The sequence below is a fragment of the Flagellimonas crocea genome (assembly GCF_033441595.1).
Classification (GTDB): domain Bacteria; phylum Bacteroidota; class Bacteroidia; order Flavobacteriales; family Flavobacteriaceae; genus Flagellimonas; species Flagellimonas crocea.
Window position 1 is genome coordinate 1 of the sequence record NZ_JAUZVX010000001.1, and the last position, 57,671, is coordinate 57,671.

General features: G+C 42.5%; 44 protein-coding genes (1 of these 44 running past the window's edge). 19 read left to right on the forward strand and 25 right to left on the reverse strand.

Features of this window, described 5'->3' with window-relative positions:
* The first annotated feature begins 189 nt into the window (after window positions 1-189).
* Together SD449_RS00005 and SD449_RS00010 are read left to right on the forward strand one after the other, a co-directional pair.
* Entirely contained in the window at window positions 190-429 is a 240-nt protein-coding gene (locus SD449_RS00005) for a hypothetical protein (RefSeq protein WP_318308040.1), read from the forward strand.
* A gap of 31 nt (window positions 430-460) precedes the next feature.
* Window positions 461-1,078 carry a hypothetical protein gene (locus SD449_RS00010; protein WP_318308041.1) on the forward strand — a complete coding sequence of 206 codons (618 nt, stop codon included), beginning with the start codon at window positions 461-463 and terminating at the stop codon, window positions 1,076-1,078.
* A gap of 228 nt (window positions 1,079-1,306) precedes the next feature.
* On the opposite strand, the gene SD449_RS00015 is transcribed toward SD449_RS00010, so the two are convergent.
* Together SD449_RS00015 and SD449_RS00020 are read right to left on the reverse strand one after the other, a co-directional pair.
* A complete protein-coding gene (locus SD449_RS00015; protein WP_119646624.1) occupies window positions 1,307-2,041 on the reverse strand; it encodes a LytR/AlgR family response regulator transcription factor in 735 nt (244 codons plus the stop codon).
* Window positions 2,042-2,059: 18 nt separating this feature from the next.
* Window positions 2,060-3,850 carry a tetratricopeptide repeat-containing sensor histidine kinase gene (locus SD449_RS00020; RefSeq protein WP_119646623.1) on the reverse strand — a complete coding sequence of 597 codons (1,791 nt, stop codon included), beginning with the start codon at window positions 3,848-3,850 and terminating at the stop codon, window positions 2,060-2,062.
* Between the two features lie 165 nt (window positions 3,851-4,015).
* Between SD449_RS00020 and SD449_RS00025 the strand changes: the two genes are divergently transcribed.
* On the forward strand, window positions 4,016-4,474 hold the full coding sequence (locus SD449_RS00025; protein ID WP_119646621.1) for a PspC domain-containing protein: 459 nt from the start codon (window positions 4,016-4,018) through the stop codon (window positions 4,472-4,474).
* A 359-nt stretch (window positions 4,475-4,833) separates the two neighbouring features.
* Here the strand turns inward: SD449_RS00025 and SD449_RS00030 are convergent, their stop codons facing one another.
* Together SD449_RS00030 and SD449_RS00035 are read right to left on the reverse strand one after the other, a co-directional pair.
* Window positions 4,834-5,208, reverse strand: coding sequence for a response regulator (locus SD449_RS00030; protein WP_318308044.1), 375 nt, complete (start codon window positions 5,206-5,208; stop codon window positions 4,834-4,836).
* A complete protein-coding gene (locus SD449_RS00035; protein WP_318308045.1) occupies window positions 5,198-6,391 on the reverse strand; it encodes a sensor histidine kinase in 1,194 nt (397 codons plus the stop codon). Before SD449_RS00035 ends, SD449_RS00030 begins: the two co-directional genes overlap by 11 nt.
* Before the next feature lie 525 nt (window positions 6,392-6,916).
* Between SD449_RS00035 and SD449_RS00040 the strand changes: the two genes are divergently transcribed.
* Window positions 6,917-7,867: a TerC family protein gene (locus SD449_RS00040; RefSeq protein ID WP_318308046.1), complete on the forward strand. Its 951-nt coding sequence runs from the start codon at window positions 6,917-6,919 to the stop codon at window positions 7,865-7,867.
* Between the two features lie 52 nt (window positions 7,868-7,919).
* Here SD449_RS00040 and SD449_RS00045 read toward each other — a convergent pair whose 3' ends face one another.
* The 10 genes from SD449_RS00045 to SD449_RS00090 all read right to left on the reverse strand — a co-directional run bounded on the left by SD449_RS00045 (window position 7,920) and on the right by SD449_RS00090 (window position 19,589).
* Complete coding sequence (locus tag SD449_RS00045; protein WP_318308047.1) at window positions 7,920-8,516, reverse strand: Crp/Fnr family transcriptional regulator; 597 nt, start codon at window positions 8,514-8,516, stop codon at window positions 7,920-7,922.
* Between the two features lie 168 nt (window positions 8,517-8,684).
* Window positions 8,685-10,997: a glycoside hydrolase family 3 protein gene (locus SD449_RS00050; RefSeq protein ID WP_318308048.1), complete on the reverse strand. Its 2,313-nt coding sequence runs from the start codon at window positions 10,995-10,997 to the stop codon at window positions 8,685-8,687.
* 80 nt (window positions 10,998-11,077) lie between these two features.
* Window positions 11,078-12,109, reverse strand: a complete 1,032-nt coding sequence (locus tag SD449_RS00055) for an alpha/beta hydrolase (protein ID WP_318308049.1) — start codon at window positions 12,107-12,109, stop codon at window positions 11,078-11,080.
* Window positions 12,110-12,130: 21 nt separating this feature from the next.
* The gene (locus SD449_RS00060) at window positions 12,131-12,430 is read right to left on the reverse strand and encodes an AtuA-related protein (protein WP_318308050.1); all 300 of its coding nucleotides are present in this window, start codon (window positions 12,428-12,430) and stop codon (window positions 12,131-12,133) included.
* Between the two features lie 3 nt (window positions 12,431-12,433).
* Window positions 12,434-13,771, reverse strand: a complete 1,338-nt coding sequence (locus SD449_RS00065) for an acyclic terpene utilization AtuA family protein (RefSeq protein WP_318308051.1) — start codon at window positions 13,769-13,771, stop codon at window positions 12,434-12,436.
* A 1-nt stretch (window position 13,772) separates the two neighbouring features.
* Window positions 13,773-15,071, reverse strand: a complete 1,299-nt coding sequence (locus SD449_RS00070) for a CitMHS family transporter (protein WP_318308052.1) — start codon at window positions 15,069-15,071, stop codon at window positions 13,773-13,775.
* A gap of 58 nt (window positions 15,072-15,129) precedes the next feature.
* On the reverse strand, window positions 15,130-16,500 hold the full coding sequence (locus tag SD449_RS00075) for a Gfo/Idh/MocA family protein (RefSeq protein WP_318308053.1): 1,371 nt from the start codon (window positions 16,498-16,500) through the stop codon (window positions 15,130-15,132).
* A 1-nt stretch (window position 16,501) separates the two neighbouring features.
* Complete coding sequence (locus tag SD449_RS00080; RefSeq protein WP_318308054.1) at window positions 16,502-17,095, reverse strand: gluconate 2-dehydrogenase subunit 3 family protein; 594 nt, start codon at window positions 17,093-17,095, stop codon at window positions 16,502-16,504.
* Window positions 17,096-17,097: 2 nt separating this feature from the next.
* Entirely contained in the window at window positions 17,098-18,804 is a 1,707-nt protein-coding gene (locus SD449_RS00085) for a GMC family oxidoreductase (protein ID WP_318308055.1), read from the reverse strand.
* A gap of 68 nt (window positions 18,805-18,872) precedes the next feature.
* Window positions 18,873-19,589 carry an NUDIX hydrolase gene (locus SD449_RS00090; protein WP_318308056.1) on the reverse strand — a complete coding sequence of 239 codons (717 nt, stop codon included), beginning with the start codon at window positions 19,587-19,589 and terminating at the stop codon, window positions 18,873-18,875.
* A gap of 117 nt (window positions 19,590-19,706) precedes the next feature.
* Between SD449_RS00090 and SD449_RS00095 the strand changes: the two genes are divergently transcribed.
* The 4 genes from SD449_RS00095 to SD449_RS00110 all read left to right on the forward strand — a co-directional run bounded on the left by SD449_RS00095 (window position 19,707) and on the right by SD449_RS00110 (window position 30,104).
* Window positions 19,707-21,314, forward strand: coding sequence for a carboxylesterase/lipase family protein (locus SD449_RS00095; protein ID WP_318308057.1), 1,608 nt, complete (start codon window positions 19,707-19,709; stop codon window positions 21,312-21,314).
* Window positions 21,315-21,593: 279 nt separating this feature from the next.
* Complete coding sequence (locus SD449_RS00100) at window positions 21,594-24,797, forward strand: SusC/RagA family TonB-linked outer membrane protein (protein ID WP_318308058.1); 3,204 nt, start codon at window positions 21,594-21,596, stop codon at window positions 24,795-24,797.
* Window positions 24,798-24,800: 3 nt separating this feature from the next.
* Window positions 24,801-26,504 (forward strand): RagB/SusD family nutrient uptake outer membrane protein, encoded by a 1,704-nt coding sequence (locus SD449_RS00105; RefSeq protein WP_318308059.1) that lies wholly within the window; start codon window positions 24,801-24,803, stop codon window positions 26,502-26,504.
* 261 nt (window positions 26,505-26,765) lie between these two features.
* Entirely contained in the window at window positions 26,766-30,104 is a 3,339-nt protein-coding gene (locus SD449_RS00110; RefSeq protein ID WP_318308060.1) for a VCBS repeat-containing protein, read from the forward strand.
* A gap of 6 nt (window positions 30,105-30,110) precedes the next feature.
* On the opposite strand, the gene SD449_RS00115 is transcribed toward SD449_RS00110, so the two are convergent.
* From SD449_RS00115 to SD449_RS00130, 4 genes are read right to left on the reverse strand one after another with little or no spacing between them, the layout of a single operon-like run.
* The gene (locus tag SD449_RS00115) at window positions 30,111-31,736 is read right to left on the reverse strand and encodes a serine hydrolase domain-containing protein (protein WP_318308061.1); all 1,626 of its coding nucleotides are present in this window, start codon (window positions 31,734-31,736) and stop codon (window positions 30,111-30,113) included.
* Window positions 31,737-31,742: 6 nt separating this feature from the next.
* A complete protein-coding gene (locus SD449_RS00120) occupies window positions 31,743-33,041 on the reverse strand; it encodes a M20/M25/M40 family metallo-hydrolase (RefSeq protein ID WP_318308062.1) in 1,299 nt (432 codons plus the stop codon).
* A 15-nt stretch (window positions 33,042-33,056) separates the two neighbouring features.
* On the reverse strand, window positions 33,057-34,646 hold the full coding sequence (locus SD449_RS00125) for an N-acyl-D-amino-acid deacylase family protein (protein ID WP_318308063.1): 1,590 nt from the start codon (window positions 34,644-34,646) through the stop codon (window positions 33,057-33,059).
* Between the two features lie 14 nt (window positions 34,647-34,660).
* The gene (locus SD449_RS00130; RefSeq protein WP_318308064.1) at window positions 34,661-35,536 is read right to left on the reverse strand and encodes an aminotransferase class IV; all 876 of its coding nucleotides are present in this window, start codon (window positions 35,534-35,536) and stop codon (window positions 34,661-34,663) included.
* Between the two features lie 243 nt (window positions 35,537-35,779).
* On the opposite strand from SD449_RS00130, the gene SD449_RS00135 reads away from it, so the two are divergent.
* Genes SD449_RS00135 through SD449_RS00150 form a run of 4 tightly spaced genes read left to right on the forward strand, consistent with a single transcriptional unit; the run spans window position 35,780 to window position 38,711 of the window.
* Complete coding sequence (locus tag SD449_RS00135; RefSeq protein ID WP_318308065.1) at window positions 35,780-36,301, forward strand: 5' nucleotidase, NT5C type; 522 nt, start codon at window positions 35,780-35,782, stop codon at window positions 36,299-36,301.
* An 11-nt stretch (window positions 36,302-36,312) separates the two neighbouring features.
* Window positions 36,313-37,035: a carboxylesterase family protein gene (locus tag SD449_RS00140; RefSeq protein ID WP_318308066.1), complete on the forward strand. Its 723-nt coding sequence runs from the start codon at window positions 36,313-36,315 to the stop codon at window positions 37,033-37,035.
* Window positions 37,036-37,040: 5 nt separating this feature from the next.
* Complete coding sequence (locus SD449_RS00145; RefSeq protein WP_318308067.1) at window positions 37,041-37,769, forward strand: M15 family metallopeptidase; 729 nt, start codon at window positions 37,041-37,043, stop codon at window positions 37,767-37,769.
* 15 nt (window positions 37,770-37,784) lie between these two features.
* Window positions 37,785-38,711 carry an alpha/beta hydrolase gene (locus tag SD449_RS00150; protein WP_318308068.1) on the forward strand — a complete coding sequence of 309 codons (927 nt, stop codon included), beginning with the start codon at window positions 37,785-37,787 and terminating at the stop codon, window positions 38,709-38,711.
* Here the strand turns inward: SD449_RS00150 and SD449_RS00155 are convergent.
* The 5 genes from SD449_RS00155 to tsaD form a co-directional block, all read right to left on the reverse strand.
* Complete coding sequence (locus tag SD449_RS00155) at window positions 38,708-39,892, reverse strand: class I SAM-dependent methyltransferase (RefSeq protein WP_449757791.1); 1,185 nt, start codon at window positions 39,890-39,892, stop codon at window positions 38,708-38,710. The genes SD449_RS00150 and SD449_RS00155 overlap by 4 nt on opposite strands.
* Window positions 39,893-39,899: 7 nt before the next feature.
* Window positions 39,900-41,000 (reverse strand): AI-2E family transporter, encoded by a 1,101-nt coding sequence (locus SD449_RS00160; protein ID WP_318308070.1) that lies wholly within the window; start codon window positions 40,998-41,000, stop codon window positions 39,900-39,902.
* Between the two features lie 3 nt (window positions 41,001-41,003).
* Window positions 41,004-41,651, reverse strand: a complete 648-nt coding sequence (locus tag SD449_RS00165) for a DUF4159 domain-containing protein (protein WP_318308071.1) — start codon at window positions 41,649-41,651, stop codon at window positions 41,004-41,006.
* A 62-nt stretch (window positions 41,652-41,713) separates the two neighbouring features.
* On the reverse strand, window positions 41,714-42,421 hold the full coding sequence (locus tag SD449_RS00170) for a 16S rRNA (uracil(1498)-N(3))-methyltransferase (protein ID WP_318308073.1): 708 nt from the start codon (window positions 42,419-42,421) through the stop codon (window positions 41,714-41,716).
* Between the two features lie 19 nt (window positions 42,422-42,440).
* Window positions 42,441-43,469, reverse strand: coding sequence for a tRNA (adenosine(37)-N6)-threonylcarbamoyltransferase complex transferase subunit TsaD (tsaD, locus tag SD449_RS00175; protein ID WP_318308075.1), 1,029 nt, complete (start codon window positions 43,467-43,469; stop codon window positions 42,441-42,443).
* Window positions 43,470-43,597: 128 nt separating this feature from the next.
* Here tsaD and SD449_RS00180 point away from each other — a divergent pair, with 128 nt between their 5' ends.
* The 4 genes from SD449_RS00180 (at window position 43,598) to SD449_RS00195 (ending at window position 51,080) form a co-directional block, all read left to right on the forward strand.
* Window positions 43,598-47,998, forward strand: a complete 4,401-nt coding sequence (locus SD449_RS00180; RefSeq protein ID WP_318309174.1) for a translocation/assembly module TamB domain-containing protein — start codon at window positions 43,598-43,600, stop codon at window positions 47,996-47,998.
* Between the two features lie 144 nt (window positions 47,999-48,142).
* The gene (gene pfkA, locus SD449_RS00185; protein ID WP_318308076.1) at window positions 48,143-49,129 is read left to right on the forward strand and encodes a 6-phosphofructokinase; all 987 of its coding nucleotides are present in this window, start codon (window positions 48,143-48,145) and stop codon (window positions 49,127-49,129) included.
* 23 nt (window positions 49,130-49,152) lie between these two features.
* The gene (gene gap, locus SD449_RS00190) at window positions 49,153-50,154 is read left to right on the forward strand and encodes a type I glyceraldehyde-3-phosphate dehydrogenase (protein WP_318308077.1); all 1,002 of its coding nucleotides are present in this window, start codon (window positions 49,153-49,155) and stop codon (window positions 50,152-50,154) included.
* 74 nt (window positions 50,155-50,228) lie between these two features.
* Window positions 50,229-51,080, forward strand: coding sequence for an N-acetylglucosamine kinase (locus SD449_RS00195; RefSeq protein ID WP_318308078.1), 852 nt, complete (start codon window positions 50,229-50,231; stop codon window positions 51,078-51,080).
* Here the strand turns inward: SD449_RS00195 and SD449_RS00200 are convergent.
* Both SD449_RS00200 and SD449_RS00205 read right to left on the reverse strand, forming a co-directional pair.
* Entirely contained in the window at window positions 51,073-51,453 is a 381-nt protein-coding gene (locus SD449_RS00200; protein ID WP_318308079.1) for a RidA family protein, read from the reverse strand. The genes SD449_RS00195 and SD449_RS00200 overlap by 8 nt on opposite strands.
* 45 nt (window positions 51,454-51,498) lie before the next feature.
* Entirely contained in the window at window positions 51,499-54,183 is a 2,685-nt protein-coding gene (locus SD449_RS00205; RefSeq protein WP_318308080.1) for a putative LPS assembly protein LptD, read from the reverse strand.
* Window positions 54,184-54,311: 128 nt separating this feature from the next.
* Here SD449_RS00205 and SD449_RS00210 point away from each other — a divergent pair, with 128 nt between their 5' ends.
* The 3 genes from SD449_RS00210 to SD449_RS00220 all read left to right on the forward strand — a co-directional run.
* Window positions 54,312-55,508 (forward strand): N-acetylmuramoyl-L-alanine amidase family protein, encoded by a 1,197-nt coding sequence (locus SD449_RS00210; RefSeq protein ID WP_318308081.1) that lies wholly within the window; start codon window positions 54,312-54,314, stop codon window positions 55,506-55,508.
* Window positions 55,509-55,573: 65 nt separating this feature from the next.
* Complete coding sequence (locus SD449_RS00215; protein WP_318308083.1) at window positions 55,574-56,560, forward strand: MlaD family protein; 987 nt, start codon at window positions 55,574-55,576, stop codon at window positions 56,558-56,560.
* Window positions 56,561-57,671 carry the 5' portion of a (Fe-S)-binding protein gene (locus SD449_RS00220; RefSeq protein ID WP_318308084.1) on the forward strand. The gene runs 215 nt beyond the window's last position, so 1,111 of the gene's 1,326 nt are visible here — the first part of the coding sequence; it begins with the start codon at window positions 56,561-56,563; its stop codon lies off the right edge, out of view.

Consider the following 57,671-nt stretch of genomic DNA (forward strand, 5'->3'; position numbering starts at 1 on the left):
TGATCTATTTAAGAGAGCGGCTTGATAATTATATTAGTTTTGTAGAAAACCTGTCCTAAACATCGGGGTATCTACAGACACAAACTGCAAACAGAATAATCTTGTAAAACCATTGTATGACCTTTATTTCAATTTATTCAGATAGTTTTATTAGATTTTAAAAGAAAACAAAGTTCAAATAAACGATTGATGGGTTCAAGATTTTGGAGGCCAATATTCAATTTCTTTGGTGCTGGCGCAAGATGGATTTGGGGTTCTATTTGGAGAACTCTTCTAAACAAGCCAAAATATACATGGAAAGAATACCTATGTGGCCCAGATAATCCAGATTATTTTGATGAGATGGGACATGGTTTTAATAATGTTTTGATTGGTATTCTGGTTTTATTTTTCATATTAATCCCAATCATAGAAATACTATTTAGATAACTCTATGTTTAAAATAAAGTTCAAATAAACGATGCGGGAGCAACCAACTTCATTTGCAAAATTTGTAAACAACCAAGACCTAAACGTTGAGGAAATTTCCATAGAAGAATTTGTCAAGATGGGTAAGGAAAATATCATATTTCGTAATGACTTCGCATTTTTGAATTTATTCTTAGACATACAAAAACTTGACAATGCATTGAATTTAAACACTCCTCTAAAAAATATATTTCCAGATTCCCAAAGGCCTGAGAAATGGACTGAATTTAGAAATCTAACTGACTTGAACATTCCAGATTTGGAATGGCAGGACCGCAAGGGGTGTATTTATTTAACCATCCTTGGACTTGGGGCTGTTTTCGCTATTTATTCATTATTTTCAAATAAAGACTTGTCATTTTTTTCTTTGCTTCATCCAGAGATTCTGGTTCTAGGCTTTATAACTTTAATAATGCTGATTGTGGGAATCGACTACTTTGCAAAAAAACTAAAGCCTAATAATAAAATACCTTATTCGGTCAACAGTGATGAAATTGGTGGATTTATAGGCAGGGTTCTTACTTACAATAGACACAAAATAAAGGATGAATTTGAAGAACTATATTCAGATAAGTTCAGGGAATTAAAGGATGAATATAACAAGAGATAGTGTGATTAAAGTTCAAATAAACGATGACTTAGCCAATGGTGTGTTTTATCCGTTTGGATTACTTTCTATATTGTTGATGAAGGATTTATAACGAGATGGACAGATAAAACGGTTTGGCCATTAATTTATTCACTAATCATAGTAATTGGCGTTTGGATTTTTAGACTTCCAAACACGAATAGTGTGGTTTAATTAAAACAAAGTTCAAATAAACGATAATCTTCTGACTCATAATTTCCCGCATAATTTGATGAATGCCTCTTTTCTACGGGTGGATACTTCTAATTTCATACCATCCTTGAGGATAGTAAAGCCATCTTTATGATAGGAGTTTACATATAACAGGTTAATAAGATGGGAATTATGGATTCTAAAGAAATGGTCTCCCTCCAGAAGTTTTTCAAAATGTTTTAGGGTTTTGGAAGCTGTATATTTTTTACCATCAGTTGTAAAAATATGGGTATAGTTTACATCGGCTTGGCAACGAACAATATCTTCCATTAATAGAAAAACATATCCATCATTGGAGGGAACACTGATGCGTTTAGGGCTGTTATTGGTAGAAATATGGGAGAGCAGTACCTTGACCCGGTCATGTAGTTGTGTTTGTTCTATCTTATCCGTGGCTTTTTGAAGGGCCATTTCAAAATCATCCTTGTCCACTGGTTTTAAAAGATAGTCAATGGCAGAAAATTTGAAGGCCTCTATGGCATATGTTTCATATGCCGTGGTAAAAATTAGGCTGAAATCTCGTTTTGAAACGGACGACAATACATCGAAACCCGTTTTGTCATGGAGCTGCACATCCAAAAAAACGATATCGGGGCGTGTTTTTTCCAACCCGATAATGGCATCATCTGCATTTTCAAAAATGAACAATTGCATATCAGCGCTATGGGGTTTCAATAAGTTGGCTAGGTGATTTATGCAATGCTGCTCATCATCTACTATAGCTATTTTCATATGGGCTTTTGTTCCAATTTAAAAAAGGTGTTCAAGTGGTAAGCTGATTTCTACCCGCGTACCCTTTTGTTCTCCAAGGTCGATAACTTGCAATCTACCTTCTTTGTTTTTTTGTTTGTTCAAAATCTTGAGTCGATTTTCAGTAATTGCCACCCCGAAAGACTTTTTGGATTCATTTCCATTTGCTGTATGCTCTATTCCCCGTCCATTATCCTCGATGGAGCAAATGAGCATGTCTTGATTTTCATTTATGGTTATTTGAATTTGTCCCATTCCATCTCTATCCCGGAATCCATGCCAGATACTGTTCTCAATAAAAGGCTGTAACAGCAATGGGGGTACCAATGTATTTTCAACTTCGAGTGCTTCATCAACCTGAATATGATATGAAAATTTACCAGGTTGTCTTTTGGCCTCAACCTGAAGATAGAGTTCAAGAAACTTTAGGTCCTCTTCCAAAGGAATGGATTTATTTTCTGAATTTTCAAGCACCATCCGCATCAATTTGGCAAACTTGGTAAGGTATTCCAATGCCGTTTCATTGTTGTTTTTAAGGATATAATCACCTATGGAGTTGAGAGCGTTGAATATAAAATGTGGATTCATTTGCGCTCTCAAGGCCTTTAATTCTGTATCGGCAACCAATACCCTGAATTCTGCATCTTTTTTCTGTTCCAAGACATCCCTTCGTCTTTTGTACAGCACAAATCCTAATACCGATGCTGCTAAAAGACCTCCACCCCCCAAGAGCGAAGCCGTTTTGATGGTAGACTGCCTATCGATTTCCGCTTGAGCAATGGTCCTTTCCTTTTCAAATTCAAACTCCAATTGACTGCGGTTGATTTCTACCCTCCGGTTCTGGTTGTTGAGGCTATCCTTCAATACTGAAAATTTAGTGTAGGCTTCCAACGCCTTGGAAAATTCTCCTTTGGCCGAGTACACATCGGCCAGCGTGCCCCAAGCGGACTTTTGAAGAAAAACATTTCCCTGTGCTTCACTCAGCTGTAATGCTTCGTTGGCGTATAGCTCAGCATTAACATAATCCTTATTGCCCAGGTAGGCCATTGAGGCATTGGCGTAGGCCGTGGGTCTTACAAATTCAATTCCATATTGCTCAATAAGGCCGATACTGTTTTCTGCAGATGCCAATGCGGCGTCCAATTGATCTGCCTGACTGTAAATCAATGATAGATTGCTATACAGGTTGGCCTTGTATGTTGGATTGTTTGTTACCTGTTCCAAGTTCAATGCCTTTTTGTAATAATAAATGGCAGAATCCAATTGGTTCAATGATCCGAAAATATTGGCAATGTTTGCAGTGGCGGTCAGCTCAAGGTTTTTATCGTTATGTAAGACCTTTTTAAACTGCTCCAAGGCCTTACCGTATTCTTCCTGCTCATAGTACAAAGTGCCGATACCTCCATAAATACTCCATCCAAGCGTTTGCAAGTCCTTGTCCTTTTCCATGAGACCCAAGGCTTTGTGATAATATTCCAGGGCCTTGTATGGGTTGGAGAAGGAATATTGATACACTAAGGCCACACGTTCATATCCCACCAAAAGTCCTTTCCAATATCTCAAGTCCGTTGCCAAGTCTACCGTTTTTTTTGAAAATGTCAAGAGGGTGGTATCGGAAGGATTGGCAAAAAGGGCCTGTTTGATGTATTGGTTTCTTAAGTCGATGGTTTCTTGATTGGCAACCGTACTTGAGTCAATTTTCTTAATCAGGGAATCTAGTTCCATTTGAAATTGTTGTGCGGAAGAATGCACTACAATGGAGAATAACATCAAGGTAAAGATGTATTTCATATGGCAACCGATTAATTAATTTGAAGTCAAAATGAAAATACACATTTTCGCAAAGAATAAAGGATATGCTACACAAAATAAGTGGGAAAGGGCAGAAAATCATTAGCGATTTTAGATTAGAGATGTCAATCTTAATTTTAAACCAACAATCATTACCTAAAACAAATGGATACACAGAAAATAATCCAATTAATAACTCGTCCCGAAAAGATTTTATTGGGAGTAAGCAGCAAGCTCGCGTTAAAATTGAACCTACAACCTATCATCATGAGGGTTATATTTGTTGTCCTTACATTGTTGTTTATTCCGTTAGGAATATTGGCCTATTTGGGAGTGTATCTAGTGCTGAACAAAATGGCAGGTAAGATGGTGACCTTTGCCCTTATGGGAGCATTATTGGGAATTCCTTTTAGCTACTATTTTCAATCCGAGATGGTTCAACGTATGGCAGGTGGCATCACAGGGTATGTGAAAAATTTTGTGACAATTGTGGATGATGTGGACAGATTTGTGGGCAGTGGGATGGATATTATTTGGGATGCATTGATTGGAGTAGTGGTCTTTACATTGATTGGCGGGGCCATTGGATATTTTATGGATAAATCTAAACAGAAAATTGATTAATTAATGCGCCAAGTTTTTAACTCGAGCTAGTTCTAAATCTATTTAATAAATATTGATTAGTTTTGGTTCATACGAAAGGAGATTACCCTTAGTAGTCTGTAATTCGGTTAGTAACAAAACATCAGCAAGGTAAAAGCTAATAAAATCAAGGGATTGCGAATGGAGTTCAAATCCTTCCGCTATCACTTCAAAGTTTAAACAAAAGCAAAGCCCTGCATATCTTTTGAATTACAGGGTTTTCTTTTTTTTGGTCCATCCTTGAAATGGCTGAATTATTCAAGGCTACATGGCTGAGAACAATCTTTTATCACAACCTAAAAAGAGCAAAATTTATTTGTGGAAATACAATGAATGCAGATTTAGCTAGCACTTATTTTCTGTTTTAATTCTTGGATTTTATCCTTGGTAAGAGGCTTTTCAATATAGGCGATTACAGATTTGTAGTTTTCTGCTTGTTTTTTATCATCAGGATGTGTGGATGATGTTAGCATTGCAATTTTCGCATCGTTGCAAAGTGCTTTTGTTTCTCGCTCTTTTAAAAATTCCCAACCATCCATAACGGGCATGTTGATGTCCAAGAAAATAATATCGGGACAATCCTTTTCCAAATACTTGAAGGCTTCCAATCCATTCAATGCCTCGTTAACATTTACAATACCAATATTTCCAAGTACAATTTTATGAATATAATTGGTTGTTTCATTGTCTTCAATCAATAATACATTACTGAACATAGCTTTCATTATTAAGATAAATATGGAATAGGGCGCCTTCGTTGGGATTACTTTTAACCTGAATTTTTCCGCCGTGCGAATCCACAATGGATTTTATAAGGTACATACCAACGCCCATACCTTCCACATGTGTGTGAAACCGTCTAAACAATTTGAAGATTTTCTCATGATGTTTTGACGAGTCAAAGCCCATACCATTGTCCTTTACGCAAAGACAAGAAACGCCATTTTGTATTGTGGTTTTAATTTCAATCTCCAATGGTCTGGCAGGATTTCTATATTTGATGGAATTGGTGAGCAGGTTTTGCATGATACTTTTTAAGTGGAGGGCTGGATACTCAATTTCAGGGCACTGGGAAAAGTCAGCCGATATGTTGGCCTTTGCCGTATTAATTTGTTCGGTAATGCCCTCTTTTATCTCCTTCAATATATCTTCGAATTTCAACAGTTCTCTGTCGTATATTGATATGGCTTTGAAATTTATCACCTCATTCAGGGCGTAAACCGTTTTATGTAGCTTTTCTACATTTTTCTTCAGCCTCTGGTACAATTCTTTGTTTTGAGAATCTGTAATGGATTCAACATTGATCATTTCGGAGAGAACACTTAGGTTGGTCACCGGTGCTTTTAAATCATGGGCCGCCACATATGAAAATTCTTCAAGCTCCGTATTTTGTAATTCAATCTGCCTAGTATATCTTTTTACTTTGGTCATCTCCTCCTTCAAAGCAATGTTGGACTCTTTTAGCTTCTTTTGGGTAAGTTTCTGTTCTGTGATATCCTGAATAAAGACGTGGATCAAGGGTTTTTCTTCTAAAATGTATTGACAGGGTGTGGCTTGGGCAATGAAAACGGTACCATCCTTTTTTTTGAACCGGGTCTCTACACTTAGCTTTTTCTCTTGCTTCATCTTGTTCAACACCTCGGTGGAGTGTTCCAACTCATCGTGGGTATGAAGGTCAAATATCTTCATTCGGCGTAGCTCCTGAAATGAAAAACCAAACATTTCAATGGCACTATCATTGGCATTAATGATGTTCATATCCAAGTCGTGCACTAAGGTTGGAATGACAGAATATTCAAAAATTTGTTTGAAAATATCACCACTTGCATCAAGCTCCCTAGAATATCCAGGAAAATCTGATTGTTCAGAAATATTAGGTCTATTTTTTTCTTTAGCCATTAACTTCTGTTTTAATTTTCTAAACGGCTGGCCGTTGTATCTAGATTAGCTTTGTTGTAAGTGGAACAAATTTCCCTATATGTTCCGATAAAGTACTTACAGGAAATTACAGTATTTTATTGATTTTTCTTACTATTCTAAAGGAAATCCGATTTTTTTTAGTTGAAAATCAAAAGACAGATTGTAATGATCTTTACGAAAAAACCACTCCCTTAATTTTAATGACAATGGTAAAGTGTTGACTTTCAGTTTTTAATGGAGCCTATTTGATGGCGATATAGTTATAAGTATTTGCTTTCATTTTAAATCGTGTAGAATATGATCCGGAATTTTTTTCAATTGAAAGTTAAGGATTTACAACGGCCCAATTAGAAATAAGAAGAAATCCATTAGCGCTTTATTAGCTCTAAAAATTTGCAATCTCTCAATACTTGCTTAACTTTTTATAAGAGGGACGGTTTTAAGATTTTTTTTGATTCTGTGATCGTTCCTTTGCTTATTTTCGGGCATTACTTTTAACCGCTTATGACTGTTTGGATTGTTTTTTTATTGGGTATTCTCTTTTTTCTTGCCTTAGATCTTGGTGTTTTTAACAAAAACCCGCACGTAATCAGTGTAAGGGAAGCCTCTTTGTGGACCGGTCTTTGGATTACCATGTCCATGATTTTTTCAGGGGTCATCTATTGGCTTTACAGTTCAGGGAACATCGACAATGTGGATAACCTTGAACCTATGGATGCCACCATGAAGTATATCACCGGTTATCTGATAGAGCTTTCTTTGAGCATTGACAATATCTTTGTGATTGCCGTAATCTTTACATCTTTCCAAATACCACAAAAATATCAGCATCGAGTATTGTTTTGGGGAATTTTGGGAGCTATCGTATTCAGGGCCCTTATGATATTTTTTGGAGTCGCCCTGATCAAGAAGTTCACCTTTACCACCTATATATTTGGAGCATTTTTAATATTTACCGCTATTCGGATGTTGGTATCCAAGCAAAAGCCCTTCAACCCCAAACAATCTTTTGTGTATCGAAACTTGCGAAAGATAATGCCCATCACCACACATATGGAAGGGCAAAAGTTTTTTGTGAAATTGCGCCACATTACTGCAGCCACGCCATTGTTCATCGCCCTTGTGATCATTGAGTTTTCCGATGTACTTTTTGCCTTGGACAGCGTACCCGCGATTTTGGCCATTACTTCCGATCCGTTTTTGGTATTTAGTTCCAACATTTTCGCCATTTTGGGCCTCAGGTCCATGTACTTTTTCTTAGCGCATATGATCAATAAGTTCCATCACCTTAAATATAGTTTAGTGGCCATTCTGAGTTTTGTTGGGCTTAAACTGATCCTCGCCCATCAAATTAAATTTCCGGAATGGGTTTCCCTTGGGTTTATTGGATTGGCGCTCGCCGCCGGAATCTTGACTTCCTTGTATAAAAAAGAAAGTCCAAATAAGGAAGTTTGATTTTCTTTGGTTTTCCAACAAAAAGTGAACGAAACACCACTTTCAAAGACGATTAAACTCTTTCCTTCATCAATCGGGATAAAGTTTCAGGTCTCATTGCCAAAAAGGACGCCAAGTATTTTTTGGGAATTCTATCCACAATCTGGGATTTGTTGTTTTCCATAAAATAATCCAATCTCTTGCCTGCATTGGGTATTCTGGCCAAATAGACCCGTTGTTCTGCCAATACGTAGTAGTTTTCCAGCAGTAGACGGTTTATTTGATTCATTTCCGGGAATTGGTTCAAGCAATACAAATAGTCCTTATACTCCAAGTAATCACAGAATGTTTTCTCCAGACTTTGGATGTATTCTTCACTTTCTTGATTTCTAAAGAATCCGGTAATGGAGGTAAAAATTTCTTTTTCGCTATCTACCCAAGTGGTTATTTCGGAAGATTCACTGACAAAATATCCCCTCACCATTCCTTTTTTGATAAAATATAGGCTGTTGCAGATTTCTCCAGCCTTGCTGATGAGTTCATTCTTTTCGAAACTGCAGCTTTTTACGTTTTGATCAAGATAATTTTTAAGTCCGGAACTTAATGTATGGATGGAATTTAAAAAGGGAACTATAAAGTTATTTTCCTCTAGGTTCTCGTTAAGAAGCATTAAAAAATATAGTTTGGTTTAAATTTTCATCAAAAATAGTACAAGAAGAATATGCAAGGCTCTTTTTAAGATTTAAATATCCTATGCTCGGATATTTTTAAATTATAGAGAACCGAACCCATATGAAACAAGCCCCAAAAACGGGGCCTGTTCAATAATAGTTCTCATCTATTTGTAATTTTCAACGCGTTCATCACTGATAACCCCGTTCCAATTGAGGCCGAAAGCGAAATCATAGGTGTTTCCGTTGGAATCTTTATACGGTTCCATATCCCTTGGCACATCTTCATACTGTGCTTCAACCGTCATCATACTACTGGGCATTTGGAAGGGTAGCAGGGCCGATGGTTCTGTCTTACCGGAAACAATATCCAGTATGGCCTGATCCTGAACCCCCATTTGGACCAAAATAGCATCGGAATACGATTCAATCTCTGCAAAAACCATAGGTTTGGACACTTTTACAACGACAACAACTGGTTTATCGCCCATTTTTCGCTTGGTATCCGTAACCAGTGCCATATCCGATATATTGGTAGCAGTGGTCGTTTTGTCCTTGTAGGAACGATTGGTTACCCCTTCTTCCAATGGGCTACCCGCTGCGATGCTTTCATCCCTGGCATTTGTAGCGGTGTAAGTTCCGTATTGCAAACTAATGGGTACATAGCCGTTGCCGCCTTTTTCACTATCGGCAACATCATAGCCAACACCACCGTTGGGACTCTCAATACCTACCAAGGCAAAATCGGCCTCTCCGGGCTCCTCGACGACCTCAAAATACTTTGACACTAACTCCATGTTAAAGGGATGCTCCGTACGTTCTTGGGTGGCCACACCGAACCAGTTTACGGTCGGGGCAACATATCGCTGTGGAACATAAACTTTGCTCTTGGTCTTAACAGGCAGTGTTTGGTCATTATTTTTCAGCATCACCACGGATTTAAGCTGTGCATTGTACCCAGCTTTCATAAACTCTGGGTTGCCCACTATTTTTTCAGTTTCATCTACTTCCAAGTAAGGATTTTCGAACAAACCTGTCCTGAAAATATTTTTAAGGAGACGAACGGCGGAAGTTTCAAAACGTTTTCTCATATATTCTTCGCCATGTTCCGCTACCCCTAGTTGATATGCCTCGATGACCGGGCCCATATCGTTGTTTCCACCGAATTGGTCACAACCGGCCTCAATAATTTTATAATGTCTTTCGGCCACGCTTAAATCTTCCACTCCCCAAGGTTTCCCTTGAAACTCATAGACCGTTGCCGCATCTCTCGTTATTCCCCAATCGGTACATACTACACCATCATAACCGTAGGTGCCCCTAAGAAGGTCTGTAATCAAATATTTGTTATAGGCATTGCCTACATTTTCTCCATTCTGGTCATCCTGTTCGTAGGAGATGGTGTAATAGGGCATTACGGCAGCGGCCATTTTAGTTGGTCCTTCCAGTGCAAACGCACCCTCCGTAAAAGGTTTCAGGTGGTCTTTAAGGTTATTGCCTGGGTAAACCGCATAAGCGCCGTAACCAAAGTGACCGTCACGCCCACCTTCTTCCGGTCCTCCGCCCGGCCAATGCTTCACCATGGCATTTACACTATTACTGCCCCAATCACCGTTTTCCGACCCTTGGAAGCCTTCCACATAAGCCCGTGCCATATCGGCGGCAAGTTTGGGGTCTTCTCCCATAGTGCCATCAAATCTGGACCATCTGGGCTCAGTAGCCAGATCTATCTGTGGGGATAGTGCTGTTGCGATACCTAGGGCACGATATTCCTGGGAAGCAATTTCTCCGAATTGTTGCATCAACGCTGGGTCAAAGCTGGCAGCCAATCCCAAGGTACTTGGCCACATGGATATTTTTCCGCCTGCACCGGCATTGAACTCGGCATAGGAGTCACTGCCGTGCCTTGGGTCGGAGCTGGTGTTTATTGGTATTCCCATGCCAATACCTTCTACCATGGCTTGGGCATTGTTGTTCCATTGAGCGGCTACCCCTGGGGTTTCTACTTGGGTAATCAACACATGTCTCAGATTATCTTCCTCAAGAAACTTCTTTTGGGCATCAGAAAGATCACTGGGTTTCGCTCCGCTTTCGGCATAGGGCTTTCCATTATAGGTCACCGCGCCAAAAAAGCTGTTGCCACCACCAGGGATGGATTGGTGGGCGCTGTAAAGCATCAACCCTGCAATTTGTTCTACGCTCATTTTAGTGGCCAAGTCATTGGCCCTTTCATCGGCGGATAACCTCCAATCTTCATAAGGGTCCAATGTCCCATTTTTGTTAAGGTCTTTAAAGGCTAACTGATCTTGGGTCAAAATGGCAATCCCGGATTTTGGACTATAACCCAACGTAGCTCCTTCTTCATTATGGACCAAGTTGAAATCACCTTTTTGTTCTTCGGTAAAGTTTGGAGAACATCCTATGAATGCGAAAGCAAAAGAAAGAATCCCCGTTCTTAAAAGTTTTTGTGAAATATGCATGATAGATAGTTTAGTTTCTTATTATGATTTGATGGCAATTTAATTGCCGTGCTATTCATAAAATATGATTTTTTACAGTATTATTCTTCAAACTGAAGATATGACTCGAAAAACGGTAGCACCTGCTGCGGAATACGTCCCTCTTTCGTGTAGATGTTGTTTACGTGGGTTCCAATGTATTCTTCTGCAAAATGGTCTATCCCTAAGTTTTCTAATTTGATGCTGAACATTTTACATTGCTGTGTAAATCTTTCACCAGCGTTACGTCCCCAATCCATTTTAATGGCCTTAAGACTTTTGAGGTTATCGATATAGTCTTCCAAATTGTAGAAAGGCATATTATCATGCCACTTTTTTAGCGTTTCCTGATGGATCACCAATTCGTCATCTTCGTAGCTGAAGGGAAAATCGCAATAAAAGGGCGGATTGTTCGGGTTGGGCGACCAAGAACGTCCAAAGGCTACCATAACCTTTCCAAAATAAGTTTTTTCCAGTTCCTCATAGGTCGATATTTTGGATAGTTGCTTAAAGGTTTCGCTGTTTGGACCGTATTCCCTTACAATGGCCAATGCACCGGGACTAATGGCATATACTGTGTTGAAGACATCGGGATGCTTCATGGCTATGTTAAATGCACCATATCCTCCCATACTGTGACCCGTGATTCCTCGACCTTCTTTTTTTGCAATGGTCCGGTAGTTTTTGTCCATGTAGGTGACCAAATCCTGTACGGTAAAGTCTTCCCAATTGCCAAAAGTCCCAGAATTGGAATAAAAACTGCCCTCGTATGTAGTTTTTTGGTTGGGAACCACCAATATAAACGGTCGTATGCGTTTGGTTTCGATAGCGTAATCCAAAATTTCCATCATAGGGGCCAACATTTGATGGTCCCCGTAAAACCCATGTAAAAAGTAGATTACCGGATATTTTTTGGTTTCATTTTGATAGTCGGGAGGGAGGTAGACCGCAACTTCCCTAGTGGGATTTTCCCCAAATTCGTTGGCCAAGTTTTTGGAATAAATGGAATCGATGACCAAGCTTCCCTTGGTGTTCTGTGAATAGGCCAGCTGTAGGGATACAATGACCAGGGCGAGTTTAAAAAGTGTTTTCATCAATCTAGTTTTGGTTTTAATTTATAAAGGCATTTCCAACAAAAAGGAGGATAGCGTTTTGCCGTGCTTGTCCAATCTGAGCGAACGGGTCACTCCTCCGCCAAGCGCTTTATGGATCACAAAATTAAGGGCGCCCAGTTGGGGGAGTTCGTAACGGGTCACTTCTCCTTCGACCATTGGGCCAAAAAAGGATTTTACCCTTTCAGCGGTAACCCCTTTATGCAGTGTTGGATAATCCTTTTCATCAAAAGCGATTACCGATATGTTTATAATGTTTCCTTTGTCTCCTGTACGGGAATGTGCTATATCTTTCAGTTTCATTTGTTAGCTTTCAAAATATTCGACTACTGGGACAACCTGGTCTTTTTTCATTAAAATGGACTGTATGGCTATTATTTCGGTGACCGATTTGGAAATCCCGCCACCCGCTGCCGGTCCGTTGGTGTAAAGTGTCTCAACCTCATTTACCAATCGTATGGCCTCTTTTTTATTCTTTGTTTTGGCGGCGACCCGAAATCGTACCTCTGAAGGTATGGTTTCGGAATCGTTCCCTTTAAAGAGACTGTTGATTCCGATCAAGTCAAAACAGATATCTTCTGTTTGAATCTGAGCGGCTTTAAGTCGGTCTTTGATAATTTCAATGGCCATTGAACCTCGTTCCAGGGCATAGCTACCGCCATAGCTTATTTGGGCATCTGCCAGGTAGCCATCATGATAACCCACGGATACTTTTAACTTTCCTGTGAGCGGCTTTCCAGAAGCTCCCGAAACGGCTATTTTATCTTTTTCGATTTCTTTGAAGATAACACCTGAAAAATCGGCAACTACGTTCGGGGTAAGGTACTCCGCAGGATTATGTACCTCGTACAACAATTGCTCTTTACAGGTGGCCGGGCTTACCATACCTCCCGAATTCTTCAATTTGGTAACAAAGAAAGTGCCATTATTCTCAATTTCGGCGATTGGAAACCCTAAATTGGCCAAGTTTGGGACTTGTTTTTTGTTCCCATCAGCAAAGTAGCCCCCGCATACTTGCGCGGCACATTCCATTAAATGCCCCAGGGCCGTCCCCTTGCCCAAAAGCGGAAAGTCCGTAAAAGACCAATTAAATTCATGAATGATAGGAGCAAGGAAAAGCGCCGGGTCGGCTACCCTTCCCGTAAGTATAATATCCGCCTTTTCTTTGAGTGCCGATAGTATTCCCTCGGCCCCTAAATAGGCATTTGCGGAAATCACTTTTTCTTGGACCGATGCAAGGGGTTCTCCGCTTTCCATGAAGGTTTGTGTGTCAAAATCAATCAAGGATTTTACATCGTCGCCATATACCGCTGCTATTTTAATATGGTTCAACCCAAGTTTTTTGGCAATATCGGCTGTTTTTTTTGCGGCAGCGATAGGGTTGGCCGCTCCCATATTGCTTATCAACGTTACTTTTTTGGAGACACAGAGGGGCAAGCAGGCCTCCATGCGCTCTTCTAGTAGAGGGTCGTAGCCCAATTGCGGGTGCTGCATTTTTTGAAGCTGCGCCAATGCAATGGTACGTTCGGCAAGGCACTCAAAAACAATGTAGTCCAGATTGCCTTTTTCAATGAGTTCCACGGCAGGTTCTATCCGGTCACCCGAATAGCCTGCTCCTGATCCTATGCGAATTGTTTTCTTCATTTTATATGGGAATAACTCCTATCAAAACGGAGATTAATGTCATTACAAGCGTGGTCAAAAAGGCATATTTGAATGTAAATTTTTGATGGTCTGCCAAATCTACTTTGGACAGTCCTATCAAAAGGAATGTTGCTGCGGTAAGTGGGCTCAATGGGAAGCCGGTGGTCATTTGCCCCATAAGGGCCGCTTGCCCCATGGTTGCGGAAGCAATGCCAAATTCGTTCCCTGTTTGGGCCAATATGGGCAGAAAACCAAAGTAAAAGGAATTGGGGTCGAACAGAAAGCTTAGTGGCATACTGAGTACAGCGAGCATAATCGGCAGTTTTTCCCCTGCCGACCTTGGAACGATTTCCACAGCGCTTTCGGCCATTTGGGCGATCATTCCCGATTCCTTCATGATTCCGGTAAAAACTCCCGCGGCCAATAGAATCGAAGCCATTAAAATTGCGGCCCTGGAATGAGAAAAAATTAAATCCTTCTGCTTTTCCAAACTGGGAAAGTTGAGCATCAGTACCACAACGGTACCGATCATGAAAACCATTGCAGGGGGAACGGCCCCTGTAATTAAAAAAACGAGTGCCAAAAGGGTAATGGCAACATTGGGCCAAAAGAACCTCGTTTTGGAAGGCATCGTAGGTATTTCGGCATTTGTTGGCACCGTCTCTTCGCTTTGCGAAATGTTTTTCTGAATATTGAGTCGTTTTGATTCTTTTTTCCCTAATCTCCAAGCCACAAGAATGACGAACAATAGTCCTCCTATCTGCGGTAGCATTATTGGAGAATAGATTTCGGCTACGCTAAGGTTGAGCGCAGAGGCCGCCCGAATGGTGGGGCCGCCCCAAGGGAGCATGTTCATGGTGCCGGCGGCCAGCGAGACCACACAGGCCAGAACACGTCTGTCCATGTTCAATTTTTCATACAATGGGAGTATTGCAGGGATTACTATTAAAAATGTGGTGGCTCCAGAACCGTCAAAATGTACGGTCATTGCCAATAGCGCTGTTCCCACTGCAATCAAAGTAGGGTTGGTACCGACCCATCTCAATATGGTATTTATGATCGGGTTGAACATGCCTGCATCGGTAAGGATTCCAAAAAAAAGTATGGCAAAAACAAACATGGCCACCACAGGGGCTATATTCTTTATCCCCGTTAAGGCAAAATCAAAGGTTTCCCAGCCATAACCAGAAATCAAAGCGCCTATTGTTGGAACTAAGATCAACGCTGCCATTGCGCTCATTTTTTTGGTAAGAATGAGTGTAAGAAGGACAATGATGATGAGTAAACTGGTTAAAAGCAATTGTTAAGGTTGTTATGTGTCTTATTTTATTGTTAGGGCATGTCATCATGTAACCTGATTATCCAATCAAATCCCAAGGATGTTTCCATGGACCCCGATACTGATGTTTTAATAGGGTAGTGGCTTCTACATCATCTATGATGATTCTTTTTTGAGGATCGTAGGTCAACGGCCGTTCCAATGCCATGGAAAGATTTGCGATAATACAACTGGCTGTGGAAATGTGCCCTTGTTCCACGTCGGCAATGGGCAATCCGTCCCTTTCTATGGAATCCAACAGGTCCAGCATGTGGGCCCTGGTTGCCGGAGCGGTATGCAATTCGATACCGTCTTCTTTCAAATCCTCCGGATATTTTTCCCTCTCATAAACAACTTCCTTTTTAATGGTTTCACCATCGCCGTTGGGAATAAATTCATATTGGTGCACACTGCCTTTTAAAGTCCCTTTTTCGCCATAAATAAAAAACGCCCATGGATATTCGGGGTCCGTGGGAGTACCCCAACTGCGGTGCTGCCAAATGCAGTTAAGTTCATCAAACTCAAAAATGGCGGTTTGTGTATCGGAGATGTTGGCAACTGAGTCTTTTTGCACATAAATACCTCCGGTTGAGCTCACTTTTTTGGGCCATCCCAGACCTAACATCCAACGAACGGTGTCCAGCATATGAACGCACATGTCGCCCACAATGCCATTGCCGTATTCCATAAATGCCCTCCATCTGCGGTGAGGGATTCCAATATATGGTCTTAACGGGGATGGTCCGGACCAAAAATCGTAATCAAAATAATCCGGGACTTTCTGGACTGGTGGATTGGCGTTCCACCGCATATGGTAATAGCAGCACATTTCCACATGGGAAATCTTGCCCAAAAGTCCTGCGTCAATAATATTTTTCTTTCCCTCCACTAAATGGGGCGTACTTCTTCGCTGTGTGCCTACTTGTACTTTTTTTCCAAGTTTTCTTGCGGTGGACAAAATGGCTTCTCCCTCCATAACGTCAAGGCTTATAGGCTTTTGAAGATATAGATGGGCTCCAGATTCCATGGCTTCAATAGCTTGGAGTGCATGCCAATGGTCGGGGGAACCAATAAGAACGATATCCAGGTCTTTTTCAGCCAACATTTTCCGGTAGTCGGAGTACAATCGCGGTTTTTTGCCCGACGGTTGACGCTGCGCTACCAATTTGGCTGCTTCTTCCAGTTGGCGCTGGTCAACATCGCAGAGCGATACCACCTCTACATTGGCGACCTGAATTAGTTTAAAAAGATCACTTTTCCCATACCAGCCGCAGCCAATAAGACCTACGTTCCATTTTTTTTGTGAATACATGAGGTCAAGGCCATAAGCTCCAAAAGAAGATAGGGCCAGTGCAGCGGAGGAGGTTCTTATAAAATTTCTTCGGTTGATGTAAAAATGCTTGGATTCCATGTTATAGGCTCCATTTGTTGCCTACTTCACTTAGTGGAATACATCCGTGGTATGCGCCAGGAATAGGGTCGTAACTCAACACATTTTCACCGATTTCCTCGGAGGTAAAATATCCCCATAGGGCCGTTGACTTCAGGGAACGATAAAAGCCGACAGGTTCCGGGTTGCCTACGGCGGTTCCCCAAACACCGCTGGCGAATTGGCCTGAATTTTCCTCTGCTTTTTCCAAGACCTTGATTTGGTCGGCCTCCGAAAGATTGATAAAGTTGTCTCCAAAATCGGAAATGCAATCGGCGTTGAATTGCTCTATTTCTTTTCTAAGGTGCTTTTGACCATCTGCATCATACAGTTGGGCATACACCTTATCCATAAAAATATCCACTTTTACATCCAGTGCACCGGGTGTTTCGGTACGGGGCAGTATCATATCCACTATTTTGGAAACAAATGCAGCTTCTTCCAAGGTAAGGAATTGGGGTTGCCAATCTATCCGTGATTCATTTTTGCAAGATTGAAGGATAGATAGCAGCGAAGGTCCGGCCACAACGGCTGCTGCCATACTTCCTGTAAATTTTAGGGCTTTTCTCCGGTCCATGATCAAATATTGAATTTTTTTAGTTCTTCCACGGCGTGATTGGCCGCTCTAGCTGTTAAAGCCATATAGGTTAGGGATGGATTTACACAAGAGTTCGAGGTCATGCAGGCTCCATCGGTAACAAATACATTTTTAGCCCCATGAACCTGATTGGTTCCGTTTAGTACGGAAGTTTTTGGATCACGGCCCATGCGGGCAGTTCCCATTTCGTGCACCCCATAACCGGGTTCGTGCTCATTATCAAACCCTATAACGTCTTTTAATCCTGCTTTTTCCAACATTTCCACCGCATCTTCTTGGATTTGTTTGTTCTGGGCCAGTTCGTTCTCTTTATATTCACAGTCGATGGATAGGGTAGGTTGCCCCCATTTATCGGTGACATCTTTGTTCAAATAAACCTTGTTTTCATGATAGGGCAGGCATTCTGCAAATCCGGTAATAAAGAACTCCCAAGGTCCGGGCTTCATGATGCTGTCTTTATAATCTCCTCCAAATTCCTTTCGATTGGCAGCCTCGCTATTCCCCATTCTGTATCCTGCGCCTTGAAAACCAAAACCTCGTAGGAATTTATCGGATTTTGAGTTTTCATCGATGTTCCAATAGCGTGGGATGTAGATTCCGTTGGGTCTTCGGCCGCTGTAATAGTTGTCCTCAAATCCTTCTACTTTGCCAAGTGCCCCTACACGGTAGGTATGGTCCATGAGATTATGTCCCAATTCACCACTATCGTTGCCCATTCCCTCTGGAAAACGGTTGGAGGTAGAGTTCAGTAATATTTGTGTGGTGCTGAGCGTGGAGGCGTTGCAAAAAATAATTTTGGCCTTGAATTCGATGTCCTCATTGGTTTCTGCATCAATGATTCGCACGCCGGATGCCTTGCCCTTTTCTTCGTCGAACATAATGGATTGAACGATAGAGTAGGGCCTAAAGGTAAGGTTGCCAGTGGCATTGGCCGCTGGAAGTGTTACTGCATTACTGCTAAAATAAGCTCCAAAGGGACACCCACGGCTACATCTGTTTCGATATTGGCATTGTCCCCTTCCGTTGATCGGTTGTGTTAAATGCGCAACACGGCCTATGATCATATGTCTTCCGGGAAAATCTCGTTCAATACGCTTTTTTATATCTTTTTCCACGCAGTTCATTTCCATTGGCGGGAGAAAATGACTGTCCGGTAGCTGAGGCAGTCCGAGGGCCTCACCGCTGATTCCTGCAAATTTTTCCACGTAGGTGTACCAAGGCTCCAAATCTTTATATCGGATGGGCCAGTCCACACCATGGCCGTCTTTTGCGTTGGCCTCAAAGTCCATTTCGCTCCATCGGTAGGTCTGTTTGCCCCACAAAAGTGAACGTCCGCCCATTTGGTGGCCCCGAATCCAAAGGAATGGTTTTACCTCGGTGTACGGGTTTTCTTCGTCGTTGGCATAAAAATGCTCGGTATCCTGGCCAATGAACCCGGAGCGAATCCCTTTATAGTGTTTTTTCTTTTGTTCAGGTGTAAGTCCCCCGCGCAGTTCCATATCCCAAGGGTCCAGGTTTGCGGTGGTATAATCTTTTGGATGCTCCACAACGGGGCCACGTTCCAAGACCAAGGTTTTCAACCCTTTTTCGCAAAGTTCCTTGGCGGCCCACCCACCGCTTATACCCGAGCCTATAACTATGGCATCGTAGGTGTGTTTGGGGTCTGCATCAATATTAAAGTTTGGCATTTTATTGTTTAGTTAAGGTTTAAAGGTTGCAAATATTGATTAACTTAAAATGTCTCTTTTGTTATAATTTAGGTTTCTTCCACTTTTGCTTCATCAAAACTGTAGAGGTATGGAGCTTTGTTGGCAGCTCCGGTGTACAGCTTTTCGTGTCTTTTTAAAAAATCCATGCTCAGCATCTTCCGTTGAAACGTGGTACGACGAAATTCTTTGTTCAAAATGGCCTCATATACTTTTTGCAGTTCCTTCATCGTGAATTTTTCTGGCAAAAGGTTGGTGCCTATGGGTTTTTTGCCCAAATCGTTCCGAATGGATTCTAAAGCTTTTTCTACGATTTCTACGTGGTCGATGATCAATGGGGGCAGATTATTGATATCGTACCAGTTGATGGAGTCCGAAAGTTTATCGGGTGTTGGCTTTACCTGATTGTAATCGATCAGGGAATAGTAGCCCACGGTAAGAAACCTATCGGCCAACCAATGGCTGTTGGTAATTTCGTACCCTTTTCCTCTTGCAATCTTTTTCATGGGGGTTGCACTGTCCCTGCTTAGTTTCCCGAAAGTATGGAACTGTTCCAAATGGATTTTTTCCAGACCAGTACGTTCCCTTACCCCCCTTTTAACGGCATCGAGCAAATTTTCATCCCTTCGAATGAAGCCGCCAGGTAGCGCAAACAAGCCGGAATTTTGATATTCTAGTATCAAAATCTTTAGCTCTTCCCCAGTAAAACCAAAGATTACAGTGTCGTAGGCAACATTGGTTATATGTTCTTTTTCTAATGGAAGCATGTTGTAAACATCGCAAAATTTACGTCAAAAAAACATAATTACGAAAAAAAGAAAGTATTATTGTAACAAAATGATACAATAAAGACCTCAAAAATGAAAATTTCTAATTTAATTTTAATGATGCTTCTTGTTTTTGGTACGGCCATTGGCCAAAACAAAAATGCATTCCCAGTTCAGGTAAGCGTTGAAAATGGCACTATTGAAGGGAATTACAACACCCACACAGGTATACAATCTTATTTAGGTGTGCCTTTCGCTAAACCGCCCGTTGGTGATTTAAGATGGAAGGCACCACAGCCGCTTGATGATTGGACTGGTGTAAAGGAAACCAAGGTTTTCGGTCCCAGACCTATGCAAACAATGGTGTTCGGGGACATGAAATCACGATCCGATGGAGTTAGCGAAGATTGTCTTTACTTGAATGTTTGGACGCCAGCGAAGCATGATACCAAAGGTTTACCGGTCTTGGTCTATTTTTATGGAGGAGGCAATGTAGCGGGTGATGCTTCAGAATATCGATATGATGGTGAGAGCATGGCCAAAAATGGAATGGTGGTCGTCACCACCAACTACAGGTTGAATATTTTTGGGTTCTTGTCCCATCCTGAACTTACCAAGGAATCCCCATACAATGCTTCTGGCAATTATGGGGTGCTAGATCAGAATATGGCCTTGCAGTGGGTCCAAAAAAACATAGCTGCTTTTGGTGGAGATCCTGCTAAAGTCACAATTGCGGGAGAGTCTGCAGGTTCGGCCGGAACAAGTCTTCAAATGGCATCGCCTTTGTCCAAGGATTTGATTGCCGGTGCCATAGGGGAAAGTGGAGCCGCTATTAATCCGACCATGGCCCCGGTAACTTTAGAGGAAGGAGAAAAAATGGGTCAGGCCTTTTTGGAAAAGGCCGGTATAAAATCTATATCGGACTTTCGTAAAATGAGCACACGGGAAATCTATGAAGTTTATAATGACTCAAGAATGTTTGGGTTCCCCGTCGTAGTGGATGGTTATTTTTTACCTAAAACCCTGCCAGAGATATTTGAGGCGGGCGAGCAGGCCCAAGTACCGTTATTATTGGGATGGAACTCAGCTGAAATACCAGCCATGGCACTTACACAAGGTCAGCCGCTTACTGTTGAAAATTATAAGAACAAGGTGAAACAATTATATCCAGAGGATTATGAAAGGGTTCTTGAGCTTTATCCTTATGGCTCGGAAAAGGAACTATTACATTCGGCCACGGATTTGGCATCTGACCGATTTATTGCCTACAGTACGTGGAAATGGTTTGATCTACATCGAAAAAATAGTGACCAGCCGGTTTACCGATACATGTATTCCAAATTGCGACCACCCTTAAAAGATGCAAACTTGGCATCTGGACTGGCAGGCGGAACCGTGGAGAAAGACGAAAATACCCCTCAAATGCCTGCTCCGGTCGGTGCGCCCCATGCCTGTGAAATTGAATATGCTTTGGGAAACCTTCATTTAGTGGACGATTATGCATGGACCCGTGACGATAAAAAGGTTTCTGAGACCATGCAGGCCTATTTTGTCAATTTCATCAAAAACGGCAATCCAAATGGTGAGAAATTGCCCGAATGGCCCAACGCGAATATTTCGGATGAAAATCCTCCGGTAATGGTCCTTGATGTGGAGAGTAAATCCAAGAGAGCTGATCACGATAAAAGGTATGAATTTCTGGATACCAAGTACTTGAAGAAATAGGGTGTTTTTCTGTAACAAATCAGCAACGTTTTGTTGATTTTTTCCATCGGTAAAATTGTAGGTGTCAATCTGTGGTGCGGGCATACTGCGCCAAGCCTGCGGAAAAATTAACTTTTTGTTAGGATTATCATTTTTACATTATGCATAGGGTGATTTTATTATTTTAAATATTTACTGTTAAAATATTGCCAATTATAAAATTTTAACTATTATTGTTCCTGATTGAGACAATATGCACGGTCGAAATCAGTCATTATAACTAAACTAAATAGACTATCTATGAATCAAATCACAATTCAGATTTTGATGAGATGGGCCGTTTCCGTAAAAAGGTATTCGGCATTCATTTTATCAATGACAATGATGTTGGTGGGTGGATCTGCCATGGCAGCTGCCCCGGACTTGGATGAAGTTACTTCTCCTCCTTACCAAACAACCATAACGGGTACAGTTGTGGACAATTTTGGAACTCCCTTACCTGGTACCAATGTCATTGTAAAGGGGACAACTAACGGTACCCAGACAGATTTTGATGGAAATTATTCCATCACCGCCCCTTCCGATGCAACCCTGATATTTTCTTATGTCGGGTTTAAAACGGTAGAAATTCCCGTTAACGGAAACGCTACATTAGACGTTACCATGCAGGAAGATGCCGCTGCATTGGACGAGGTCGTTGTAACAGGGTATGGAAGCCAGACAAGAGGTGAATTGACCGGTTCCGTAGGAACGGTGGATGTTGCCGAAGCGACCAAAACTCCTGTAGTAAACGCAGCGGAAGCTTTGCAAGGACGGGTTTCCGGTGTTACCATTACCAACAACGGTTCACCTGGATCTACTCCAGTAGTACGTATTAGAGGTTATGGAACTGGTAACAGTAACGACCCTCTATACATTATTGATGGTGTTCAAACAGATGACGCAAGTATCTTGAACTCCATTAACCCAGCGGATATTCAGCAGTTAAACGTTCTAAAAGATGGTGCAGCTGCAATATATGGTGCTAGGGCATCCAATGGTGTTGTAATTGTGACTACCAAGAGTGGTGGTTATAACCTGAATACTGCAAAGGTTTCTTTGGACATGTATACCGGTTTTTCAACTGCAACAAATTTACCTGAACTTTTGAATGCTGAACAGCACGGTCAAATGATCTGGCAGAGTATCATAAATGATGGAGGTACTCCTTCACATCCACAATATGGAAATGGTCCTACTCCCGTAGTTCCACAAACCATTCAAGGTGATGTTCCTGTGACCATGAACGTTAGACCAGGTGGAACAGATTGGTTGGATGAAATCTACAGAACCGCGATTACCCAAAATGCTTCCATTACATTGGAAAATGGTAACGAAAAATCCAAGTTCCTTTTCTCGGCAGGTTATTTGAACCGTCAAGGTATTCAAATCCATACAGGATTTAAAAGAGGAAACGTACGATTGAACTCTGAGTTCAAGATCGGAGATAAAATCCGAATTGGAGAACACGCAAACATTTCTTTTGATCGAAGAAGTGGAGGTCAGTCATGGTACAACTTTGCAACTAGGATGTCTCCATTGGTGCCTGTTTATGATGCAGAGGGCAACTTTGCAGGTAGCTATAGTAATTCCAACGGACTTTCCAACCCCAACAACCCTGTTGCGGAGGCTACTCGTCAGAAAGACAATTTTGCCAAGACCTTTAGGGTGTTTGGTGACATTTATGCTACAGTCGATATCATCGATGGATTACAGTTCAAGACTTCCTTGGGTGGTTCTATCAGAGCTTTTAACGACAGACGTTTTAGACCTTTGATTCCTGAATCCCCAGAGCCAATTGCAACCAATACGCTTACTGAAGCTGATCAGGATACTTACGAATGGGTATGGACCAATACGTTGAACTATAAGAAGTCGTTTGGCAATCATAACCTTAATGCTTTGATCGGTATCGAGGCATTGGACAATCACGGTAAAGGAAAGGAAATCTCAAGAACAGATTACTTTTTTGAAACACCTGATTATTACTTGTTGAGCAATGGTGGGGGTGCGGCCAACGTGGCCTACGCCTATGATAATGCATCTTCATTGTATTCTTTGTTCGGAACGGTCAACTACGATTATGATGGTCGTTATTTGTTTACTGCTACCGTACGTCGCGATGAGTCATCAAGATTTATCGGTGACAATAAAAGTGATGTTTTCCCATCATTCAGCGCAGGTTGGGTAGTGAGCAACGAATCTTTTTGGCCAACCGATTCTTTCATGAGCCGTTTAAAATTAAAAGGATCATGGGGTCAATTGGGTAACCAAACTCTTCCGGTGAACAACCCTACGACCAATATTTCAATATTGAGCGAGCAGTATGCCAATTACGTGTATACAGGAAGTGGAGGAGCGGCCCAAGGTGCACTTTTGTCTGCTGCCGGTAATCCAAACTTAAGATGGGAAACCAGTGAAACCACTAACTTTGGTATAGAACTTGGCTTTTTTGACAATAGATTGAATTTTTCTGCGGAATACTTTACGATTACCACAAAAGATTTGATCAACCAGGATGAGCAGTTGTTCAGTTCAACAGCAATTGATGCCGCCCCACCGTATGTGAACTTAGGTTCCATTGAAAACAAAGGTGTGGATGCAACTTTGAGCTATTCAGACCAAACCGATTCTGGCTTTAGTTATGGTATCGATGTGAATTTCTCTAGCTACAAGAACGAAGTGGTTGACTTGATCAGTGCCTTCCAAACAGGTTTTGGTGGATTCAGAACTACTGGAACTGTAACTAGAACGCAGGAAGGACAGCCAATATCATCTTTCTACGGAAGGGTTGTTGAAGGAATATTCGCTTCTGAATCCGAAGTGGCGAACGCTGCCGACCAAGGATTCGAGACCAATGCCGACGGTGTCGGTAGGTTTAGGTACAAGGATTTGAACAATGATGGAACAATTGACGATGAGGATAGGACTTTTATTGGATCTCCTCACCCAGATTTCACATATGGTATTAACCTAAGACTTGGTTACAAAGGATTTGATATGTCTGCATTCTTCCAAGGTTCTCAAGGAAATGATATTTTCAACAACGATAAAGTGTATACCGATCTTCCTACGTTCTTTGATGCGAACAGAAGTGTTCGTGTATTGGATTCTTGGACTCCTGACAACTTGGATGCCCAATTGCCTGCATTGAGCCAGAGTATCACAAACAATGAGGGTACACCAAGTACATTTTTTGTGGAGGATGGATCTTACATGAGATTGAAGAACTTGCAAATTGGATATACCTTTAACGAGCAAGTATCCAGCTACCTAGGAATGGATAGTGTTCGTTTGTATCTACAGGGTACCAACCTGTTCACAATCACGGATTACAATGGAGTTGATCCAGAGTTACCACCAAGATTTGTAAATGGATCCATTGATAACCTTACCATAGGAGTTTCTGATAACAACTATCCTTTAGCTTCAATTTATTCCTTCGGGGTTAATCTAAAATTTTAAAAAATGAAAAAGAAGATATTATATTCAACAATATTTGCAGGTCTATTGCTATGGTCCTGTAGCAAAGATTTTACTGAAAAGGCTGCCACTGGCGCCCTTTCGGATGATGCGCTTCAAAATGCAACTGGGGTCGACCTTAAGTTGACCGCAGCATACTCTGCAATGGACGGAGAACGTATCAATCGACAAGGTGAAGGAGTAGCGGCCGGTGGAGACAACTGGTGGGCAGATGTCATTTCTGATGACGCTCACAGAGGAAGTGAAGATGGTGACAACACCGCTTTGTTCCAGGTTGAAACTTTGGACTGGCAAACAGGTAATAGCTGGTTCTTGGGAAGATGGAGCGCCCTTTTTGGAGGAGTGAACCGTTGTAATGCCGTTCTTGACCTGATTAGTCAGATTGAAGAAGGCGATTTTTCCCAACAAGAAGGTGAAGCCCTTTTCTTAAGAGCTTATTTCAACTTTGAGCTTCAAAAGTTTTATGGTAATGTTCCATTTATTTCTGTGGAAAATTTGGTGAATCAGGAGTTCAATCAGCCAAACCCAGGTCCTATCTGGGCAGAGATTGAAGCCGATTTACAAGCTGCCATTGCCAATTTGGGAGACGAAGTCATAACTGGTAGGGCCAATGCTTGGGTTGCCAAGGCGTTCTTAGGTAAAGCTTACCTATATCAAGGTAAGTATGCAGAGGCACTTCCTTTGTTCAACGATGTGATCAACAATGGACCATATTCCTTGAATGAAGAGTTTGTTGACAACTTTAATTTTGCTGGTGAAAATGGGCCTGAATCCATGTTTGCCATTCAATTCGCTTCGGATACAGGACGTTCTTTCAACGGTAACGGTGCAGGTACTTTGAACTTTCCTGGTGGTGGACCTTTGGGTACTTGTTGTGGTTTTTACCAGCCTACCCAAGATTTGGTGAACGCTTACCAGACCGATGGTTCAGGATTGCCATTATTGGATTCCTATGCGGCGACCGATGTTGATAGTGATTACGGAATTAACAGTAGTGAGCCTTTTACCCCATATACTGGTCCGCTAGATCCAAGATTGGACTATACCGTGGGTAGAAGAGGTATCGACTATAACGGTTTTGGCGTCATGCCAGGAAAGGAATGGATAAGGGCTTCTTTTACGGATATCTCTGGTCCTTATTTGCCCAAAAAGAACATGTACCAAGCTGGCGAGGTAGATGCTCAACGTGGTACAGGAGGTTGGGGATCTGACTGGTCCGGTATCAACTACAACGTGATGCGTTTTGCAGATGTATTGTTGATGGCCGCCGAGGCTGCAGTAGAGCAACCAACTCCAAATTTACCTTTAGCGGTGGAATATGTGGATAGGGTTCGTAACAGAGCAAAAAACATGAGCTATGTTCAGGCAGTTGATGATAGTGGGGATGCCGCTAACTATCAGATTGAGCCTTACGGAACTTTTCCAGATGTTGCTTTTGCAAGAAAAGCTATCCGATTCGAGCGTCGCTTGGAGTTTGGAATGGAAGGACATCGATTGTTTGACCTGAGAAGGTGGGACAATGCGATGGAAACTATCAATACGTATATCGAAAATGAAGGCGAAGATTTCTATTTGTCCAATTATGATACAAAATTTGGTACCTATCAACCAAGACATGATTTGATTCCGATTCCTGTCAATGCCATCGACCAGAGTGGTGGAGTGTTGACTCAGAATCCTGGATATTAATAATGTGTAGTCTGAGTTAGTTTAATTTAATTCAAGTAAATAGGTTGTCAATTTGTTTTGGCAACCTATTTTTAATTATACCCTATCCTTATCAATACAACCCTAGGTTATCATAGCTTTAACTTTTATTTTCACAATCATCAAAAAGGATTTTGATTAATAATGGATTAATCTTTGACTAATAAAACCTTACTATTTTGTAGTAAAGAAAACTCTTGCTACATTTTCTCTTTTATCAATCTGTAAATCTCATCAACCACAATGATCAAGCATTCTGTTTTACTATTATTTGCTTTCTTTTTAGCGGTTTCTTGTTCTAAAAAAGAAGAAAACAAGCTGTTCTCCAAGGTATCCTCCAGCCGTTCCGGTGTTACCTTTAATAATCAGATCATTGAGACCGATAGCTTTAATATACTTACAAGCGAATATATTTTTAATGGAGGCGGAGTTGCCGTGGGAGACTTCAACAACGATAACAAACCTGACCTATTTTTTACGGGCAATCAGGTACCAAACAAATTATACCTCAATCAAGGGGATTTCAAATTTAAGGATGTCACCAAAGCTGCAGGTGTGGAAGCCGCCGATAAATGGAAGACGGGTGTAGCGGTGATAGATATCAACAACGATTCGCTCTTGGATATTTATATATGTGCGGCCATGTACGAATCCCCAGAGGAAAAGGCCAACATGCTATACATCAATCAAGGTGTTGATGATAACGGAGTTCCCGTATTTAAGGAAATGGCCAAGGAATTTGGAGTGGCCGATACCGGAAACAGTATGAATGCCGCTTTTATTGATTACAACAAGGACGGTCTTATGGACCTATATGTGCTCAATAATGTGGACATCCACATATTGCCTGCAAATTACAGGGAAAAAATAACCGATGGTTCGTCCCTGAGCAACGATCATTTGTACCGTAACAATGGGGACAACACCTTTACGGATGTTACCATGGACGCCGGTATAACCATAGAGGGGTACGGACTTGGAGTGGCCATTTCGGATTTGAATTACGATGGCTGGCCCGATATTTATGTGAGCAACGATTATCTGAGCAATGATATCATGTACATCAACAATGGTGATGGAACATTTACTGATAAGATCAGTGATTTTATCAAACACCAAAGTAAATTCTCGATGGGTTCCGATATCGCCGACTTCAACAACGATGGGTATCTTGATATTGTTACCCTTGATATGCTCGGGGAAACTAATTTAAGGTTAAAAACGACCATTAAATCCACCATGTACAACGATTATTACATGAACGATAAGTATGGTTACGACTATCAATATATGCGAAACATGCTCCAAATGGGGCAAGGACCCGAGACGCCATATAGCGAAATTGGTCTCATGGCGGGAATAGCCAAGACCGATTGGAGCTGGTCGCCACTTTTTGTGGACGCCGATAACGATGGTCGCAAAGACCTGTTGATTACCAATGGCTTTCCAAGGGATATTACCGATCTGGATTTTGGAGAGTTTAATTTTAATGTTCAGAAATATCTCAGCACCGCCCAGATTTTGGACTCCATTCCTGTGGTTAAAATTCCAAATTATGCATATCGTAACGAAGGAAACGGACAATTCAAGGATGTAGGGGAAGAATGGGGCTTAAGCATCCCTTCCTTTTCCAATGGCGCGGCCTTTGTAGACTTGGATGATGATGGAGACCTGGATTATGTGGTAAACAATATCAACGATGAGGCGTTCATCTTTCAAAACAACCTCCAAAAAGAGAATTACGAAGGCAGCAACTTTCTCAAGTTGGATTTAAAAGGCCCAAAATCAAACAGAGCTGGTCTAGGCACCAAGGTTGCCCTAAGGTTCGAGGATGGAACCTTTCAATTTTATGAACACCAATTAAGCAGAGGATACCTATCAACGGTGCACAGCATGGCCCATTTTGGACTTGGCCCGCAAAAGCAGATTGTATCATTGGAAATTGTATGGCCGGATGGGAAATATCAAAAAATCCCAGATGTGCAGAGCAATCAAACCTTGACGGTCGATTATGGAAATGCATCAATGATGGATACAAAAGAATTGGCATTTCCGCTGGCGCCCAAAAAACCAGAACCCATATATGTAGAGGTTTCGGACCAAATAGGAGTCGATTTCATCCATGAAGAAACCGATAAGATAGATTTTAACGTACAGACCACATTGCCACATAAACTTACCCAAAATGGTCCAAGGTTGGCAAAAGGGGATATCAATGGAGATGGTTACGAAGACTTTATTATTGGAAGTTCATCGGGCTACTCCCCAATGATTTTTATGCAGGACGCAAATGGAAATTTTAAGGGTAAGGCCATATTTGAGGACGAAGCAAGTAAAAAACGCGAGGAAACAGGTATTGCCCTATTTGATCTGGACAATGATGGAGACCTTGATATTTATATGGTCGCGGGAAGCAATGAGTTTGATCTGGACTCCCCGTACTATCAAGACTACCTGATGATCAATCAGGGAAATGGAACTTTTGTGAGGTCTATGGATAGATTGCCAAAAATCAACTCTAGCGGCTCCGTAGTGGAAGTTGAGGATTTTGATGGCGATGGTTACGTGGACCTATTTGTGGGCGGACGAACTCCTTTTTCCCAGTATCCCAAACCCGATAACTCCTATTTACTTAAAAATGAAAAGGGCACCCTGGTCGATGTTACCGATACGTACAGCAAAGCTTTGAGAACCCCGGGGATGATTACCGATGCGAAATGGGCAGATTTGAACCAGGATAATTTGAAGGACTTGATTCTTGTGGGCGAGTTTATGCCAGTGACCGTTTTCATCAATAAAAAAGATTCGTTTGAGCCAATGGGCCAAACGGGAATGCAGGAACTATCCGGTTGGTGGGAATGTGTTTTAGCGGAAGATTTTGATGGTGATGGCGATATTGATTTGATTGCGGGAAATTTAGGAGAAAATAACCTGTACAATCCGTCAAAGGATAGACCTGTTACCATGTTGGCCAAGGATTTCGACAATAACGGTGCCATTGACCCTGTTATGTTCGCATATTTCAAAAGTGACTTTGAAGATGCCACATACAGACCTTATCCGGTCAATTTTTGGGGAGATCTAATGTCACAAAGTCCAATGTTCAGGAAAAAGTTCAACTATTTCAGGGAGTTTGCGAAAACCACCAAAAATGACCTGTTTACACCGGAACAATTGGAAGGAGCGGATGAATTGATGGCCAATCATGATGAGACCACATATTTCGAGAACGATGGCAATGGCAGTTTTACCATGGGCAAACTTCCTTGGCAAACACAGCTGGCCCCCATTAAATGCATGATTCAGACAAATGCGTCAACCAATTCCTCAACAGATGTATTGATGATCGGGAACGATTTTGGAAATGAAGTGTTCATTGGAAGATATGATGCTTTCAACGGGGGAGTTCTTATGGGGGACAACAATGGCGGATTTGAATTCAAGAATGCAGAAGAAAGTGGATTTAAGGTCACCGGTGATGCCAAGGACATGGTTCAGGTGGAAAGAGCCAATGGAGGACACCCATATATCGTGGTAACACAGAATAGGGGCAAGGCCTTGGTCTTTACCAAAGCTGAGTAGTCCATGTCAATTTGTTTTTACGAACCATAGATTCCTGACCCTTCCGTTGGATATAAGGACCCCATTGATCTCACCGTTTTCACGGGTAAATTTTAAGGTCCGTAGAGGATAATCTCCCTCCACAAGATCTTTGAATTTTTGTTCCAAGGGAATTTCACCGTGCTTAATATGAAAAGCATACAATTTATCCCCGTTTGTGTGTATCGCATAGGAAGTATGTATTTCCGGGCTATAATAGGAACCTACATATTCTTGCGCCAGTTCCTGGGTTATGGATCTCTCAGTATATCTTTTGAAAGTTTGAGGTTTTCCACTATGGGGTACATAGGTAAATGTGTTTTTGTCGAATATGATTTGCGTACCGCTCCGAATGGCCTCGAACGTTTTTGGTTTGATGGGCAAGAATACGGTTTTGGAATTTCCCAAAAATAAAGTATCGCCGTTGATGCTCACTTCTTGTTCCTCATAGGTTTCATGGTCCCAATAGGTGCCCACATAAGACTCCATGGTCTTGGGCGATATTTTGATGGGCTCAATACTTTTGGGCGAAAGCGTTTGTCCAAAAAGCACTTCGGCAATTTTATTGGATTTTCCACCAGGGTTGGAGGATGAAAAGTTGGTTATAATGGCAATACTGATTTTTTCTTCTGGAAACACCGCTATATTGGAACGGAAACCACCGATGGACCCTCCATGACCAATCCTTTTCTTGCCCATCAATTTGTCCACATTCACTCCTAGCGCATATTGATTATAACTGCCATCGTTCAAGGGGTCCAGTGTGGGCATCATGGCAAAGGCATTTTCCCATCCGGGTAAAGGGTCATAGTAGTTCTTTAGATATTTCAGCAAGTCGGAAGTGGTAGTATGTATGTTCCCTGACCCTACATATCCCCAATATTCAACGGCCCTTATAAAACCCTTTCTCTGTTTATAATAAGAGGTTGCATTATTGGGAACAATACGGTCATAACGGTCTTCCACATAAGTATCTTCCATCCCCAACGGAACAAATATGTCCTCTTTCATATAATCTACAAAAGGCTTCTCGGCCACTTTCTCTATAATGTTGGCCAAGAACATATACCCCGTATTGCAATAAAGATATTCAGACCCGGGTTCAAAGTTAAGATCGGTCTGTAATTCCATGATCCTGTCCAGATCCTCGTTCGTCCTAGCATCGTCGTTCCTCCATCCGGCCAAGGCAAAAAGTGCGTGAAGGCTTCGAAGGCCACTGGTGTGGTGCATCATTTGCCTAATGGTGATTTTGCTCCCGAAATCGGCAAGCCCATCAATGTAGGTATCAATGGTGTCGTCAATGGACAATTTACCTTCCAAATGTAACTTTACAATTCCAAGTGAACTGAACTGTTTCGATACCGAGGCCACGTTGAACTCGGTTTTTGTGGTATTGGGAATAAGATATTCAAGGCTCGCAAGACCATACGCCTTGGAAAAAACAACATCGTTTCCCTTCATAACGGCGATGGCACCTCCCGGATGATTGGGCCGGTTCCATTCCAAGAACAAGCTGTCTATCTCTAAAAATTGTTTCTCACTTATCTGACCGTTTGAAGCAACCCCGGTAAGCAGGGCAAAACCAAAAAGCAGTCTTAGGAACCTTTCTTTCATAAATTCTTATTTGTCAAGTCCCGCTTGGGACAATGCAATCAATAATGCCAATTGAATGGACTCGTCACTTTCTTCATCGTTCAAGTACCATTCGTGCAAAGAATGGGCACCTCCTCCTTGTCCACCTCTACCGATACATACGGCTGGAATTCCTTTGGAAACGGGGATGTTGATATTTGTGGAACCTCTTCCCAGGCGAGGTGTCTCACCAAAAAGTTTGGTGGCTGCCATGGTCCTTTGGATCAACGGCAGGGAAGCTGGCAGTTCCCCCGATGGCCTGTCACCAATTTTTATGAGTTCGTAAGTGACCTCACCGCGTACACCACTGGCATTATACTCCGTGATGGCCTCTTCCACAGATGCCTTGAAAATGGCTTCTATCTCATCAAGGTTTTTGGGGTCGATGGCACGCATGTCCACTTCCATCCATGACTCAAATGGAATGGAGTTGACAGAGGTACCCCCTCCAATTCTACCCACATTGAAACTTGTTTTTGGAATGTTACCGGAGGTGTATTCCCAAGCATTTTTGGAAAAAATAGCTATGGCCTTTCCCAGTGCGTGGTGTGGGTTGGCAAGTCCAAAAGCACCCCAGGAGTGACCTCCCTGGCCTTTTATATGCAATTTGTAGCGCTTGGAGCCCAGACCGGCATTGCTGATTCTTCCTATACTGCCACCGTCAATGGCGATCCACGAATCGATATCCAGCCCAGATTCGTTGAACATGTATTTCATTCCGCGTAGGTCTCCCAGGCCTTCTTCACCAACGGACCCAACGATCAACAAGTCTTTTTTGGTCTTTATCTCTGCCTTGTTCATCGCTTTGAGCATACTTATCAGCATGGCCAGACCCCGGGTATCGTCACCTATGCCCGGTGCTTTTAGGGTATCCCCGACTTTTTTCACAGTTACATCGGTCCCTTCGGGGAAAACCACATCCAAATGGGCATCTACGCCCACATATCCCGGTTCACCGGAAGTTCCCTTGCGCAACCCTATAACATTGCCCACCTTGTCCGTCCAAATACTATCGACCCCTGCCTTTTTCAACATTTCGGCAAAAACCTTTCCCCGCTCGTTTTCCATAAAGGGAGGTGCCAAAACCTCGGTCAAAGTAATAAGGTCGACCGTAGTTTCTGGCATTTGTGCCTTGATATGTTCAAAGGCTTTCTCAACAGGTTTGGCTTTGGCCAAACGCTCCACTTCCTTGGTGTATTTTTTATCTATCTCAGTATTTTCCTGTGCCAAAAGGGAATGGCTTATTGCGCCGGCGAGCATCAAAATGCCCAATGTAATCTGTTTCATTTTCATAATGTTCAATTATTGTTTTCTTAAAACGATACCTGATTTAATATCCTTGAATGTCCCTTGGTCCACGGCAACCCCTCCGTTTATGAGGACAAAATCGATCCCTTCGGAATATTGATGCGGATTTTCAAATGTGGCCTTGTCTATTACGGTATTTGGGTCAAATATGGTGATATCCGCCTTCAGGCCTTCTTTGATGAGTCCCCGATCGGATAAACTAAGGCTTTGTGCGGGCAAATAGGTCATTTTTCGTATGGCCTCGCTGAGTTCCAAGACATTCTTTTCCCGCACATAGCGTCCTAGAACCCTAGGGAAGGTTCCATACCATCGTGGGTGCGGATGTCCCATCCCGGGTTCCACCAACCGCCCGTCCGAACCGATCATGGTAAAGGGATGTTTCATGATGCGTTCCACGTCTTCCTCTGCCATGGCATGATAAACACAGGAAGCCCCGCCGTTCAACTGCGCTTTGACCACCATATCCGCGCCATTCTCCACGGTTGGTTCCAAATTGTTCTGTTCGCACCAATATTTCAAAGTTTTTCCTTCCAGCTCAGGTTGCCATTCCACTTTTGCAAATTGTACCCGGTCCAAATCGGAGCCACCTCTATCGTTCAGGATATTGAATACGATGCCATTTTTGATGCTGTCCCTCAATACAGGATCGGCAATACGACTTTCAAAAGCTTCTTGTCCACCGGCCCTTGCCCAAGAAGGTATCAAAACGGAAATACTCGTATAGCTCGCGGCATATGGGTATTGGTCCATTTTAATATCCAATCCTTTTGCCCTAGCGGAATCTACCATGGCAAGTGTGCGCTCACTTTTGCCCCACATGGGCTTTCCAATGGCCTTGTGATGCGTGAGTACCACGGGAATATCGGCTTTTTCGGATATTTGAATAGCTTCGGCCACGGCATCAAAAAGTCCCAAGCCCTCTTCCCTAAGGTGCGAGGTATAGATCCCTCCGTATTTGGAAGCAATCTTTGAAAGGCTGATGACTTCATCTACCTTGGAAAATGCCCCGGGCAAATATTTTAATCCTGTGGAGATCCCAAAGGCTCCATCTTTCATGGCGCTGTCCACTTCGGCTTCCATGGCTCCCAGTTCTTCGGATGTGGGGGCTCTGTTTTCCAATCCCATAATATTCCTGCGAATGGTATTATGCCCCACCAAATAGGCTACGTTCATACCAACCCCTTTTTGTTGGAGACTATCCATGTAAGGCTTCAATGGGTAGGGAGAACTTCCGTCCGGTCCTCCCAAGGCCGTAGTCACCCCCTGCCTGACATGGCTTTCGCAAGAGTTGAGCTCCATAATGGGCTCTATGTGGGTGTGCATATCTATAAACCCTGGGGAGACTGCCAGTCCGGTTGCATCAATTATTTTATCGGCTTTGGCAGTAGCAAAATCACCCAATGCCACAATAACGGAATCTTTAATGGCAATGTCGGTAACTATGGGGTCTCCACCTTTACCGTCATAAACCGTTCCGTTTAAAATAAGGATATCATAGCTGTCTTGGTTGCCGCAGGAGTAGGTCCATAGCAGACATAATCCCAAAAATACCTTGAAAAGTCTGTTGGAGATGTTTTTGTTCATGGTCAAGTGGTTTTTTATAAAATGATATTGGCGGTATCGGTTTTTCTAAGCTCGGCAAATGCTTCCTGTAGCGTCTCGGTAATCTTGCCCACATTATCATGATAAAAAATATGGTCTCCCAGCTGCTTGATGGATGCTATCTGCGTAGTTGTACCTGTAAAAAAGGCTTCGTCCATATTCTTTATTTCGTCTTCGGCTACTGCTTTTTCCAGTACGGGTATTTTCAATTTTTCACACAGGTCGAGCACAATTTGTCTGCTGATGCCGTTCAGGATATGCTCATTGGCAGGATGGGTGATCAATTCCCCATTTTTCACAAAGAAAATATTGGTGTGCGAACCTTCGGTAATCATTCCGTCCCTGACCAAGGCAGCTTCATCCGTATCTGCTTCCATTGCGGCTTCATTCGTCATTACGTTTCCAAGCAGGGAGATCGATTTAATGTCACACCGGTGCCATCTAAAGTCCGGCTCCAATATGGCGGTCATCTGTTTTGGGTTGATGCGCGGAAGGTTGTAGGGCAGTGCATACATCATCACGGTAGCAGGGATTTCCTTGGGGTAGGAATGTTTTCTTGGGGCAGTTCCCCGGGTTGCCTGCATGTAGATCAAACAGGATTCGTTGGTCAAATCTGAAGCGTCCAGCAATGTTCCTAAATGGTCATCGATTTCCTGTACGTTGTAGGCGATACCAATTTTATTGAGATTGTCCTGGAGTCTGTCCAAATGCGCTTTTTTGTAGAAAATACCTTGCTCCAATTGCATCATTACTTCATAAATCCCATCTCCGAATAGAAATCCACGGTCGAAAACCGAAATTTTAGCATTCTCGGCAGACACTATTTCTCCATTTAAATAGACCTTTTGGGGAAAGTTTCCTTTGGGCAACATGTAAGGTTGGTTTTAAGCAGAAAAGCACAGCAATGGCCTTTCAAAAATCTTGTAACGTGAAGGTAATCGTTATTTCGCTAAATTAAAATTTAGCCATAAAGTTTGCTTACGGCCCGACTGTATTTTGTGGAATTTCAGAAAAGTGCTGGTCGTTTTTATGAAATTCTTTCATACCACCCACGGAATTTTGACTGAAGTTTTATTAATTGCCCAGTTTTAACGTACTTCACCAAAAAAGAAGAAATGATCATTTTTGTGGATATGGACGAGGTAATCGCCGATGCTTACCAAGCCCATATAGATATTTACAATCAAGAATTTAAAGCACAGATCAAAGCCGAGACATGTTTGGGCAAAGAATTTTGGCAAACTGTTCCAAAGGAGCGCCAAGAATCCATAAAGGGGCATACCCACCGTGTTGGTTTTTTTGGAAACCTAAAAATTATAAAGGACAGTCAAGAGGTGCTTCGCGAACTTTCCCAAAAACATGAAGTCTATATAGCCTCCGCGGCCATGGAATTCCCTCAGTCCCTTCGGGAGAAATCGGATTGGCTGGATGAACATTTCCCTTTTATCCCATGGCAAAACCGCATACTGTGCGGTAATAAATACATTTTAAAAGGAGATGTGCTTATCGACGACCGCAGCAAAAACCTTGAACCTTTTGAGGGGAGATCTATTATGTTCACCTCTCCGCACAATGTAAATGTAACCGATTTTGAAAGAGCCGATTCCTGGCAGGATATAGCCAATAAACTTTTGTAAATTGTAGCAACATGCAAAAAGGAATCCCAAAGGTTTTAATGGTGGCCGGAATGTTCCTGCTGCAAGCTTGTGCGGCACAATTCCATTTGGTAAAGGGCGAAATGGAAACAGTGACGACAGAAAACCTCAATTATTATCTTTACTATCCGGAAGATTATTTCTCGAATGAAAAAGAGGAGTTCGGGCTCCTGTTGTTCTTGCACGGCGGTGGCGAGTCTGCAGGAAATATGGAAGAAATACAGTTTAGCGGACCGCCAAAAATGTTGGCAGAGGGAAAACAGTTTCCATTTCTGATCTTGGCCCCGCAAAATCCGCATGCCAAAAAATGGTGGAATACGGAAGCATTGATGCAGTTATTGGACTCCATAGCGGATACAAACCGCGTGGATAAAAAAAGGATTTACCTTACCGGGCTGAGCAGGGGCGGAAGTGCGGTGTGGGAACTGGCAACACAGTATCCGGAAAAGTTTGCGGCCATGGCGGTAGTTTGTGGCATGGCACCTTTGCCGTATGCCCATTGGATAGATAAATCGATGCCCATTTGGGTTTTTCATGGTGACCAAGACGATGTCATCAATGTGGAAGAATCTGACCAAATGGTAGAAAAGCTACGTGAGATGGGGTATGACATAAAATATACAAGATACAAAGGTGTTGGACATAATGCATGGGACAGGGCCTACAACACAGATTCCCTTTATACGTGGTTTGATGAACAAAAACGAATAGATTGATTCAAATGAAGCAGCATATTATTTTTTTGGCCTTTTTGGTAACATCGGGTTGTAAGGAACAGAGCAAAACGGAGCAACAGGATACCGTTGAGGTCAATGCTTCAGAAATTGTTTTGGATTCCATTGCAGAGGATAGCTTGGTAAAGGAAAATAAACCTACCCTGAAAACTTTTAATGGGTTGGCCGATACCACATTTGTGAGATTGGCCGATTTCAGCAATGATTTTGCCTACGATTTGCGCTATGCCACCGAGAACAATTTTTTAAAGGCCCAGGTATATGAATGTGCCGAATGCTATACGCGAGTAAAAACGGCGAAGGCGCTCATTGCGGCCAACCAAGATTTTTTGGAAAAAGGGGTAAAAATCAAGTTTTTTGATTGTTACCGACCAAATTCCGTGCAGTACAAAATGTGGGAGATTGTTCCCAACCCACAATATGTCGCCAATCCGGATAAAGGTTCCATTCACAATAAGGGCGGTGCCGTGGACATTACTTTGGTGGATATGGAGGGCAATGAGCTTGATATGGGAACTGATTTTGATTATTTTGGAAAAAGGGCCTATCACGATAACATGGACTTGCCAAAAAAAATACTGGAGAACCGAAAATTATTAAAAGCGACCATGGAATCACATGGATTTTGGTCCATCAGAACAGAATGGTGGCATTACAATCTCTCTGCGGCTACCAATGATAAGGTCGCCAATTTTAAGTGGGACTGTCCAGATTAACCTCAATTATATCAAATGAAAATTAAGACAAAATCAGCATTGCTTTTGGTCTTGTTGTCTGTGGGAATGACCGCTCAAAAAACGACTATACCGTTATGGCCCAATGCCATTCCAAACCAAACGGACTCCAATGAAGAAGAAAAAATTGAAACTACCGAAGACGGAATCCTTTGGATAACCAACGTACAGGAGCCCACTTTGGAAGTATATCTACCCACCAAAAGGGCTTCCAATGGAAAGGCCGTGGTTATTTTCCCCGGTGGCGGATATTATGGCTTGGCCTATGATTGGGAAGGTACGGACATCGCCAAGGCATTGAACGCCGAAGGAATTGCGGGAATCGTTGTAAAATACCGTTTGCCCTGGTCCAAATCCATCACTAAAAGAAAAAATGTGGTCCCTTTGCAAGATGCACAACGGGCCCTGAGGTTGGTCAGGTCCAAGGCCAAGGATTGGAATATCGACCAGGACCATATCGGGATCATAGGATTCTCTGCCGGAGGGCATTTGGCATCCACCTTGGGAACCCATTATAATGATGTGGTGTATGAAAGACAGGACGAAGTTGATGATTTATCCGCGCGTCCGGATTTTATGGTATTGATATACCCAGTGATAACCTTGGGCAAGGAAAGTACACATACAGGATCCAGGGTTTCCTTGGTAGGGGATGACCCAACGGAAGAAGCGTTGGATTATTTGTCCAATCAAAAACATGTTGATGGCCAAACTCCGCCAACGTTTTTGCTACATGCCATGGACGATGATGCAGTTCCCGTGGAAAATTCAATGTTGTTTTTTGAAGCGCTCAGAAAACACAACATCCCTGCTTCCATGCATATCTATCCAACAGGAGGACATGGATTTTCATTGGCTTTGCACGATAAGGGTTTAAAAAACTGGACGGAACTATTATTAGGTTGGCTGGACAATCTGGATTAGTCCTTTATCTTTTCGCACTGTAATACAAGAAGTTCGTCTTTACTGCTTTTGGTAAAGAAAAGATAAGTGTTTCCGCCATCTTTGATTTTATGCTTTTTACGAAGCTCCGCTACCGAAATGGGAAAGTTCCGTGTGGTAATGTTGGCTTTGGAAACGTTCAGGGTTTTTATCGATTTCTTGGAATAGGCAAGTTTTTGTTCAATTTGGAACCTTCTTCCGGGAAAGTCCACTAGATCATCGGAGGAATATAAATGGGAATGGGGATGGAGCTTTTTTAACCCATATGCCTTGGCAAGTGACTTGAACCCGCCCGATTTTAAAATGGCAGCATTGGGCTCGTATAGATAGGTGGTCGGTTCATAATAGTCCATGGTTATTTCCGATTCCTCTTCAAGGGCAAAACTAAAAAGTTCTTTTTGGGATGATTTTAAATTGACGGTTTTTACCATAACCTTTTCCTTATACCCATATTCTAAAATAAAGAGCAGCTCTTTCACCTCGTTATTTACGGCAACCACATGGATTTCTTTTACGTATTCGAGCTCCTCGCCCCCTTTTTTAAGATCTAAAAGGGGGGACGTTTTCACCAAAATATGGATGGTCCTTTTGAAGAGGAGCGAAAGGTTTTCTGGAACATTGGGAAGACAATCGTTCAGTAAAAAAACCTTTTCCTTTTTGCTGTTTCTTCTGGAAGGGTCCAAATAGATCCAATCAAATTTTTGATTTGAATTTTTTAAAAAGGAAAGACCATCCTCCGGTCGGCATTCAATATTGTTTTGACCTAAAACCTTGAAATTATGTTGGGCAATATCGCTCAATTCAGAATTGATTTCACAGTGCAGAACGGACCCTACTTTTTCGGCAAAAAAATAACTGTCCACACCAAATCCACCGGTCAGGTCCAATAGGGTATTTCCTTCAACAAGTTGAGCTTTGTATCTTGCGGTTTCCTCGGAACTCGTTTGCTCAATATTCAGTTTGTTGGGGTAGTAAATGTTGGAGGCGGAAAACCAAAGAGGCAGTTTTTCGGATGCCTTTTTTTTGGCTTCAATCTGTCCTGCAAGTTCTTTTTGTGAAACACCTTCAAAAGGAGGTTTTTTTAACAAAACGGACATTATGTCAGTTGAAATATTTTCTGATATAAATTTCTGTACGCCAGTATTTAATATTAGGTTATTCAAACTGGAACTATAAGTTTTTGGTCAATTTCTTCACAAAGTCGTTTTCGGCCAAAAACTCTTTTAAAACGACCTTTATTGCCGTATATCCCGGTACTGCCACGACCATTCCTACCACCCCAAAAAGAAGCCCTGCAATAATGATGACGAGAAATATTTCCAAAGGATGAGACTTCACACTTTTGGAAAAAATCAGGGGTTGGGAAAAGAAATTATCGATCAACTGACCTATACCAAGACCGATCAAAACATACATGGCCTTTGGCAAGATGACGGAGCTAAAATCGGCATCCATAAAACTTGTCATGGTCAGGACGATCATAGTTGCTCCACCGATCAATGGACCTATGTACGGGATAATGTTAAAGAGCGCACACAGGAAAGCGATCACAATGGCATTTTCGACACCAACAATCAAAAGCACAATGGTGTAGATGACAAAAAGAATAAATAATTGCAATAACAGACCGGCAAAGTATCTTGACAGGAGATTGTTGATTTTATCAATGGACTTGGTCAAGTTGCTCTCTTTGTCGTTGGGAACGAAGGTCAAGATTCCGTTTTGCATCAATTTACTATCCTTTAAAAAGAAGAATGTAATAAAGAGAACGGAAAAAAGTCCCACGCTAAAATTGCTGAGGGCATTGACGAAGGAGTTCAGCAAATTGGGGATAAATCCAAGGTCAAGATCTTTCAGCACATTTTCTTCCAGATGTGATTCATCCAACATATTGTTTACACTGCCCGATGATGCACCAAAATATTCCAGAGCCTGGACGTAGAGGGTGTTCAGATCGCCCTTGAGCGATTCAATGTCCAATAACGATAAGTTTTTGCTCTGTTCGGCAATGAGCGGTATAAAAAGGGATAGGATTCCCAGAAAAATGCTCAGCATGATAACCATGGTCACTACTACGGCCAAAGTGTTTGGGAACTTAAGTCTGTTCATCAAGAACTTTACTATGGGTCTACCCAACAGTGCCAGCACAGCGGCAATGGCCAAATAGGCCAGAACGGATTGTATTTTATAAAAAAACCATCCCAAGATGACCACTCCGGTAATAACGGCGACAGCTCTTAGTATTCCGTTGGCAATGATCTTTGCATTCATCGATTAATTTTTAAAAGCATACGCCACAATATTTGACCCCATTTGCAAGGCCTTTGACCGCACTTCTTCAGGGTCGTTGTGAACGGAGGGGTCTTCCCAGCCATCACCAAGGTCACATTCGTAAGTGTAGAGCAATATAAGTCGGCCGTTATCAAAAATACCAAAGGCCTGTGGTCTTTTTCCATCGTGCTCATGGATTTTGGGCAGACCATCGGGAAAGTTGAACTTTTGTGAAAATATGGGGTGGTCGGCGCCCAATTCCTCCAATGGTTTATCGGGAAAAACTTTTTCAAGCTCCCTTTTCAAATAGGGCTCCATACCATAATTATCATCAATGTGAAGAAAACCACCGGATAAAAGGTAGGTTCGAAGATTCTGAACCTCCTCGTCATTAAAAAAGACATTGCCATGCCCGGTCATGTGCAAAAAAGGATATTTAAAAATGGAAACACTGCCAGCCTCGACCGTTTCCGGCTCTGGATTTATTTTGGTGTCGATATTTTCGTTACAAAACCGAATTAAATTGGGAAGGGCCGTTGGGTTGGAATACCAATCACCACCGCCGCCATATTTCAAAACGGCTATTTGCTGTGAACAGATTGTACCGCTAGCAAAGAGCATCAGAAAAGCAAGTAATTGGTATCGTTTCATTTTCAAGCGGATGAGCCCATCAAAAATAGGACATTCATTTTAAAAAAATGTATGTTGGGATATTAGTTGTTGATCATGGCCACGGTAGCGCAAGATACAATTGCAGCGGTCTCGGTACGCAGTCTATTTATGCCCAACGATATGGGGATATACGCCTTGCTTTTGGCCAGGTCTATTTCCTCTTTGGAAAAATCGCCTTCGGGGCCTATAAGTATGGTGGCATCATTATCTGCGATAACACGTCTTTTAAGCTCCATTTTTTCACCATCCAGGCAATGTGCGATAAATTTAAATCCAAGCGAAGTATCCGACTCCATAAAATCATTATAGGCAATGGGGGGATTTAGTTTGGGCAGGACGGTTTGTAGGGATTGCTTCATGGCGGATTGGAGGACCCGTTCCATGCGCTTCATTTTCAGGGTCTTCCGTTCTGAATGCTCGCAGATGATAGGGGTTATTTCATCCACCCCGATCTCTGTGGCCTTTTCCAAAAACCATTCGTATCTATCGTTCATTTTGGTAGGGGCCACAACCATGTGCAGTTTATATCTTTTTGGGATGGATTTTCGTTCTGAGATTATTCGCGCCTTACATTTTTTTTGGTCCGGTTCCAAAATTTCGGCTTCGAACAAATAACCCTTTCCATTGGTGATGTGCACGATGTCCCCCTCTGTTTTTCGAAGTACACGGACAATGTGCTTGCTCTCGTCCGGAGGAAAAATAAATTGTTTGGCACTATAGTCCAATGATGGGTTGTAGAAAAGCTGCATAGTTGGGTTTTTAAATTAATCAGCCGCCAATGGCATAACGTGCCTTGGCGGCAATGCTTTGATCTGTAAACTCGCCCCTTACATATTTGAGGTAACCAACAATGCCGATCATTCCTGCATTGTCCGTGCAATACTCAAATTTAGGAATAAAGGTTTTCCAGCCCAACTTTTCCTCTGCATCTCTAAGTCTGCCACGTATACCGGAATTTGCGGCAACCCCACCTCCAATGGCAATTTGCTTTATACCAGTTTGTTCCACGGCCAAATGCAGTTTGTCCATCAAGATTTCCAAGATGGTAAACTGTACCGATGCGCAGATATCATTTAGGTTTTGGGACACAAAATCCGGTTTTTTTTGGGTCTCTCGTTGCAAAAAATAAAGAATGCTCGTTTTTAACCCGCTAAAACTAAAGTTCAGTCCATCTATCTTGGGCTTTGGAAAACTAAAGGCATCGGGATTTCCCAGCTTTGCATATTTATCGATCAATGGCCCTCCCGGATAAGGGAGTCCCATTAATTTTGCACTCTTATCAAAAGCCTCACCAACCGCATCGTCCAGCGTTTCGCCAAGAACTTCCATGCTAAAATGGTCCGTTACCTTTACAATTTGGGTATGACCGCCGCTAATGGTCATGGCCAAAAATGGGAACGAGGGAGCGGTCTGGTTTTCATCCTCGATAAAATGGGCCAAAATATGCGCTTCCATATGGTTGACCTCAATAAGTGGTATGTCCAGCCCAAGGGCCAAAGACTTGGCAAAAGAGGTTCCTACCAATAAAGAGCCCATGAGTCCGGGGCCCCTTGTAAAAGCTATGGCGGATAGCTGTTTTTTGTCGATATTTGCCTTGGCCAAGGCTTGGTGTACCACGGGAACAATATTTTGTTGATGCGCCCTTGAGGCTAACTCTGGGACAACACCTCCATATTGCTTGTGAATTTCTTGTGTTGCTACAACGTTGCTGAGTACTTTTGTATCGCAAAGTACGGCTGCAGAAGTATCATCGCAGGATGATTCGATTGCAAGAATGTATTTTTTTGGATTTTCCACAGGTTTTGGAACAAAAATTGGTCGTCAAAGGTAAAACATAAAGCCCTATCAAAAAACTTCGTAAAATACTATTACGTCTTCTATTGGCCATCGTGCTTATATTGGTATTGGGGTCTTTGATACTTTCCATGCCGGCGGTACAGACGAGATTGGGGAAATATGCCACGGATTCCCTGAACAAGGAGTTCGGCACCAACATACAGATAGATCGCGTAAGTGTTTCCCTTTTTAGCTTGAATGCGGGCATTAAGGGAGTTTACGTGGAGGATTACAAACAGGATACACTTTTTTATATACGTAAACTTTCCACTTCCATATTGAATTTACGGAACATGGCGAACAACAAAATGGAGTTCGGCGATATGGAACTGGATGGACTCATTTTTAATTTGAGGACTTACGAAGGGGAGACCGAAACCAATTTGGATGTGTTTGTGGCAAAGTTGGACGACGGCAAGCCCCGTGACCCGGGAACACCGCCATTTTTTATGTCCTCGGACGAGATCCAGATCCATTCTGGAAAATTTAGGTTGATCGATGATAATTTGGATTCCGCCGAAGTATTGAATTTTTCGGAAATTGAGATCTTGGCCTCCGATTTTCAGATTTTGGGTCCTGATGTTTCCTTAAAGATAGAGGACCTTTCCACCTTGGCGAAACGTGGGATACGCCTAAAAAAGATGTCCACGGATTTTAAATATACCAAACAGCAAATGCGGTTTGATTCGCTGCTTATCGATACCGAGCAATCCGAACTGAAGGGCAATCTGGTGTTCAATTATGAACGCGAAGACCTCGCCGATTTCATCAACTTGGTGAAGGTGGATGCAAATTTTACCGAATCATCCGTGGCGCTGAACGAGGTGAATGCTTTTTTCGATGAGTTTGGTCAGGACAAAACGGTGACCTTTACCGGCGATTTTAGCGGAGTGCTCAACCAGCTTCAAGTTGACAATTTGTTTCTTTTTACGGACAATACCGCAATACGTGGTGATTTCAGGTTCGATAATATGTTCAGCGAACAAGCTCCTTTCGTGTTGAAAGGGGATATAGACAATATCACCTCCAGCTATTATCAGCTCCGAAGCATATTGCCAAAAATATTGGGGAGGAACATCCCGCAGTCCATCGAGAAATTGGGTCAGTTCACGGTGCGCGGGGATGCGGAAATCACCGAAACCTCGATTGATGTAACGGTAAACCTGAACACTGCGGTAGGTGACAGCTATGTGGACCTACAAATGACCAATGTCCAGACCATTGAAGATGCATCTTATATCGGTTTTATTTCTTTGATAGATTTTGATATCGGAGAGTTTATAGATAACAAAGATTTGGGGCTTTCTTCCATGGATATGAACGTGGAGGGCAAAGGCTTCGTTGCGGAAAGTTTGAACACGAAAATTTCCGGGGACGTTTACAAGTTTGAGTTCAACAATTACGAGTACAACAAAATAAAGGTAAGCGGTGTGCTTAGGAACCAACTTTTTGATGGGGTACTGCTTTGCAACGATGATAATTTTAGGTTCGATTTTCAGGGATTGGCCAATTTTGGGGAACGTGAGAACAAATTCAACTTTGTGGCGGCCGTGGATTATGCCGACTTGAAGAAGCTCAACTTTATCAATGATAGCATATCCATTTTTAAGGGTCATGTGGATATGGATATCGAAGGAAACAATTTGGACGACATGGCCGGGCAGCTGCGTTTTTCCAATACCACCTACCAGAATGTAAACGATACCTATTATTTTGAGGACTTTTCGGTCAATTCCACATTTGAGCAGGATACCATCAGGACCGTTGAAATCAATTCGCCCGATATTATTACCGGTTACATGAGGGGGAATTTTAGGGTGAACGAGTTGGGAAGATTGGTGCAGAACTCCGTAGGTAGTATTTATACCAACTATCAACCCTTCAAAATCTCCAAGGGACAATATTTGGATTTCAATTTTAAGATATATAATAAAATAGTGGATGTATTTGTCCCCGAGATAGCTTTTGATGCCAATACCTTTATACGGGGCTCCATAGAAGCGGACCAGAGTGATTTTAAGCTCACCTTCAAATCTCCAAGTATCGAAGCCTTCGGGAACAAGTTTGACAACATAGAACTCAAGATAGACAATAAGAACCCATTGTTCAACACCTTCGTTTCCGTGGAGGATATGTCCACGGTATATTATGACATCAAGGATTTTAGCCTGATCAATACCACCTTAAAAGATACTTTGTTCTTTAGGACGGAGTTCAAGGGTGGCAGTGAATACAATGATAGTTATAACCTTAACTTTTATCACACCTTCAACGAAAACAACCGGTCGGTGATCGGCTTAAAAAAGTCGGATATCAGCTTTAAGGGGAATACATGGGTGCTCAACAAAAACGGGAACGATAAGAACAAGGTAATCTTTAACAGCTCATTGGACAGCATCAGGATAGAGGATGTGGTCATGGACAACAATAATCAGGAACAGATCCGATTGAGGGGCGAGTTTGCAGACTCCACCTACAAGGACTTGGACCTTCAATTTAAATTGGTATCCCTGAGCAAGGTCACCCCGGCCATTGATAGCTTAAAACTGAACGGAGAGGTGGATGGATTTCTCAATATTTTACAAAAAGATGGGAAATACCTGCCCACATCAAGCTTAAAAGTTCAGAATTTTAGCGTGAACAACATGCGCATGGGAGATTTGGAAGTAGGGATTTATGGAAACAATGATCTCACCGAATTTGGGGTAAGCACATGGCTGAATGACGATGGCAAGGAACGGATGAGCATCAATGGCAAGGTGACCAACATTAACAATCGGCAAGAATTGGACCTGACCGCCAATCTCTCGGATTTTGCATTGGAACCTTTTAAACCTTTGGGCGAGGACATTATTTCCAACATTAGGGGTAAAGTGAGCGGGGAGGCCACTATAAGTGGATTCGTCGAAAACCCATCCATCAACGGATTGCTCACCTTGAACGATGCCGGAATCGGGATACCCTACCTAAACGTGGACTATAATTTTGCCCCCCGCTCCCAAGTGCGCCTGTTTGATCAAACCTTTTATTTTGAAAATGTGGAACTGTCCGATGTGGAAGAGGGAACCACGGCGACTTTGGACGGCACTATAAGCCACACCGGTTTTGACGATTGGTATTTGGGACTGGATGTGGATACCAAGAGCGACCGTTTTATGATCTTGAATACCGAGTATGATGAGGAATCGCTTTATTACGGACAAGGCTTCATCAACGGAACGGGAAGTATTTACGGACCCACCGATGCCTTGACGATATCTGTGGATGCATCTACGGCCAGGGGAACTTCCCTAAAGATCCCTTTGAGCGATGTTACCAGTGTCGGCGACTATTCCTTTATCAATTTTATAGAAAAGGACAAATCCAATTCCTTTGAAGAGGAGCGCGTATTGGATGAATATCAAGGGCTCGAAATGGCGTTTGACCTTGCCGTTACCCCAGAGGCCGAAGTGGAGATCGTTGTGGACCAAACCACGGGAAGCTCCCTAAAGGGCACCGGAGAAGGAATTTTGCTGATAGAGATCAATACCAACGGAAAATTCAATATGTACGGAGATTTTGTCGTGGTTTCCGGCGAGTATAATTTTAAATACGGTGGAGTAATAGACAAAAAGTTCAAAGTGCGTCCGGGAGGTACCATTCTTTGGGAGCGCGACCCGTTGGATGCTCAATTGAACTTGGAGGCGGTCTATTCCCTGAACGCAAATCCGGCCCCGCTTTTGGATAATGCCGGGTACACCGGAAGGATACCTACCGAGGTCGTGGTGAGGTTGGATGGAGAGCTAGAAAGCCCGAACATTAATTTTGGGATAGAATTCCCCGGAACCAACTCCGTGGTCCAATCCGAGCTCGAATACCGCCTGCAGGACCCTACCATTAAGGAACGGAATGCTTTCTTCCTATTGGCACAGGGAACCTTTGTAAATCCACAATCGGGAGGAATCAACCAACAGGCCGTAACGGGAAATCTTATTCAGACCGCATCGGGGCTTTTCAACCAAATTTTATCCGGTAACAACGACAAACTAAACTTTGGCCTTTCCTATGAGCAGGGCTATAACGACCCCAATGCCGATATCACCACCGAGGACAGGATCGGTGTTACCGTTTCCACACAATTGTCCGACCGTATTTTGGTGAACGGAAGGGTAGGGGTGCCAGTGGGTGGAGTTTCGGAGACCGTGGTGGCAGGCGATGTGGAGGTACAGGTATTGTTGAACGACCAAGGGACCCTGAGCGCCAAGATTTTCAACAGGGAAAATCAAGTACAGCAATTTCTCGCGGAACGTCAAGGCTATACTCAAGGTGTGGGATTGTCCTACCAAGTGGATTTCAATAGCTTCAGGGAACTGATGCGAAAAGTTTTCAATAAACAGGAGAAACCGGAACCGGAAACGGAGCAGGAACCCACTGCAACAGAACAGCGTATGCAGGTCATGGGCAAGGATAGTTTGATACGTTTTTCGGAAAAGCCCATAAATCGCCCGTAATCAGTTCAATAAAATTTATATTTTTAAGCGTTTTTATATTAATTTATTACGAAAACGTTTGAGAAACTTCTGCAAATCAAATAAATTATTAAGATATTCAAAATTTGAATAAAGTTTCCTAGCTTTGATCTCTTAAAAATTTGAATGGCTTCAGAAATTAAAAAAATAGGAGTTTTTACGTCTGGCGGAGACTCTCCTGGGATGAATGCCGCAATTCGTTCCGTTGTCCGTACATGTGCATATTTGGGAATTGAGTGTGTTGGTATCTATAGAGGATACCAAGGTATGATCGAAGGGGATTTTAAAACCTTGGATGCGCGCAGTGTGAACAACATTATTAATAAAGGAGGAACCATTTTAAAGTCTGCCCGCTGCGAAGAATTTAGAACAAAGGAAGGGCGGAAGAAAGCTTACGACCAATTGACCAAGGAAGGAATCAATGCCTTTGTGGTAATTGGAGGAAATGGAAGCTTTACAGGTGCCCTTTTGTTCACCGAGGAATATAATTTTCCCGTAATCGGTATTCCAGGGACCATTGACAACGATATTTTGGGGTCTTCCTACACAATAGGGTTCGATACGGCAATCAATACAGTAGTAGATGTAATCGATAAGATACGCGACACGGCAAGCTCCCATAACCGTTTGTTCTTTGTTGAGGTCATGGGACGGGACGTAGGCCATATCGCCCTTAATGCGGGAGTCGGTGCAGGAGCTGAGGAAATTTTGATACCCGAGCAAAACCTGGGCCTTGAGCGTTTATTGGATTCTTTGAAGCGAAGCAAAGCTTCCGGAAAATCATCCAGTATCGTTATTGTGGCAGAAGGGGATAGAATAGGAAAAAATGTATTTGAACTAAAGGAATATGTGGAAGAGCATTTGCCTATTTACGATGTAAGGGTTTCCGTATTGGGACACATGCAACGTGGTGGCAACCCAACATGCTTTGACCGTGTTCTGGCCAGTAGAATGGGAGTAAAGGCAGTAGAGAGTATATTGGAGGGCAAGTCCAATTTAATGGTGGGCATCAGGGATACCAAATTGGTGCTTACCCCCTTGTCCGAGGCCATAAAGGCACACACTGAAATAGACGAAGAGCTCATAAGAGTTTCTGATATAATGACAACTTAAATTTAAACACAAAAAAAGGAAACATGTCAAATTTAAAAATAGGAATCAACGGATTCGGTAGAATAGGAAGGCTTGTATTTAGAGCAACCGTAAAAAGAGGCGATGTGGATGTTGTCGCAATCAACGATTTGTTGGATGTGGAACACCTGGCCTACTTATTAAAGTACGACTCCGTTCACGGAAACTTTGACGGTACCGTAGAAGTAAAGGACGGAAATCTAGTGGTCAACGGAAATACCATTAGAATTACGGCAGAACGCGACCCCAAAAACTTGAAATGGGACGCAGTTGGTGCTGAGATCGTTGCAGAATGTACCGGTATCTTTACCACTTTGGACATGGCCCAATCACATATTGATGGTGGTGCCAAAAAAGTAGTGATCTCTGCACCGTCCAAAGACGCCCCAATGTTCGTGATGGGTGTTAACCACAAAGATGTAAAAGCAACGGATACCATTATTTCCAACGCTTCCTGTACCACCAACTGTTTGGCACCGATTGCCAAAGTACTTAACGATGAGTTCGGTATTGCAGAAGCCTTGATGACCACGGTACACGCAACTACAGCTACCCAATTGACCGTTGATGGTCCGTCCAAAAAGGATTATAGAGGTGGTAGAAGTGCCCTTTTGAACATTATCCCAGCTGCAACAGGAGCCGCCAAAGCGGTAACCAAGGTAATCCCTGCATTGGAAGGTAAACTTACAGGTATGGCCTTTAGGGTGCCGACTGCCGATGTTTCCGTAGTGGATTTGACCGTAAGATTGGAAAAAGAAACTTCTTACGAAGGTATCAAAGCTGCAATGAAAGCCGCTTCCGAAGGTGAATTGGCCGGCGTTTTGGGCTACACCGAAGAATTGGTGGTATCACAAGACTTTGTTGGCGATGTGAGGACTTCTATTTTTGATGCCGATGCGGGAATCGAATTGAATTCAACATTCTTCAAGGTCGTATCTTGGTACGATAACGAAACAGGTTACTCCAACAAATTGGTAGAATTGGCATTGCACGCAGCAAGCCTATAATCAATAACATCATAAATTTTTCATCCTGAAGGGGAACTCCCCTTCAGGATTTCAATATAAAATCTCGACGTATTATGGTTTTGATTGTGGATAGTGGTGCCACTAAATCCGATTGGATCGCCCTTGATGAAAAGGGAAAACAATTGTTTGTGACCCAAACATTGGGACTGAGTCCAGAAGTGTTGACCAAAGAAGTGATTGAAGATAGGTTGGCCAATAATTTTGAACTTTCCAAAAACAAGGAACAAGTACGTCAACTTTATTTTTACGGTGCCGGCTGCGGAACCGATAGAATGAAGAATTTTTTAAAGGCCATCTTTAAGGATTTTTTTCCCAATGCAAAGGCAGAGGTAAGGGAAGACACTTATGCGGCCATATATGCCACTACAAAAATTGGTAAACAGGGAATTGTTTGTATTCTGGGTACCGGTTCCAATTGCAGTTATTATGATGGGCACCAGCTCATACAAAAAGTAACCTCTTTGGGATACATTCTTATGGATGATGGCAGTGGTAATTTCTTTGGACGTAAATTGATCAGGGATTACTACTTCCACAAAATGCCACAAGATCTTGGAATGAAGTTCGCCAAGGAGTTTGACCTTGATGCCGACGTAATCAAGGAGCATCTGTATAAGCAGCCCAACCCTAACACGTATTTGGCCACTTTTGCCCGGTTTATCATAGAAAATAAGGAACACCCGTATTGCAAAGGGGTAATCGAAAAAGGTTTACAGCAGTTCGTGAACAACTATATTATGCAGTACGAGCTTGCCACCAAGGTGCCCGTGAGCTTCGTAGGCAGTATTGCCCATTTCTTACAGGACGAACTAAAAGCCTGTTTGGAACGCAATGATTTGATCTTGGGAGTTATCCGAAGAAGACCTATTGAAGGTTTGGTCGAGTTTCACAAGGAGACTATTTAACCGCGATCATCGATATTTCCACATTCACAAACTTAGGCAGGTTTGCCACCTCCACAGTTTCCCGTGCCGGTGCGGTATCGGGATTAAAGTATGTACCATAGACCTCGTTAATTTGGGCAAATTGGTTCATGTCCTTAATAAATATGGAGGACTTGATGACGTTTTCAAATGTCATTCCCGCTGCTTCAAGAATGGCCTTTAGATTCTCCATGGACTGTTTGGTCTCACTTTGGATGTCGCCCTCGACTAGATTTCCCGTGGCAGGGTCAATAGGGATCTGTCCCGAAATGTACAATGTATCATTTACAAGTACCGCTTGGTTGTATGGACCTATGGGTGCTGGGGCTTTTGGGGTATTGATTATTTTTTTCATGTCTGTATCAGTAATATGATGAAGGTAAAAAATATAGGCCGGATATTAACGCTGGCTTCTGTTTTCCCATTTGATGTCGCTCAAAATAGAACTCTTTATCCCGATAAAGAAATACCATCTCTCAAACCTTCCAAAAGGAGTCCAATCAAAACTTAGCCTAAAACTGCCAAGATCTCTTTTAAAGGCAAAACGGGTGTCGGTAAAACCTTTGTTCTTGATATCGTAACCAGAGTTAAAGCCCACTTCCCATTTGGGCGTAAGTTGAATATTGCCCGAAAACATCAGGGAATGGTTGGTAATTTCACTCTGTCTGTTATTGTTGTTGTAGGACGCCACATAGGTAAATCGGGCATCCCACGGAAGCGAGTTGTTGTAAATGGGTTGGTCCTCATCGTTCTTTTTGCCACGACCTTTGCCTCCTTCATTAAATCGAGAGGAAGGTTCTCTTATATTGTCCATCGCAAACGGGTTATCGCTAAAATCCGATTGTTTCTCCTCGTCGCTTTTTTCTTTTCCCCCGCCTTTTTTAAACATTTCACTGTTCAACGAGAATCCGGTGTTTAACCGGGCCGATGTCAAACGGGCTATTCCCCCGCCATTATTTACGTTAAGGGTGTTGATTCGCCTGCCGTTGTTGTCAATGGCGTAAGGGTCAAAGGTCGCCGAAAAGTTTATGGGTACATTTTTTATAATTTCCGTAGCACCGCTCATGTTGATGGGACTCAGTTTAAGGGAATCGGCCTCTAGATTATAACTGGCGGAAAAGGAAAGGTTGCTCAAAATCTTCACCTTTTTGGGTTCCGTGGCCGTGGAGTCCTTGTCACGGACTTTTGCTTCAAGCGAGTTTTGAAGGGAGAAGCTCAGGGCGCTGCCCTTGTTCAAGGAAGGCCTTCCATAAATACTGGTCTCAAATGGAGTGTACTCCACTTCCTCGCCATCTTCATCCGTATAGCTCTCGTAAAACTGTTCGAACGAAGGTGTATAGCTATAGCTTATCGAAGGTCTCATAACGTGTCGCAGGGCCTGTATTTTCTTGCCTTCGCCAAAATTCCAAGTACCGTACATGGTGGTACCGATGCTCGTTCCAAAGCTGTATCTGTTAAAACGGTCAAACCCTGCAATGGTATCGGTAACAACTTCTTCCGTCTCGGAATCATATTGTCTCCGTATCGTTTCCATTGTCCATATGTCCTCGTAATTTCCGTTTAAACTCACACTAAGATATTTGGCCAGCTTAAAGTTGGTGGCAATGGGTATTCTGTGACGGGCACCAATTCTGGCATCATCGAACATTCCGCTCTTGAAAAAATTCTCCTCGGTAGTCGTAATGCTGTTCTGCGCGTTTACATCATACTGAAAGTTGATGTTTTCAAAAACGCCCTTCTTTACCTCGTCCCGCTTTACGAAGGGATAGATTCGTTCCATACTTCCTTGGAACGTCGGCAGCGACATATTGATTACCTGCGTTCTCGAGTTTTGGGTATGGCTTACCGTTAAGCTCGTATTTACCGAGGGATATTCTGGAAATGTTTTTGAATAGCTTATGGAAGATGCAAAAGTGTTGGTTTGCGAATTGTTCCGGTTTACCTGGTTGAGCGAGTTGGTGTAATATTGACTGGAACCCAAGTTCACTGAAGCTGAAAACCTTGAGTTTGGACTGGCCTTGGGGTCTTGGGAATGCGAAATTCTAATGTTGTAATTGCTCGTCCTACTGTAATCATCAAACCCTTTTTGACTGGTTACAAGGTTCTCATAACTGATGCTGACATTCCCCTTGAACTTATATCGCTTTGCATAAATGGAATTACCTTGGAGACCATAACTTCCGTTGGTGTAATAATCTCCCATAACGCTAAGGTCCACATAATCGCTTATCGGCAGATAATACCCTCCATTTTGTATAAAATATCCTCGTCTTGGGTCGTTACCAAAAGTGGGAAATAGAATTCCCGGAGCTCTACCCCCTGTTAGTGGAAAATAGGCAAAGGGCAGGGCAACAGGGGTAGGCACATCCACGATGTACATGTTGCTATACCCGGCAATGATTTTCTTTTTGGGGACGAACTTGGCCTTTCGGACCCGAATGTAGTAATCGGGGTTGACCGTATCATTGGATGTCGTTAGTTTTCCCTCGTACAAAAAGTAGACCGAGTCGTTTTCTTTCTTAGTCCTTTCGGCGTATACCTTCATGGCATCCTGTCCCAATTGTCCCAATCCGGCTTCCTGTTCAGTTCTGGAATTCCAGATCAGCGCTTTTTGGGTGTCAAAATTAAAACGGATGGAATCCGGTCTTACCTCGTTGTCGCCCTGTTTAAAAAAAGGCAGCTGGGAGTAATTTCCCAAGGAATCCTTCATTCGGCCGGCATAGACCTCGTTTTTCACATAATCCATTACAATTACACCGGCCTTAAGTTCGGTATCTTGATAATAGATTTCAGCTTCATCGTACAGATAAATCTTATTGTCCTTTTGGCTGAGCTTTACATAATCTTTGGCCTTATATTTGATTTTATCCAAGAGTAACGGTTGCTTTTTTGGCACGGTATCTGTGTCAACGGAATCAACCTTGGTAGAATCATTTAATATGTTGGGTGGCAAGAGGGGCGCCGTGATGGTGTCTTTGGAAACCTTTATAGGCAAAGGTCTAATGAGGTCTTCCTGAGCACTTAAGGTAGCGATGCCACAAAGAAGAACAAATAGGAAAAGTAAAAAATGTTTATTTGGTTGCAACGTGATAAATCCTATTTTTGTGCTAGTCGGCCCAGTTTAGGGGTCAAACTTACATATATTTTTTGTTCTACTTATTGGGGATTACAATATTTTTAACCAATACAGAACGCTATAATTACTCAGTTCTTATGAATAAAAGTCGGTTGATATTTTTAATTTGTCTTCTATTGGTCCTTCCATTGACCTCTTTCAACAAAAATGATACCGAGGTTCCTCCAAAGGATAAATTTGTAGTGGTCCTGGATGCCGGTCATGGTGACCATGACCCCGGTAACATTGGAAATGGTTATCTGGAAAAGGAAATTGCACTTGCCATCGTGCTGAAGGTGGGAAAGGAGCTGGAAAAGTATCCAGATATCAAAGTAGTGTATACCAGAAAGGATGATACGTTCATAGATTTGTTCGTAAGGGGCGAGATCGCCAATGAAGCGAATGCCGATCTATTTGTTTCTGTCCACTGCAATGCCCATAATTCAGACGCCTACGGAGCGGAGACCTATGTGCTCGGACTCCACGCAAACCGACAAAACTTTGAAGTCGCCAAAAAGGAGAACTCCGTAATTTATTTGGAGGACGATTATGAGCAGAGGTATGCCAAGTACGATATCAATTCACCCGAATCGGTGATAGGTCTTACGATCATGCAGGAAGAGTTCTTGGACCAGAGCATCCAATTGGGAAAAAAGATTCAGGATAATTTTACAAAAGGGCTCAAGCGCAAGGACAGAAAGGTAAAGCAGGCCGGGTTTATAGTTCTACACCAAACTTTTATGCCCAGTGTATTGGTAGAAGCAGGTTTTTTGACCAACAAGAACGAAGGAAGCTACCTTAATTCCAAAAAGGGTCAGGAAGAAATGGGCAAGGCCATTGCCGATGCAGTATTGGCATACAAAGAGGAAATGGGGTTCACCGCCGCAACTACCCCTGAAACTCCTAAAATCGAAGATGCCCAAGTGGCCGTGAACATACCGGAAACCAAGAAAAATGATATCAAGGATGAGGCCAAGGTGGAGTCACCCTCAAACATACAAAAGGAAGCACCCAAAGAAGAAAAAGAGAAACCAAGTGCCAATGGAGTTATTTACAAGGTACAGCTCATGGCAAGCGCCAAAAATATCCCCCTGACCGGAAGTAATTTTAACGGTTTGGATAAATTATCCAGAGAGCCGTACAAAAACCTCTATAGATATATGTATGGCAATGCAAACTCTTATGAAGAGGCCAAAAGCTTAAAAAAAGCTGCGGACGCCAAGGGTTACACCACATCTTACATTGTTGCTTACAAGGACGGGGTAAGGGTTCCTTTGACAGCGGCCATGAAGTAGATTTGCCACAAGGGGATTCTTGAAAAAATTATTCCTAATTTTGTTTAAACCATAAACCGAATCTTTTGAAACTATCCAGGGAAATTAAAACTGGGATTATCGTAGTTGCTGGCATTGCGGCCTTTATCTTTGGTCTGAGCTACTTAAAATCCTCTCCGCTTTTCGAAAACAACAAAACATTTTATGCCGTTTACGATAATGTAGGTGGTCTACAGCCCGGAACCCAGGTTTCAATCAATGGGTACAACGTGGGCAATGTTACCGATATCAGTTTTAAGGATAGCTCGGGAAAACTGTTGGTTACCTTGACGGTGAGCAATGAATTTGAATTTTCCGAAAACAGTATCGCGGAACTTTTTGATACCGGAATCATTGGGGGGAAGGGGGTTCAAATTGTACCTGTTTTTGACCAAGCTCCAAGAGCCGAATCAGGAGACACCTTAAAATCAAAAATAAAACCAGGGATCACCGAACTGGTGCAACAAAAGTTGACGCCGCTCCAAATGAAGGTGGAGGGTGCCGTATCCAATGCGGATTCCTTGTTGATGAACGTAAACCAGATTTTGGACGACCCCACCAAAAAACAGCTCAAGGAAACCATCGTTTCATTGAATGCACTGGTCAGGTCATTTAAGGGAAGTGCCGATAATTTGAATATATTGTTGGATAATAACAGGGCACAACTGGACAGTTCATTGAAAAATGTAAGCCATATTACTTCCAACTTTTCAAAACTGTCGGACTCCTTGGTCAACTCAGATTTGGGAGGGACCCTTACAGAGTTCCAGACCACAGTTGGCAAGTTGAACGCCATATTGGCCAAGATAGAACGGGGAGAGGGATCTCTGGGCAAATTGCACCAAGACGATGCACTCTATAATAATTTGGCGGAAGCATCAAGGGAATTGGACCTATTGTTGCAGGATTTCAGGCTCAACCCCAAGCGATATGTCAATGTTTCGGTTTTTGGAAAAAAACAGAAGGAATATACCCTTCCCGAAGATGACCCTGCCGAAGAGGAACAGCCCATAGAACAAAAAGAGAATCAATAAATGGAATATTTGCCCAACGTATTGTTTGCCCTGGCCCTTGTTGCGGGCATTGGATTCTTTGCCCGTAATGTTAAAAAGTTATCCAGAAATATAAAGCTCGGGAAAGATGTCGACGTGAGCGACAACAAACCCCAACGTTGGAAAAATATGGTAAAGATTGCCCTTGGGCAGACCAAAATGGTCGTTCGCCCTATTGCGGGCTTAATGCATATTATCGTTTATATGGGCTTCATCATCATAAACATTGAAGTGTTGGAAATTATTCTCGATGGACTTCTGGGAACACACCGTTTGTTTTCTCCATTAGGTTCACTATATAATTTTTTGATAGGGTCCTTTGAGGTATTGGCGCTTTTGGTAATCGTGGCCGTAGTTGTTTTCTGGATAAGAAGGAACATCATAAGGCTTCAACGATTCATAAAACCTGAAATGAAAGGGTGGCCCAAGACCGACGGGAACCTGATCCTGTACATAGAGTTTGTATTGATGCTGTTGTTCTTGACCATGAACGCAGCGGATTTTCAATTACAACAGCTAGGAGCCGAACACTACACACAAGCAGGGGCGTTTCCTGTAAGTCAATTTATTGTTCCTTTGTTCGAAGGTCTATCAGAATCATCTTTAATTCTTGTGGAAAGAACCGCTTGGTGGTTGCATATTTTGGGGATTTTGGCCTTTCTCAATTACCTCTATTATTCAAAACATTTGCATATTCTATTGGCATTCCCCAATACCTACTACGGGAAACTTAAGCCGCAGGGAGCATTCAACAACCTAAAATCCGTCACCAATGAAGTAAAATTGATGATGGACCCGGATGCCGACCCATATGCCGCTCCTGTTGAAGATGAATCGGCCGAGCCGGAAAAATTTGGTGCATCCGACGTAATGGATTTGAATTGGGTGCAATTGCTCAATGCCTATACCTGCACGGAATGTGGGCGTTGTACGTCCGAGTGTCCAGCGAATCAAACAGGAAAAAAGCTGTCACCACGAAAAATAATGATGGATACCCGCGATCGTTTGGAAGAAGTGGGCAAGATTATGGACGCTAACAACGGGGAGTTCGTTTCGGATGGTAAACAATTGCTGGACGATTACATTACCAGGG

What these genes read in the sequence shown, in the direction of transcription:
- pfkA (WP_318308076.1), top strand. Translation starts at nt 48,143, where the DNA reads ATGGCTTCAGAAATTAAAAAAATAGGAGTTTTTACGTCTGGCGGAGAC.
- SD449_RS00040 (WP_318308046.1), top strand. Translation starts at nt 6,917, where the DNA reads ATGACTGTTTGGATTGTTTTTTTATTGGGTATTCTCTTTTTTCTTGCC.
- SD449_RS00065 (WP_318308051.1), bottom strand. Translation starts at nt 13,771, where the DNA reads ATGAAGAAAACAATTCGCATAGGATCAGGAGCAGGCTATTCGGGTGAC.
- SD449_RS00145 (WP_318308067.1), top strand. Translation starts at nt 37,041, where the DNA reads ATGAAGCAGCATATTATTTTTTTGGCCTTTTTGGTAACATCGGGTTGT.
- gap (WP_318308077.1), top strand. Translation starts at nt 49,153, where the DNA reads ATGTCAAATTTAAAAATAGGAATCAACGGATTCGGTAGAATAGGAAGG.
- SD449_RS00060 (WP_318308050.1), bottom strand. Translation starts at nt 12,430, where the DNA reads ATGAAACTGAAAGATATAGCACATTCCCGTACAGGAGACAAAGGAAAC.
- SD449_RS00085 (WP_318308055.1), bottom strand. Translation starts at nt 18,804, where the DNA reads ATGCCAAACTTTAATATTGATGCAGACCCCAAACACACCTACGATGCC.
- SD449_RS00045 (WP_318308047.1), bottom strand. Translation starts at nt 8,516, where the DNA reads ATGCTTCTTAACGAGAACCTAGAGGAAAATAACTTTATAGTTCCCTTT.
- SD449_RS00100 (WP_318308058.1), top strand. Translation starts at nt 21,594, where the DNA reads ATGAATCAAATCACAATTCAGATTTTGATGAGATGGGCCGTTTCCGTA.
- SD449_RS00020 (WP_119646623.1), bottom strand. Translation starts at nt 3,850, where the DNA reads ATGAAATACATCTTTACCTTGATGTTATTCTCCATTGTAGTGCATTCT.
- SD449_RS00110 (WP_318308060.1), top strand. Translation starts at nt 26,766, where the DNA reads ATGATCAAGCATTCTGTTTTACTATTATTTGCTTTCTTTTTAGCGGTT.
- SD449_RS00135 (WP_318308065.1), top strand. Translation starts at nt 35,780, where the DNA reads ATGATCATTTTTGTGGATATGGACGAGGTAATCGCCGATGCTTACCAA.
- SD449_RS00130 (WP_318308064.1), bottom strand. Translation starts at nt 35,536, where the DNA reads ATGTTGCCCAAAGGAAACTTTCCCCAAAAGGTCTATTTAAATGGAGAA.
- SD449_RS00025 (WP_119646621.1), top strand. Translation starts at nt 4,016, where the DNA reads ATGGATACACAGAAAATAATCCAATTAATAACTCGTCCCGAAAAGATT.
- SD449_RS00165 (WP_318308071.1), bottom strand. Translation starts at nt 41,651, where the DNA reads ATGAAACGATACCAATTACTTGCTTTTCTGATGCTCTTTGCTAGCGGT.
- SD449_RS00120 (WP_318308062.1), bottom strand. Translation starts at nt 33,041, where the DNA reads ATGAAACAGATTACATTGGGCATTTTGATGCTCGCCGGCGCAATAAGC.
- SD449_RS00035 (WP_318308045.1), bottom strand. Translation starts at nt 6,391, where the DNA reads ATGGCTAAAGAAAAAAATAGACCTAATATTTCTGAACAATCAGATTTT.
- SD449_RS00005 (WP_318308040.1), top strand. Translation starts at nt 190, where the DNA reads ATGGGTTCAAGATTTTGGAGGCCAATATTCAATTTCTTTGGTGCTGGC.
- SD449_RS00055 (WP_318308049.1), bottom strand. Translation starts at nt 12,109, where the DNA reads ATGAAAACACTTTTTAAACTCGCCCTGGTCATTGTATCCCTACAGCTG.
- SD449_RS00090 (WP_318308056.1), bottom strand. Translation starts at nt 19,589, where the DNA reads ATGCTTCCATTAGAAAAAGAACATATAACCAATGTTGCCTACGACACT.
- SD449_RS00030 (WP_318308044.1), bottom strand. Translation starts at nt 5,208, where the DNA reads ATGTTCAGTAATGTATTATTGATTGAAGACAATGAAACAACCAATTAT.
- SD449_RS00170 (WP_318308073.1), bottom strand. Translation starts at nt 42,421, where the DNA reads ATGCAGCTTTTCTACAACCCATCATTGGACTATAGTGCCAAACAATTT.
- SD449_RS00180 (WP_318309174.1), top strand. Translation starts at nt 43,598, where the DNA reads ATGCCGGCGGTACAGACGAGATTGGGGAAATATGCCACGGATTCCCTG.
- SD449_RS00210 (WP_318308081.1), top strand. Translation starts at nt 54,312, where the DNA reads ATGAATAAAAGTCGGTTGATATTTTTAATTTGTCTTCTATTGGTCCTT.
- SD449_RS00105 (WP_318308059.1), top strand. Translation starts at nt 24,801, where the DNA reads ATGAAAAAGAAGATATTATATTCAACAATATTTGCAGGTCTATTGCTA.
- SD449_RS00200 (WP_318308079.1), bottom strand. Translation starts at nt 51,453, where the DNA reads ATGAAAAAAATAATCAATACCCCAAAAGCCCCAGCACCCATAGGTCCA.
- SD449_RS00160 (WP_318308070.1), bottom strand. Translation starts at nt 41,000, where the DNA reads ATGAATGCAAAGATCATTGCCAACGGAATACTAAGAGCTGTCGCCGTT.
- SD449_RS00010 (WP_318308041.1), top strand. Translation starts at nt 461, where the DNA reads ATGCGGGAGCAACCAACTTCATTTGCAAAATTTGTAAACAACCAAGAC.
- SD449_RS00125 (WP_318308063.1), bottom strand. Translation starts at nt 34,646, where the DNA reads ATGAACAAAAACATCTCCAACAGACTTTTCAAGGTATTTTTGGGATTA.
- SD449_RS00095 (WP_318308057.1), top strand. Translation starts at nt 19,707, where the DNA reads ATGATGCTTCTTGTTTTTGGTACGGCCATTGGCCAAAACAAAAATGCA.
- SD449_RS00075 (WP_318308053.1), bottom strand. Translation starts at nt 16,500, where the DNA reads ATGGAATCCAAGCATTTTTACATCAACCGAAGAAATTTTATAAGAACC.
- SD449_RS00140 (WP_318308066.1), top strand. Translation starts at nt 36,313, where the DNA reads ATGCAAAAAGGAATCCCAAAGGTTTTAATGGTGGCCGGAATGTTCCTG.
- SD449_RS00150 (WP_318308068.1), top strand. Translation starts at nt 37,785, where the DNA reads ATGAAAATTAAGACAAAATCAGCATTGCTTTTGGTCTTGTTGTCTGTG.
- SD449_RS00080 (WP_318308054.1), bottom strand. Translation starts at nt 17,095, where the DNA reads ATGGACCGGAGAAAAGCCCTAAAATTTACAGGAAGTATGGCAGCAGCC.
- SD449_RS00115 (WP_318308061.1), bottom strand. Translation starts at nt 31,736, where the DNA reads ATGAAAGAAAGGTTCCTAAGACTGCTTTTTGGTTTTGCCCTGCTTACC.
- SD449_RS00015 (WP_119646624.1), bottom strand. Translation starts at nt 2,041, where the DNA reads ATGAAAATAGCTATAGTAGATGATGAGCAGCATTGCATAAATCACCTA.
- SD449_RS00050 (WP_318308048.1), bottom strand. Translation starts at nt 10,997, where the DNA reads ATGCATATTTCACAAAAACTTTTAAGAACGGGGATTCTTTCTTTTGCT.
- SD449_RS00195 (WP_318308078.1), top strand. Translation starts at nt 50,229, where the DNA reads ATGGTTTTGATTGTGGATAGTGGTGCCACTAAATCCGATTGGATCGCC.